A 53,416-nucleotide genomic window follows, 5' to 3' on the forward strand; every position below is an offset into this window, starting at 1 on the left:
TTGTAAAAGGCACATACAGCAAACTTCCTTTCTTTTTTATTCAAAACTTTAGTAAACTTAATAATTCTAGAGTTTTTTATTAATCATCATCGGGATAGCCGTATTCCGGGTCTATATGCTCATCATCAATATCTCCTGAACAAGGCCCTAATCATGCATTTTTGATAAGCTATTCATCACCATTTTATTTAAGTCCATCATCCATTCCTCCGATCATTTTTTAGAAAACATTATACATATAATGTTTAATTAGCTTTTCGGACATATACCTCAATCATAGGCTTGGTCCCGTAAATTTTATAAGATTTAACAACAGCTACTTGATTGTCATCTGTCCATATGAGTCCATTCATAGAATCGAAAAGACCCTTTACAAGATTATCGATATCCGGCTTCTTACAATGCCATTCGCCAATTGACTCTAATTTCTTTTTCTTGCTCCAACTCTGAGGAATCGGCATTGTAAACCATACCGTTACTTCCAGTGGACCTGTTAAGAGCTCCATTCGCTTTACCTTGCTTAACACATGCATCTGAATTAACTTTTTATAAGTTAGGTACCGCTGGGCGTTAGGCTTGATGTATTTCCCTCGCCCTGTCATTCTAACCGCGCCCATCGGCACAACCGGTATTGCTACTTTTAGCATCCTCTTAACACCAGAACTGTTTCTTCCACGAATTGCAGCTGACCTTTTGGCGGTTTATTCTCACGTTCTTTTTGTTTCTTAGCACATACAGGACCCATACCGCGTTCAATACTCTTTTTGCTTTTTAATGGTTTATTGCAAATTGGACAGATCATTTGGTTACCTCCTTTGTTTCGTACTGTACCTTTAATGAATCTTTTATCATTCTCTGACGTATATATATAAAACTAACGATTGGAGCTGAAAAAATGGATTTGATTTTATGGATTACTATTTTATCAGGTACTTTTATCGCAATTTTTGCCGCTAATAGCAAAAGAAAAAAGAAAAAATGAAACTCCTTTACTTCACAGTTTGCTTCAAAACCAAACGTTTTTAGCTTTGGCAGTATCAACTTCACGAAACTGAACAAGCGCTAATTTATAAGACAGCTCTCTATCACTACAGGCAGCTAGATCTACTCCACCAATCTCTTTATTTCCTTTTTCCTCCAACTGGGAAACTAATAATTCTCGTTTAGTTAGATTAATAAACAACTAGCTCACCGTCCTTTTCATTTTTACCATGTGAAAAACATGGTCTTCAGTACCTAGAAAATCCTTTTTATACGCTTGATAATTGGCTTTTCTGTACTTAAAGAGCTTCGTTGTTGTTTTAACTGAGGTGATAGGGGCCGCACATTCATAGCCCCTCTCTTCTAGCTCCTGCACCCTTTTGACTAAAGAATGTATGTCCCAATCTTTGAGAACTGTAGTTTGCTCTCTCATTCTCCATGTACCATGTCCCTGCCGAATTGACACTTGACCTTAATGTGAATGTTTTCAAGTTCCGTTAACGTTAATTCATAAAGCTGTTTCCCCTCAGGCGTTTTAAAATAGCCGTATTTCATTAACTCAGCTTTTAAAACGTCTTTTCTTTGCTCAACTGCTTGTGAGAGCTGTGTTGCTTGTAAATCCATGTCATCACCCGTTCTCGTATTTTTTCAAACGCTCTTCCAATAATGCTTTCTTTTTTTCGAACATTGCTTTTTTTTCTTCGAAAGAGAGTGTATTTTCCTCAGACCGCTTGGTTTCTTGATCTTCCTTGTTTTCCATCCATGCCGGCACCAATTCTTTTCTAACTGGCTTTCTTGAGTAGGCGGTGCCCTTCCTAGACTTATTTTCACGATAAGCCAGCTGGTCTGCTTTTACCTGCTCAACTGTTTTCAACCCTTTTTTAGACCAATCTCTAAGGATTGATTCAACGTACTTCCAAGTTCTAACACCTTGTTCAATTGCTATTTTCATAGCTTCAATTACAAGGAGTTCGGATAGATCGTCAATCCATAGACTGATATTTTCTGAGATATGAGGACTAATCAATCCAAAACCATTCTCTTCAAAAAATCGAAATGGATTTTGATGCGCGCCTTCTTCATCTTGTTTTATGTTTTGTTTAGTTTTGTTTAGTTTATTTAATGCGGAACTATCTCCGGCACTACCTCCGGAACGACCCCCGGCACTATCCCCGGCACTATCTGCGGAATTTATTTCCGTAGCTTCATTTGAGAAGAAGGAAATAACCTTGTAAATTGGTGCTCTTCCACCTTTTCTAGAAACAAAATCAATCCTGTTTTTCTGCTTGAGTTCATTTCTGACCTTTCGAAGAGTTCTATCTGTTAATCCTGTTTTTACACATAACACCGATTCAGCTACCGTAAATGTTTCAGCCCATGCAGCCTTATTATTTATGTGCATCAATGCGTACCATAAGTTAATTGCTGATGGAGACAGTTCATTTATTTCGAGCCAATCATAGAATGCGTTTAACTCTTTGATGTAGTTCAAAAGGTCACCTCATTTCCTTTTACAGATTGCTTTCATGCCATCTATTTTCACTAATTCCAACTCTGGATAACTCGCTTTAATATATCCTTGAACATATGCTTTGAATTTCAAACCTCTTTCACTCATACCCTCGGTCATCAATACATAACACTGAGGGATGGTTACCTCTACATCATCATCCTGGTACATAAACAACTTTCCCTGTGAGCTCCATTATTTCTCTCTTGAATCCTGCTTCATCACTGTTGTTGTCACTTAAATGGAGCAACCAAATTTCTTGTACTTGTGATAGATCGTTAGCCTTTAAAAAGTCTTTTACATTTTCTAAACTGAAATGAGACTGCATTAACCGATTTTTCATTACTTTAGGAACCCTGCCAGCTATAATGTTTTCTTTCAATATTTCCATGGAATAATTGCACTCCACCATGATGTGGGTTAGTCCTGGAAACTTATAACGGATGTAGTATGTATCCGTGGCGAAAAGTAGCTTCTCTCCGTTTTGGTTTGCTAACAAGAAACCGTATGGCTCCGATACATCGTGTTGTACATCAAAGGGTAATATAGTCCAGGTACCAACTTGAAACTGTTTTTTAGCATCTGCTAGGTTGATTCTGTGATGGTGAATACCTATAGCTTCAATCGTTCCTTTTGATGCGTATACGTTGATTCCTGCCTTCAAAACATCCTTAATTGATTTACAATGATCACCGTGCTCATGAGTGATAAGACACCCAGCAACCTCTGACATTCTAAAATTCAATGCCTTTTGTATTTCTCGATAGTTTATCCCGCATTCTAGGAGAAGGGGCGTGATGCCATCTGTAACCTTGTAGCAATTCCCCTTCGAACTAGATGCAAGTGCTGTAATTTCAATCATTAGAAATTTGGTCCTTCAGAACCTGTTTGTTGAAAATTCATTTGTTGCTGCTGTGTTTCCGTTTCGATTACTTCAGAAGGTGGATCTTCTTTTTCTTCGAATTCAATGTCAATTACCTCAGAATTCGCATTTACTTCAATTTGTTTCTGAACCTCAGCTTCTGGAGTCACATCTACACGATCATTGTCATACTCGTTTTCCGTTGAATTATTAATTGCTTCTACAAGTAGATCACTGTCATCACTTGTATTAATGAAGGCTTTAGCAGCACGATTGATAACTGTACGTTTCGCCATTTCTTGAGGGAATTTTTGGTGCACCGTCTGCTGCTTGGACTTTGACTGATCCCAAGCTGCTTCAATTTCTTTTCTGGTCATAACTGTGAGTATTTCTTCGTCTTCGTTGGTTTTAACAACTGTATAAGCGCCTAAAATTTTGTTATCTCGGTTTTGGAACTTTGTATCATGCTTCAACAGTTTTTCACGACCACCAACAATCTCATAATCGAAAACATCACCTTCAAAAATCACGTTTGCCCAAATATCCTTAACATTCGTAAGTCGCTTAAGTACCGCCTGTGTCCCAAAATATGAACGATTAAGCTGTAACTGATTTCCGTAAACAATGAAGTAGCATTGTGTCTTAGCTGGACTTAAACCTTGGACAACCATGTCTAGCAAAGAGTTAGCCACAGACTCTCTTGTACAAACTTCAAGCGCCGGTTTTCCATTGCGATCTTTAACCTCTTGAAGCTTGAAAAATGCACTTTTTAAAGCGTTGCTAGCGTTATAATTTGCTGGTAATTGCAAACCATCATTTTGTAATCTAGACAGACTTTTATTCACATCATCTGTTATGTCCTTTTGGATAATTGCTACTTGGTTTTTATTACTCATAATTATACAGCCTCCCTATTCAGTTGTTTTGGACTTTCGACCCTTAATACCTTGTCCTTTTCTGACACGACAAGGGATATAACTTGCGCATCCACATCAATTAGTTTTGTAACAGCTTCGGAGTTATCGACAAAGATTGGTGCCATAAATCCATAATGCTCTGATAATGTATTAATAATGTCTAAGCCGACATTGATTTTTGCTGCATTGTTCAATCCGGAACCGTATGGAACCCCGTTATATAACGTTTCACAAACCTCTTGGAGTCCACCGTTTATCTGTGTCTCGAATAGCTTAAACCTTGCATATTTGAACTTGCTGTTGATTTTATCTTCCAAAAGATTAACTTTTGTTCGGATGAATTCTTCTGTTAAGTACAATTCGTGTTCGAGTTTTTCAAATTCCTCAGCAAGTTTTTCTTCTTGCTCCTGCAGCTCACTAATTCTCTTTACTGCCAGTTCATTCTGGCCGAACTTAGCAAGCTCTTTTTGTAGATCATCACGCTCCTGTTTAAGCTGATAAATAGCCATTTGAATATCTTGGATTGATTCATCAGCGGAAAGCTTAAGTTCGTTCATTTGTTTCATTAGCTGTTGCTTTTCATTCAGTTTTGAAACGTAAACGGGATTTTCAGTAATATCTACAATCGTGCTTTCAAGGGTCAGTAACTGTTCTTGTAGAATTTCAACAACCTTTTGCTTCTCAGTGATATAGACCTTAGTGTTGTCGTATTCATTTAATAATTTTTCATTTGCAGCAAGAATTTCTTCTTTGCGTAATTTACCTTGCTGACCTCTTTTATTAATGTTTTCAAGCTTTGTAGATTTTTCTAAGTTGAATTGTGATAAAGCTTTATCTCTTGCAGCTGTCACTTGTTCCTCTGGGAGGTCTTGTCCACAAGTTGGGCATGAGCAATCATCTTTATGAACAAAAATTGAACTATCCACTACAGTCCATTCTTCACGTAATTTAACCAGTTCCTCTTCAATACGATTAATGTTGTCATCGTTATAACGCTTGTTATTTTTGATATTTTCAAGCCTTGAATTAAGAAGAGAAACATTGGAGTTTTCTTCTTGTATTTTTGCTTTTAAGCGATATACATCATCCTTGGATCCGGCTTCATGCTCTTGCTTAATCCTTAGTAACTCGATTTCTATTTCTTGGATTTCTCGTTGTTTTTGGGAAATGGCATTACCGTTTCGAATATTATTAATCAGTGTCATTTCTCCATCAATTTCACTGTTTATACGATTGATTTCCGCTTCAAGCTTTTCTCGCTCGATACCTGTTAAATCAGGTAGACTGCGATGTAATTCATCAATTCGAACTGGAATTTTTTCTAATTCCTTGTTGATTTCAGTTCGGCGAGCTGCAATCACTTTGCGATGGTTTTCAATCGAACGACCATTTAATACATCCATCAATTTAGCCAGGTCTTTATTGCTTGCAATAACCTCTTCATCCGCAATGTCACCGGAGATATCAAGCAATACTTTTCGGCGGTCTTGCCATTTAAGTTGCTCGTTGAAGTATGATGGCGAGGTTAAAAGTTTAAAAACATCCTCATTAATCAACCCAGATATTAATTCGTCATACTCTTTTTTCTTAGCTGGTATCCCATCGATAAAGTAATCTGTTGTATGGCCAGAGAACTCTTGATGAATAGAACCTCTCTTTTTTGTCCACTTTTCCGAATAAGACTTTTTAAGAGTTAATTCATTTCCATCAACGAAAAAGATTGCTTCTACTTGGTGATCAAGATGGTGTAATACCTTCCCTGCCTTGTCCAAGGTTTTAATTGCAAAATCCTTTTTGTTATTAGAATCTTTATCGAACAACAACCATACAAATCCATCAAAGATTGTTGTCTTTCCAGTGGCATTATCACCGAAGACTTTTACGTTCTCGCCACGAGTATCTAAAACAAAATTTTTAACACCCTTAAAATTAATTAGTGACAGCTGCAACAATGCAATGATTTTCATGCAGTTACCTCCCTCTTCTTCCCAAGTTCAATATATTTGTTAAATTGGTCCTTATTTTTAAACTGAAATACTGGTGTGCCATTAGGTTTAATATTGATATGACCGCCAGCTTTTGTAAGTCGCATTTGGTCAAACTGCGAACCGCTAAACCTTGTTTCAATCATGTTCTTTCCCTCCATTTGATTTTTGATAGGGAATCGATTAATATAAAAGTAAGTTAATTATCGAAATCCCCTTAAAGCTCACTCTTCCCAGTGGGCTTTTTGTTTTTTAAATGACCTAGAATAACTTGTCCTCCTTTGGCATATGATTAAAGTAAATGTGATAGGTGTGATTCACACCGTGATGATCAGGAATCGGTGGCATAAGGTGGAGGTTAAGGCCTTATGTATTCCTAGATCATCACGGCAAGAATCAAACTCTTGCCGAACATGCATTTGCATGTTACACTTAAATTAATTCAGAATCCTTTGTAAGGTCTCTAGCAGTAAGTTAAGTAGCAGCTTAGCTTACTGCTTTTCCTTTACCTCATTACTTTTGGCCCACTGTTCATCTGCCATTTTTCTCACCCTCCATTATCGAACCTAAAATATATCCAATTGCTAATGCGATAAATGTTGTACAAAACCAAAGAAATATCGTGTTCATTAAAACCCTCCTATGTAACCAGTTATTAATGTTGATAAACTTTGTATAATGCTAATACCATCCATGCCATACAGGAATGCGACTACTACTTCAGGCGCGTTTGTGACTTGAGCAATTTTCAGGAAGGTTGGCAAATCAGGTGTTTTGTGGTCATTTTCAAACTTTGAAACGTCTGATTGATTGATAAACAACTTCTCTGCCATTTCTTCCTGGCTTAATCCTGCTCTTTGTCGTAAAGCTCTAAATACTCCCCCAAACTCCACTTTATTTCACCCCCTCTCGTTTATTCCAGATTGGAATAGCATTGAAAAGGGTTTCTCTCTAAAATTAAAGTGAGCAGTCATTTTCTTAGGAGACCTTTCTCGGAATCCAATTTTCTATATAACGGAGGGCTGATTGTAATTCTCTCCGTTTCACATCTTTGTAACTGGCGACTCCGAATCTATCTTTGATTTCACGATAGAGTTCCTTAAATAGCCTTGGTCTCTCGGCCGGATCATCACAGAGCTCATAAACTTTAGCGGCAACACCTTTTTGCAATCGTCTTTGTTCTCCATGGTCCAGTGTTATTTGTTCTTCAACTTTGTTATCGATTTGAGTTACCAGCTTTCTGATTTCATGCTGTTCTTCCCTAAGCGCTTGCGTATCTTCAACTAGATCAGCGGTAGTTCTCAGAACAGTAACCAGTGCCTGGTCTTTAGAAAGTGGAACAACATTTTCTTTGATTGTGTAGTAATCATCAACTAGAACTTCGTAAGAGTCCCATGCTTGGTCAGTGTTTAGTGATTTTGCATGCAGCCATGCACCTTTTTCTGTCCAAAGATATAAACGGTTAACATTCTGCGCGACTTCGATATTTTCGAAGTTGTTCTTAAAACTTTTTAATTCTTCACCTTGTAATAAAATGAAATGTTTACCTTGTTGATAACGCTCTTTATTGTTATTGAAATTTTGTTGAATCTTGATTGATTCAGTTCCATAAGCTTCTGCTAATTGAGCTGTTGTTAGGACCCGTTGTCCGCTAGATTGAATTGGTTTTAACTGATTCATTGAGCTACCTCCAAACTTCTTTGTTCTTGCTCTCTCATCCAGGCATCAATTGTTTCAATCGAAAAGAAGATTCTTCTTCTGACACGGATGTGAGGTATTTCCTTCTGACGAACCATGGTGTAGATCGTGTCTTTATGAACACCGATGTAATCTGCGACCTCTTCAGTGGTTAAGGTTTTCCTTTGCATCTAGAGCACCTCCTTAGGCAGTAATTACTTTACCCTTTTTGTGTAACTTTTTGTCAAAAAAAAGTTCGTTTACATCAACACCTAGAATTTCAGAAATTTGTTTAGCTTTTTCTAAACTTGGTTTCGTTCTTCCCATTTCGATATTGGCATATCCACTAGCATATTTATAACCAAGTTTTTTTGCCATAAATGTTTGAGACTTACCTTGTGATAAACGTACATCACGCAATTTATTAAGAGTCACTTTACCACCTCTCTTTACTCGTTTTGTGTAACCCTTGTACTCATCATAACTTACACAGAAAGAGTAAGTCAAGTATTATTTTATTCTTTTTGTGTAACTTTTTAGCTAATCTGTGTAAGTGTGATAAAATCGATTTAATATATAAAGATGAAGGTGTATCTAATGAATGATAAAACGCCAAAAATATTAGAGGATTTGCGAGAAAATAAAGGTTGGTCCAAAACGGAAGTTGCAAGAAGATTAGGTATAAAAACGGTTTCTACCTATGCGAACTGGGAATATGGTCTTAGGACACCAGATAAAGACATGCTGTCAAGGATATCTGATCTGTATGGTGTCACTACAGATTATTTAATTAACGGAAAAAAGATGGATACGGAGATATCCCCTAATCCATTGTCAGCCAAGGACGAAAAAGACATCGCAAAACGAATGGAACAGATCCGCAAAGACTTAACGAGCGAAGATGGACTTATGTTTAATGGCGAACCAATGAGCGAGGAAGCTGTTGAATCATTCCTTGAAGCAATGGAGTATGCCGTTCGTCAGACTCAAAGGATTAATAAAAAATACATTCCTAAGAAGTATAGAGACAACAAAGAAAACTAGGGATGCGGGGCGAAATTACTTGAGTTGGATTAAAGATGAAGTGAGCAGATTAGTAACTAAACATAGAACAAACAATCCTTTCGAAATTGCATCAAATAAAAACATTCATGTAATACCTTGGAATTTGCATGAAGAAATAAAAGGATTTTACAGGTATGATAAAAGAAATAAGTACATTTTTATCAACAACAACCTAGACGAAAAACCGCAACATTTTGTATGTGCCCATGAATTAGGACATGCTATTTTACATCCAAGAGCAAACACCCCGTTCCTTCGAGAAAAAACTTTATTTTCAATAGATAAGCTGGAGGTAGAAGCGAATACCTTTGCTGTAGAAATGCTACTTCAAGATGATCAACTTTATGAATATAAAGATACAAGTCTATCAATTAATGAAATTAGTGAAATTTTTGGTGTCCCAAAGGATTTGGCACACCTAAAAAATTTTTAGTTTTTTAATGGGTATTTAACCCAATTTATACATTTTTTTGAAACAGGGGGATAATATTATGGGTTTTTTCGATTTAAAAGCACCATGTGCTGTATGTGAAAAAGATGCAGGATTAAATCGTTATAGAATCGCTGATAAAAAGTGGATTTGTCCTAATTGCTACAAAGAAGCCGGTTTTAAACTAACTACCGATACTAGGAAACTGACTGTTGAGGATGTCCACGCTGCAATTCAAGATAAGAAAGAAAACGAAAAAGAGCTTGGTGTTTTTACTCCTACAAAAAAGATTGGAACCCTTGTTGAATTTGATGACAACCAGAAAAAATGGCTTGTATTGTCACCTGTACTTGGTAAAAGAGAGAAGTCAACCGTCTATAACTATAGTGATATTATCGACTTTGAACTTTTAGAAGATGGTGAATCTGTTGCGAGTGGCGGTCTAGGTAGAGCGTTAGTTGGTGGCGCGCTGTTCGGTGGTGCAGGGGCTATTGTAGGTGGAGTCACTGGTAAAAAGAGAACTAAGGGAGTATGTACGAGTTTAAAAATAAAAGTTACTGTAAATGACATGAATAATCCTGCTGTGTACATTACTTTTTTAAGCACAAAAACTAAAAAGGATGGGTTTATTTATAAGTCTATTTTTAACCATGCCCAAGAATGTTTATCTACTTTTCAATTAATCTGTGACAGGCAAAAAAACGAAACGAATAATAGTTCTACTTCCACTTCGAGTGCTGATAAAATAAGAAAGTTTAAGGAATTACTCGACGAAGGAATCATTACACAAGAGGAATTTGATATTAAGAAAAAGGAATTGTTAGGTATCTGACATCGCCCTATTAGGGCTTTTCTTTTAAAGTAATAATCGAACATACATTCTTTTAGGAGTGAGAATAATGGCAAACGTTGAATCTCGAGGAAAGGGAAGTTATCGTTTAAATGTAATCCTTGGATATGACGACAAAGGTGTGCCAATTAGGGAACGAAAAACAGTAAAGGCTAAAAATATGACTGAAGCAAAGAAAATGTTATCTATATTTGAAGCAGAGATCCTTACTGGAAATTATATAAAACCCGAAAATAAAACCCTGAAACAACTCTATGCGGAGTGGGATGAAAACATCACAGAAGACGATTTAGCTCCTAAAACTAAACAGAACTATATTAATATTTTAGAAAACCGAATACTACCAAAGTACGGAAATATGAAGATATCAGATGTTAAACCTATTCATGTGCTAAATTTCGTTAACAGCTTAAAAAAAGATGGAGCTAGATTAGACGGTAAGCCTGGTCCTTTATCAGCATCAAGTATAAACAACTGTTACAAAGCCTTTAATAGTGTCTTGAAATTTGCCAAGACTATGAAATGGATTTCTGAAAATCCTGCAGATGGTATCACAACTCCCACTGTTCAACAAACAGAGACAGAAATCTATGAACCTAAAGAATTAATGGTCCTTGTAAACAATATAAAAAACTTAGAGTTTAGATGGGAAGTATTAATTGCTATTGCTTTAACTTCGTCAGCTCGCCAAGGGGAGATTGCAGCATTAGAAGAAAAACATGTTGATTTCAAAAGAGGTGGTATTCATATTCATCAAGCCCTCACATTGAAGAAAGATATAGGAGTGGCATTGAAATCTACAAAAACGAAACAAAAACGGTTTGTATCGTTACCTAATGCTATTATGAACATGTTAGAAAAATTAATTGAGATTCGTAAAGAAGAAGTGTCAAAGGTTGGCGATTTACGAGTTTGGAAAGATCATTTGTTTCTGTTCGGTGATGTATTCGGCAAACCACTAAGACCGGACTCGATTAGTCAATGGTGGAGCCGTTTCATGGAAAGTGATCAGTTTAAAGAACTTGGATTGAAAAAGATTCGATTCCATGATTTACGACATTCCTCATTAACCTTTTTAAGTGCAAAAGGAATTCGTGCCAAGGCGGTGCAAAAACGAGCTGGCCATGCTAGAATAGGAACAACATTTGATATTTACGGACATACACTAATCGAGGAAGATCGGGAAGCTGCATCCCAGTTTGATGAGATGTTTGAATAAAGTATTGCTTGGGGTCGAATTGGGGTTGAAATTAATCATTTGGGGTCGGATTCACTCATATTCAATCCGACCCACTTTATAAAAAAGGCAATACAATAAGCTTTAAACATACACATTCAGATTGGAATCTTTAAAGGTATACAGCCTCCTAAGCTGTAGGTCGTAGGTTCGATTCCTATCTGGGACGCTATAGCATAGCCCCTCGATTTTGAGGGGCTATTTTTTTTGAGCAAAGAAAAAAGAGGCCTTAGGCCTCTACACATCCTTTGTTTACGTTTCTTTTTCAGCAAATGCTGATACTCCTTCAGGAATGACACGATCGATATCGAGATAGGGCTTTCCACGAAGCGCATCATTTGAAAAGATTTCAATACTTTCTTCTTTTGTATCCTTTGGCAAACTAAACACCTCCAACATTGGCAATTCTTACATTAGCCATATTGTGGGCAATCAGCTTGATGTTCATGCATTCTTCCATTCTAAAAATTCCAAGCGGTTCCCGAACGGGTCATGCGCGTAAAAGCGATTTGCACCTGGAAGGTTGTGGTCATCGATTACGTTCACGTTGTTGTTTTGAAGATGCTTTTTTAGGGCTTCCAGGTCCCCGATTTCAAACGCAGGATGCGCCTTTTTCGCGGGTACGAATGGTTCCTCAATGCCGATGTGAATTTGCACAAATCCATAGGCAAACCAAACTCCACCATTTTTACTTAGAGTCTCAGGTTTTTCAACTTCTTTGAAGCCTAAAATTTTACCGTAAAAGTAGCGCGCTTGGTCCTCGCTTCCTCTTGCCGCAGCAATCTGGATATGATCTATTGCTTTAATTGTGAATGTCATGTTAATCCCCCTCTTTGGTAAGATACTTTAATCGTACTTTATTTCAGGGGTTAACTAAATTTGGTTAATTTTATGTATTTACATAAGATTTGCTTATTCTTCTGGATATGTTTCTTTTAAAAACTTTATAGTTTGTGTGATGAACTCCTCTAAAACTTCAACATCAACATCCGCGATTTTATTGATATACACACAACCTTTTCCTGATGTATGTTTACCGAAATTTTCAAGTAACTCCTTGCGCTTTGTTTCACTAGTTGTAAAATACAAACTAATTTTCGCCTTGCGTGGTGAAAAACCAACAAGTGGCGCATCTCCCTCATGACCGGTGGCATATTTGTAATGGTATGAACCAAACCCAATAATGCTCGGCCCCCACATTTTTGCTGGGTACCCAGACATTTCTGTAAAAATATCTAATAGTTTATATGCGTCTTCTCTCTTTTTCAGGTTGTCGACTTTTTCAATGAATTCAATAACACTTGCGTCGTTTTCTTTTGTTTTTAATTCGTACATTATTTTGACCTCCTTGGTAGTAGTAGGATTGACATTAATTATTAATTCAAGACGTTGTGGGGAGATTCCTGCTTTTGTGAATTGCTTAAAACAGTGTTTGTGGATTTAAAACAGTACTTATTTATTATAAACAGTAAAATTCTATTAAAAACAGTACTTTTAAATTTAAAACAGTAAAGTAAAGATAATAATATATTCAGTAGAAAAGCTAGAAAATTCGCCAAGGATTATCCGGCAACTTATACACTCTATTACGAAAATTCCCCTCGTATTCTAGGTTTAAAGATAAAAGTATGTTTTTTGATGCCGTTATTGAGTCCATATCTAAAAATTCACGTAACTTTCTGTTCGTGATGGTGTTTCCAATTAGAAGATAATAGTCAATGATTGCATCTAGATAAGCAGTTTTAGTGGAATTTTGACATGAAGGGCAATACCATTTTCTTTGGATTCGCTTCATCGCAACGCTCCCACACTTTTTACATCGAACACCCATTATTAATTCATCCACAGAAATCTTATATTGTTCTAGAATGTTGACATCATGTGGAGTATGTTTCTTTAAGAGTAGTTTTGACATTTTTTGAAGTTGCGTCTTATCAAACTTTTCTTCCCGATTCCTCTTTTTAAATAACTCCATTTTTGAGAGAAAGCTTGGGCTTTTAATTACTTTTTGATAATGTTTGAAATCGGTGCTTGCTGAAATAATCGAATTTGGATTTGTGAAGACTACTAGGGTTTCAATAGGGATTGTGGAAAATTTGAGGGTTTCAAGGAGTTTATCAAGCTGTAATTGATGCCTGTTGATTTGTGCGACAGGGCAGTGATATGATTTTTTCAAATCTTTGTAGGTTTGGATTAATTGGTCAAACTTGCCATCAAAATATAATTCTCCTCTATAATTTTTTGCATCGATAATTAATAGGAATGTGGGACTAATTAAAAGTATGTCAAGTTCAAAAAAGTGCTCTCCGGAGATGTCTGGAAGACGAAGGTTGTTGAAGATAAAGTAATTATTTTCATTCAGAAAGGTCAAATAGTATTGTAAAGATTGTTCGCCACGGTAACCTGACATCCTTCGACCAAATTCATCGCTAAGTTCTTGATATTTTGGGTGAGATTCTGACAATCTTCCTATTAATGCTTCTAATTTTCTTAGTCTTAATGGTATTTCCAATTCTTTTTTGATCATTTGCATGCTCCTATGCCTTTTATATAAATCTTTTTTCTACAAAAATAGCAAAAAACCTTTAACCTAGAAAAAATAGTCTGAGATTTTGTTGAAGTAAATCATTTACTGTCGATAATTTTGTAATACTGTTTATATTCTAAAATTCACTGTTTATAATTACCAAACTCTGTTTTTAATTCATTTTTACTGTTTTTAGCCTTAATCACTCAAATATCCACCAGTATGCCACAGCAAATATCACCAATAATATAACCACTTCATACAGAAAAAGGATATATTGTTTCTTTTCTCGTTCATATTTCCAGTGCATGAATGCGCGGAACAAATTAATGATCGCGAAGAAACTAATCATATAAAGGAAAATATAATCCAAAGCAAACCAAATGCCTACAAAATAGACGACAAAAAGTGCTATTTCAATTAGAGTTTGGACTTTATTGACCGAACGTGCCCATCCGCTTCTTTTTTCGATATCAAACTTTCTTCGTAATAAGGCTTCGCCTGTCCATCCAATTAAAAATGTTACTAAAGCAAGAATAATCAATTTTAAAATCATCGTCTATACCCCCTGTCCTATTATTTTAACATATTTTGGAACACCATATAAATAAATCCAACCGCTTATGGTAAAACTAAGAACACGATTTAAGACGTAGGAGGCGAGATTGTTGGAGAACGGATTGTCCATTTTTGCACTTGGTGGGATTAATGAGATTGGGAAAAATATGTATGTGGTGCAGTATGATGATGATATTTTTGTGATTGATTGTGGGGGGAAGTTTCCTGATGAGAGCCTGCTTGGGATTGATTTGATTATTCCGGACCTGACCTATTTGGAGGAAAATCGGGAGAAAATTCGCGGGATGCTGGTTACACATGGGCATGAGGATCATATTGGTGGGATCCCATATTTTCTAAAAAAGCTCAATGTGCCAATTTATGCGACTCGGTTTACGCTTGGTTTAATTGAATTGAAGCTGACGGAACATCGTCTTCTTGCGGATACCAAGCTAATTCCGATTGACTCCAATTCTAAGCTAGAGTTCGGCAAAATAATAGTTTCCTTTTTCAAGGTAAATCATAGTATTCCGGATTGTCTCGGAATTGTGTTTGATACGCCCGAAGGCAAGGTCGTTCATACCGGAGATTTCAAGTTTGATTTGACGCCAGTGAATGACCAGCATTCAGACATTCATCGGATGGCTGAAATTGGGCGTGAGGGTGTGCTTGTTTTATTATCTGAGAGTACGAATGCGGAGCGCCCTGGGGCAACTCCGACTGAGTTAAAGGTTGGGCATGTGATTGAGGAAGCTTTTATGAAAGCAACCAGAAAAGTCTTTGTGTCAACGTTTGCTTCGAATATTAGTCGTGTCCAGCAGGTTGTTGAGGCAGCTATGAAAACGAATCGAAAGCTCGCACTTCTTGGAAGAAGTATGGTGAATGTCGTGGATGTTGCGGTTGAGCGTGGCTATCTCCACATTCCGGATGGCATGCTGATTGATGCCCAAGAGGTGGAGAGTCTTGCGCCAGAGAAGGTTTGTATATTATGTACCGGAAGTCAAGGAGAGCCGATGGCTGCGCTTGCTCGTCTTTCGAATGCGAGTTACAGGGATGTGCATATTCTCCCTGAAGATACAGTGATTCTAGCGGCAGGGCCAATTCCAGGTAATGAAAAAAATGTATCACGCATCATCGATAATTTGTTTCAGCTCGGGGCGGTTGTTTTATATGGAGGAAGCGCAACTGGAATGCATGTTTCCGGCCATGGGTTTCAGGAGGAGCTCAAGCTTATGCTGACTTTAATGAAACCGACTTATTTTATCCCGATTCATGGGGAGTATCGGATGCTTCATCAGCACAAGTCACTTGCGGTCTCCGTCGGAGTGGAGCCTGAAAATGTTTTTATCATTCAAAATGGCGATGTGGTTGATGTTAAACATTCAGAGGCCCGTCAAACTCGGAAAATCCCTTCTGGCGATATATATGTGGACGGGATTGGTGTCGGGGATGTCGGAGATATTATTTTGCGTGACCGTAAGCAGCTGTCTGAGGATGGCATGGTTGTCATTGTTGTCACGCTTAGTAAAAGAGACCAGAAAATCCTGTCGGGACCGGATACAATTACGCGCGGTTTTGTGTTTAACAGGGATTCTGAAGTGCTTTTACGGGAAACAAACCGGCTTGTAAAAAAAGCAATTCTTGACCTTCAGAGTGAAAACAGATATCAGTGGAACACGATGAAAAAGGAGATTAAAAAGTCGGTGGGGCAATATTTATTCGCACAAACGAAACGTAAACCGATGATTCTTCCGTTTATTATCGAAGTATAACCCTCCGGTCGGAGGGTTATTTCATTTCCAAGTTTCATCCAGCTTATCAGCGTAAAATTCGATGGCTCGTTTGTACCTTTGTATGGACGTATCACTCGATGTCTCAGTCAAACCTTTTAAAAGAATTTCCATTGCCTCCTGATGTCGGTCAAGATTGTAGAGTACCATTGCGTAAAAGGCCTTTATCGCGTGATTTTCAGGAAATAGCTCAATCCCTTTGGATAGAGTCGTTTCGGATTTTTCATATTCTCCGAGCGTTCGATAGGTGCTCCCTAATCCAAGTAAGGCCCCTTCCAAATCTTCATTCTGTAAACCTAGCTCAATTGCCTTTTCATAAAAAGGGGCAGCTTCGGATTCCAGCCCTAACACATCAAAGCTCCAAGCTACCTGATAGTTTAGCTGAGGGTCTTCGGGGGCAACCTTCACCAACATCAAAAGCCGTTCGTTTGATTCTTTGAGTCTGCCCTCTTTTCTAAGTTGTAGGGCGTGATTCACTTTTGATATGCCTCCTGATATTCCTCGAGATAAAGGACCTCAATTGCTTCCGACCAGTTAAGTACAGTTCCGACAAAGTCCTGAATATCGAGTCCCTTCATCTCATATGTTTCATCGGTATTCGTTGTCCCAGTCGCATCTTCCACAAAGGTTACTTTGTAGCCTCGATCATATCCCGAAATTGCTGTAAACATGCAGCAGAATTCGGTTTCAAAACCTGTTATGAAAATATGATTAACTCCTAATTGCTCTAGAATGGATGAAAGATTCGTCTGAAAAAAGGCACTTGGGGTTTCTTTTTCAACAACATAATCAGCGAAGTCCCTGACTGATTCGTGAATCTCAGAACCGTTCGAATTTCTGTGAAGTGGATTCTCTTCATTTTTGCCAAAATGTCTCACCATAATTACCGGCAGGTTTTTCGCTTTAAAATCCTGAATGATTTGTTGAATTTTATTTAGTTCATGGCTGAAATCTTTAAAATTCACCATACCATTTTGGACATCAATTACTAATAATGCTTGCATACTTTACCCTCTCCTTTTAAAAGTTGGACTAAGTTCGCTCCAGACATCAAATTGGTTGCCATCTGGATCTCTAAATACAAAATTGTTCCCGGCATGGCCACGGTCTTCGATTTCCCCGACCGTGATATGACGTTCCTGAAACTCATTATGTAAATTCTCTAAAGCTTGCAAACCATCAACCTCAAAGGTTAGCAAAAATCGTTCAAGTCCTTTTACATCAATGAAATTTGAGGTTTGTCCTTCCGGTGCTGCAACAAGGAAAAAACTTTGATCCGCTAAATCAAGAATTGCTTTGTCCTCGTCCATATAGTTCAGTGTTGCCCCAAGGTTTTCTGTGTACCAGGTGGCAGATTGCTGAACATTAGTAACTGGTAGATAGGTGGTTCCAACACGTAGGAGTATTTGTTTCATTTTAGGGGCTCCTCCTTTTTATTTCATTCTTTTTCTTCCGTTCTCCCCATTGTTATGTCATCAAACGGCGTGTATTCATTACTAGGCATTTTTTCTTACGAACTACTTTAAAAATAGACAAACTTATGGTTACGCCTAGGATGGTGAGAAAAACAAAAACAAATGTCATGGACACCCTCTCCATTTCGCAATGGAATTCGATATGTATAAATTCGCGATTTGCCCTCATTTCCCTTCAATTCTTTTCCAGTTCTAAAAAAAAGAAGCCACATCCTTTATTGGACAGGCTTCTTACGGATTATTTGGTTAGATTGTTGATAGCTTCGACGTATTGTTCGTATAAAGGCTCCCACTGTAGTTTACGGTTTTCCACTTGTTTGCCATCTAGTAAAACGCCTATGACATCTAGACATACATGCCATCCCGCTAAGTCTCTTGGCGTTTGGTCGGTAAGCTTTGTGATTGTCTCAATTAATAGTAGCTTACATCCTTCCTGCTCAGAAGTAAGCTCAAAGCGAACACTGTCATCTGCCCAAGTGAATTCTAACACAGAACGATCGCTTAAGTCTGTGATAGTCATTTCCTCGAAGGTTCCATCTCCCATATCAAAAAGGATAAGGCCACCCTTTCTGAGATCATCTACCTTTAATTCTGCAAACCATGTTGGTAGTTTTTCGTTGTCGGTAAGCATCGCCCAAACTTCATCGACTGAATGAGGATAATGTCGTTCAAAAGTTGCTATGTAATTTGGTTCGTTTTTTGTAAGAGTTGCGAGCATGATGTGCCTCCTATTGTTAGAATATCTTCCCATCCGTATACCGCTTCTTTTAGAATTCTCCCGCCGATTTCTACTTCAACGGTATCTAGTTTGCGAGCTCCAAGTGCTTCGTAAAATAGACAGGATTTGTTTTCTTCCAATACTAATACTAGCATTGTATTTATTTTCTTGTCCAAAAGTTGATTTACAACAGGGACTACTAACTTTTTACCCAAGCCTTGTCCTTGATATTCTTGAAAAATATAGATGGCGTAGAGCTCACCCTGATAGTTTTCATAATTTCCACTGCGCTCTTTTCCACCACATGCAAATCCCACGATTTCTCCTTGTTCATTTTCCGCTACAATAACATGTCCATTCGGAATTCCTCTTTTCCACATCTTTTCCCTAGATTCATAGGATAATTGATCAAGAAATTCATCGGGAACGATTCCGGAATAGGTCGTTCTCCAGCTATCAACATGTACTTTGGCGATGCCTTTTGAATCGGATAAAATTGCTTTTCTTATTTTCATAATGTCCTCCTATTTTACTTCTAATGCGAAGGCATAAAACGCATCCCCGTTTGAAACATTCTCCTCTTTTTCATCCATCCACCAAACTCCATAAGAATAGTAGTACACACCTTTTTCCTCGGGAGCTGTAAATCGGTGATTTTCTACTTTCACTTCAGTCTCATTGTCACCAGTGTAATATGCTACATGCACTTCATTTGGCATTGGTTCATAATCCATTACTAAAGTAATTTCTTCACCAGGGTGTACAACAATTGGCTCTTTTCCTTCTAAAAGTGCTTCGGGTCCTGCTGTGTCAACGCATGTACTGCTCCAGCAATATGTTCCAAGAACTGTTGGATATGTTTCATTCCCAATTTGAATGTTCGTTTCAGGTGGTTTGCTTCCTGTAAGCTTACTTGAATTATTACCTCCACAACCTGCAAGTGTAATCAATATTCCTGATAGAAATACAAGCAACCATTTTTTCATTCTGAGTCCTCCCATTGTGTGCTTTTACTAAATTGACGAAACCTTCAAAAAAATGTTACACATTTTGAAACCAAATCGCTTATTTTTTCGTATATTTGGTATAATGGAATATATATGATGAAACGGGTGTAGGGAGGTCATTTGATGACGGGTATAGTTGCGGTTGTCATGGTATTTTCAATTCCACTAGTTGCGATTATTACGAGCCACTTTCAAACACAATCAAAATACAAACAAAAAATCATTCAGGATGAATTGGAGTTAGAAAAGCTAAAGCATGAAAATTACTTGCTTGAAACAGCGAAAATGCGTGTCGAGCTTGAAAAAATGAAGCTAGAAGCCCCAAAGGATGAGACGAAAATAATTTAAGAGGGAACACCCAATTTTTGAGGGTGTTCTTTATTTTGCATCAACCAATTCAAAGCGCTCACACACAAGTAACATATCCTCTGTAAATTCTTGGCCAATCTTCTGTAGTTGATCTGTGAAGAACTTAATATGTATGTCTCTCCAATTCTGATAGGTTCCGTCCCCTTCAGCAATCGCGAATGCCTCAGGAACCTCGTTCATTGGTTGAATCGTTACCTCGACCGTTTTAATAATCGCCACTGGCTCATCATGGCTATTTAATAGAATGCTATAATCGTCCACCTTTGGAAGAGGCTCTTTTTCAATCTCATAAAAGACGTATCCAGAGCATGTAGCTGTTTTGATTCCATTAATCACTAATTGTGCAAGATGGTCAGGGTCTGCCCCAAATTGCCATGCACCAAATAATTCTGGCTTTTCTTTTCCTTCACAAAATTCATCCCAATATCGTTGTGCTGCTTTGTTCATTATGCTACCTCCATATTCTTCATTTACAACTTATTTATATAGCCATTAATTTCTTTTGTTCCTCTTAGAATAATCACTGTTTTTTCCTTGGATAATCGGTTAAGTCTTTCCTGCATTTTATGGATTCTTGGCTTGTAGGTCGTCCAGATAAATTTGATAAACTCCCAATCTATTTTTTCTGTACAGCCGAGATCTGCACGCTTTTTACCGATGTGTTTAACATAGCGTTTCAACACTCGGTAGAGGCACTGATATCTAGGTAGTTCAAGATAGACGATGGTGTCAGCTTGCTTTGTTCGCAGTTCGAAGGTATTGCTATAATTTCCATCGATTATCCAGCTGCCTTTAGCGAGAATCCTCTCTTGGGCTTCTGTAAATTCCTCATGTGATGCTTCAACCCATCCTGGTTTCCAAAAATAGCTGTCTAAGTGGTACACATCAATTCCCATTTTGTTACCTAATTGTTGAGCAAATGTTGATTTTCCAACACCTGCTGAAATTCCGATAACCATGATTTTTTTCATGTGTTCCCTCGCTTTATTAGTATTTTTGTACCATAATTTCATGATATAATTTTACTAGTTTAAAAGTCTTTAAAAGGGGTAAGTCAACGTGTATCATTTCATTGCATCTATTTTAAAAGGTATTCTTACAGCAACAGGTGGGATTAAGGTTTATAACAAAGAGAAGCTGCCAAAGGACGGCGCCTATGTTGTTGCTTGTACACACACAGGTTATATCGATATTTTGTGGCTAGGTGTTTCATTGTTACCACGGCAAATTCATTACATGGCCAAAAAGGAATTATTCACAAACAAACTACTCGGTGGCTTTTTATCAAAGCTGAATGCATTCCCGGTTGACCGTGATAACCCTGGTCCAAGTGTTTTAAAAATTCCATCTAGATTGCTCTCGAAGGGTGAAGTGGTTGGAATTTTCCCTAGTGGAACACGTACAAATGAGCAAACTGCGCTTAAGCAAGGAGCAATTACAATCGCGCAACGAAGCAAGGTTCCTGTTGTTCCGGCTGTGTATATTGGACCAAATACCGTTAAAGAGTTACTGAAATTTAAAAAGGCAAAGCTGATCTTCGGTGAGCCCATGTTTATCTCTTCGCCAGACATGGATGCGAAGCAGGCGCGTGATCATTTCACGCATGAATTAGAGAGAAAATTAGGGTTGCTTCGTGATGAGCTAACATAAGGTAAGCAAACGCTTGGAGTGAATTTTCCAAGCGTTTTTATAGTTGAAACTTTTCCTTGATCATTTTGGCAACTTCTTCAGCGCTTAGGTTCGTGTTATCAATCCTCAGGTAGTTTTCGAACGTAATTTCACCTTCATATGAATTTAAGCGATGCTTCTCCATCGTTTGTTTTATATCATTCTCAGACCATTCAATGTCGCGTTTTTTCGGTTTGTGTTCCAGACGATTTGGAGTTTTATTTCTTTCGAGTCTTTCTTCTAAGTCCGCCTCAAGTTCCACATAATATACAGTTGCCCCTCTAGATTCAAAAAGCTCAGAAAGTCCCTTTACATACTCCCAATCTGATTCGAGGTTAAACATCCAGACATACGTGAAAATCATGCCATCCAAATCACTTTTTGAAACTTCTTCAAAGATTTCCTGACGAAACAATTTGACTAGTCGTTTCCCCTCTTTTGTACTATAGTCGAAAAAGTGACCTACCAGGTCAATTGTCATGTGGTTATGAAAAAGCTTTAAATCTGTTATTTTCGCTAATTCCTGTCCAACCGTCATTTTGCCAACCGCTTGTGGACCAAAGATATGTACAAATTTCATATGTTTTCCCCTTTTCTTTTTGAATATTCTACCATAAGTGAACGAAATTTCACGCAATATTTTTATTTCGTAACCTTTTGACCTCAATTCACGCCAAATAAGATGAGGTGACGTTATGAAGCGATTTATTTTTCTATTTATTTTGTTGCTCGTTGGTTGTGGTACGAGTGGCCAAACTGGCGATGGTGAAGAAATGATTGTAACTGGCTATATTCTTGAGGTTGGAGAGCGAATTTTAGTAAATGAAAAAATTACTGGAGAAGAATTTGAAACAAAAACAGAACAGGAAATCCATGATGAGTACTATTTTTCAAGTATTTTTTTCAGTGTTAGTTCTATCGATCAATCAGTTGTGTCAATGCTTGAGGTTGGTCAAAAGGTAAAGATTGTGGTTGAGGGTGGAATCGCAGAGTCAGCACCAGCACAGGCGAAGGCAAGTAAAATAGAGATAGTGGAGTAGTAATTGCTGCGACTTTTTGGGCCGCAGCTTTTTTGGGCGATTTTGTGCTAAAAACAGTAAAACTTGATTATTAACCGGAATCTTAAGATTAAAAACAGTATGTCGGGAATTATGAACAGTATTTTCAAATTAAAAACGGTAAAAGCATTAATCTACTAATTTCAACCCTGCTACCTATGCTTCTACTACCTTTTCCTCCGTAAAATACATTTTTTTCGTTGACTGAAATACAAGAGTGATTACAAAAACAGCAAGCACTACGCTAATTACAGATAAGGTAACAATCGTGTATCTCAATGGCAGCAGGTCGCCCATGATTCCAATAAATAATAAGAACACGACGGACACTGCACTTTGTAGCACACTTACGATACTTGTGACACGCCCCATGATTTCCACAGGTACATTGTTTTGATAAAAGGTGTTAAAGCCTGTATTTGAAAAGGCAAAAAAGAAGCCCAATATGATAAAACCAGTCGCGGCCATTGCAAAGGAAGACGACAGGGAGTAGATTAAATAACCTGCCGCAAGCATAAAGAGTCCCGTTCCGATCAGAGCGCGAATCGATAGAAATCTTGATATAAAAATAACCAATAAACCTCCTGCAGCATAGCCAATCCCGGTTACACTCATGAGTAAGCTATATTCTACCTCGGTTAAACCAATCACCCTTTGTGTAAAAACGACCTCCTGTGAATCCATCGCCATAGTAAAAATATCAAATATGATAAAGCTTGAATATATGATCATCACAAATGCTGCTTTTTTTCCAAAGCGGATGACCACTCGCCAATCTTCTAGTAAATTTTTTAATTGAAGCTTTTCAGTAGTTTGTTCTCCGCTGCTATCGATATTTGGTAAAAATGCGATGAGAATTGCGGAAATGACAAAGGAAATTGCATTACTATAGATGGCTATTTCAAGGCTACCAATTATAAAAAGCATACCCGCGATGGCTGGGCCTGTAATAAAGGCCCCAGAGGACACCAGACTTCTAATCGAGTTAAAGGTCTTCCGCTGTTCTTTTGGGATAAGGGCTGTTATATAGGTAGTTGATGTCGGGTTAAAAAAAGATTTTGCAACACTAATGATAAATAACAAAACATAGATCATCCAAATACTTGGAAGTAGTGGGATGATGGCCACTGCAATAGCTCGTACGATATCAGTGATGATCATGATTCTCCGTTTATTCGAACGGTCGATGATGCTCCCAGACCACCCATTTACAAGGATGGATGTGATGGGTCCGACAACCCATAAAGCAGCAACTGCCGCGGCTGATCCCGTCATTTTTAAAACTAATAGATTAATAGCAACGAGATAAATAAAATCCCCCAATGAGGATAATCCTAACCCAGTTAAAAGTAATGCTGGGAACTTCCATTTTTCAATTAACTGCTTCATTTGGCGACCCTCATTTTCGAAAAATTTCCTCTCTCCTGAATATTACATGAAAATTCATATAAAATGTAGTATAAACTTGAATCTCAAACTCACATCATTTACTATTGTGGTAATTTCTACATAAGGGAGTGGGAAACATGGCAAGTGTATATGATTTTGAAGTAAAAATGACGAATGGAGAAATAAAGTCTCTTAAGGAGTATGAGGGGAAACCACTTTTAATTGTCAATACAGCAAGCAAATGTGGTTTTACACCGCAATTTAAGGGATTGCAGGGACTAAATGAAAAATACCAAAAGGATGGCTTGGTAGTTCTTGGGTTCCCATGTGCTCAATTTGGGAATCAGGAATTCGAAAAAATCGAGGAGACGACCTCTTTTTGCGAAACAAATTATGGGGTGACATTCCCGATGTTTGCAAAGATTGACGTGAATGGTGACAACGCAGATCCATTATTTAAATTTTTAAAAGACGAGCAAAAAGGGATATTGTCAAAAGAGATTAAATGGAATTTTACCAAGTTTTTAGTGGACCGCAATGGACAGGTTGTGGAACGATATGCTCCACAAACCGAGCCGGCTAAAATTGAGGAAGACATCGAAAAGGTATTATAAATATTCTTTTATTACTTTCCACTCTTGGAGCTTGCCTTCAAGAGTTTTGTTGTATTTGCCGGGCACAGGGCTCGTGGAGGGAAGCTTAATGACATCAAGCCCTGGAAACTGGTCAAGCCCAATGTATTTTGAAAAGCTTTTATAAGACTTTGTACCATTACAAATGATTAAGCGAAGGCCAGGGTGATTTTTTACAAAATCCCCAATCTGGTTCGGCTCCTCACTTTTAATATTGGAATCCAAACTTCCTTCACGATAGCAGCTATATAGCACGTCCCATAGAGCTATTTTTTTGTCTTTTAAAAACGCAATCTTTTCCTCGTAGTCAGGTATTTCCTCACTCTCAAAAAGAGTGAACATGATTTTCCAAAAGTGATTGCGTTTATTTCCGTAGTACTCCTGTTTCCTTAGTGATTCTACACTCGGCATTGAACCAAGGACCAATACCCTTGGGTCCTCACCAACAATAGGAGCCAGTCCAAAAATTCTCTCCACAAACATCACCTTTTCTGCTATGATCAAATACGACTTGACGTATTTGCGCCAGATTTTTTTTCGAGCATACTCTTCAATCCACAGATATGAGGTGCTCCGTTGAATAAAGTTAAATCTATCATATCATTTGAGGTAATTTAAAAATGAACCAATCAACCGTTATTAAAGCACCAATTACAGATGTATTTGACTGCATTGCAAGTGCTAGCTTGCGTGAAAAATGGTTTCCGAACGTGACTTCTATTCGCTATTCTAACCTAAAGGATGAGTTGTTAGCAGGAGCTTCCTTTCAATTGACAGCCGAGGAAGGAAAGGAACAGGTAACGTTACATGGGAGGAATAAGGAGGTCACCCGCCCCTCGACCTTCGCGTTCGAACTTGAATCCCAAACCTATATCATGACTTTTTCGTTTCGTTTGCAGCAACAAGGTGATCACACCTTGGTCGAGCAAGAATTTGAAACCAAGTATTACCGACCGGTAATGAATGTGATTGATAAGATTTTTAAAAGCTCGACAAAACAGACCGGTGAATTTGTTCTGAAAAGTTTAGCAGACTTTTGTGAAGCTAGGGTAAGACCTGAATAGGTCTACCTAGCTTTTTTCTTATCTAGTTTGACTTTTACTAGCTCGTTTGCATCCCCTTATACCATTTATTTCAAGGCTAAAAAACAAAAAATACTCCTATTGCTACAACTTTCCCGTTTTGTATTACCTTCATGACATATTCACCTATATCTTCTGGAGTTCTCATAATTTTGTGCATGCCTTCCAATTCAGGAGGGACTTTATCTTCAAATTGCTCGTATACCTGTGAAGTAGATCCTTGGAACGACTCGATTATTATCGTAAACTTTCCACCCTTTTGGTCGGGTAATTTGAATGAATAATACATTTCCTCATTTGGTTCGAATATTTGTATCGGGTCAATCAACTCTCCATTTTCAACATGATAACCAAATTCTACTGTTTCTGGGGCAAACATAGGCGCTATTAAAAATGCAGAAATAAGGGAGTATAGTAGTAGCATTCCTAGCGCACCAAATATACCTAAAGGACTTCTTCCCCCTGTGTTCAATATTTCTTGTTTGGAAAACTTACCGTTAGTTGAGAATTTTTTAATTTTACCAGTCGCTTGCTTATAATATAAATAATTGCCTTTTATCCCTAAAAACACGCCCGTTAAAATCCCAATTAAAAGATTAGTACCTTCGCTATATAAATCTAGTGAATACAAGATCACGTCCGTAACTAACCAGATTAAGATAATACCAAATATCACTTTGTACATTTTTCGATAACCTAACCACAAGAAGATCAAAAAGAAGGCTGCCCAGTTCCAACTTCTCTTTTTGACGGCGTTTTCATAAATTCCCCACTTTTCAAAGTAATAATCTGAGTTATCACCCACATAAAGCTCTAAAGCATCTACTTCTGTTAATTCATTATTTTGCGATTCAAATCCCTGTGTTCTCTCATCAAGTTTCTTTAGTGGTAACCCACATCTTGAGCAAAAATTCGCCCCTATATTTTGCTTTTCTCCGCATTTAGCACAATACAAAATAACCCCACCAAATCTATTTTTTATTTTCTGGACGTGCCAATCAAACTACTAACCACTTAAAGAATTTTTGTGAGCACCGATAATCGAAGTAATAATATGCAATGAGTCCCATTCACCATCTGATATAAATGTAATTGGGTATTTTTTTCGGAATATCTTTTGATCAATTTCTTCAAAGGAGAGTCCCTTTTCATAAAGTTTTTTCACTTCGCCACACAGATTTTCAAGATACTCTAATTTTTGTTGCATCTTCCTTTTTCCATCTTTTATATATCCAGCATGACAGCAAAACATTGAGTTGAAATCTTGGGTGAGGACCATTCGGATTGATTCCATGATTTGAGGAATCGATTCAGAGCTCATGATGACTTTGGTTTTTGGAGACACATACAAATCACCTGAAAACAGTGTTCCCGTTTCTCCATCCAGTAGTGCAATATGGTCATCTGCATGGCCTGGTGTATGTAACACTTTCCATTCCTTTTGCCTAGATTGAATAGTTTCTGAAATCGGAAGTGGATTAAATTGCCTTCGTTTGCCCCAAATTTTCTGGCGGTATTTTGGGTAAGGTACTGGTTGTGAGCATATTTCGATACCAAGTGGTGATATATAAATTGGTATGTTTAAGTTATCTTGGATCCAAGGTGCTGTGCCAGAGTGATCTTCATGACTGTGGGTTAAAGCAACGACATCAAATGAAGTCTCCTGTAAAAAAGGGATAATATTAGATTCATAGCTTTGAGCCCCAGTATCAACTAGCATTCCATCCGTTACAAAGATAAACACGTTAGGTATATTTGGAACCTCTATTTCAACACAAGTAACATTGTCTCTTTCGAATACTTCTATCAACTTGACTCACACTCCCTATTTCCCTTTCCTTCTTCAATTCAATAAAGTGACCTCGGGCTTACTGACATCGTGTTTGCAAGAATAATGTATATAAGTAAATTCGCAGGTAAAAGAAGAAAGATGAGTCTTACCGCAAATGATGATATGCCGAGATGCTCTGCGATACCACCGCAAACGCCCATTATAGATTTATCTGTTGATGACCTTCTTAATTTTTGGTTCAATCAAATTCCCCCTGTCATTTTTGAAAAAAGGTACTTTTCTCTCATGAAGAAAAGTACCTTTTCCATACCCTTACGAGGCTTTATTTTTTGGCCGTTTATTATTATTACTTGGTGCAAACCAACCGAGTAGAGCAATCCCAACTAACACTCCATAGAAAATAAGAGACCAACCGGTACTATGAGGGAAGTGTGGATCTAAGACACCAATATCCTTATGAGCTAGGGTAATTACAGCAAGTTTGACACCAACCCAGGCCACAATGGCATAAGCGGTTGTTTCAAGTGCAGGACGCTTTTCAAGAAGCTGCACAAACCAGGTAGCTGCAAACTTAATCAGGATTAGACCAGCAATACCTCCTAGAACAACAACTATAAATTGTCCTGCATCCATACCTCCGAAATTGCCTAGTGATGTCTCTGGAAGACCAAGGGCAATAGCAACGGCAGCTAAAATTGAATCGATCGCAAAAGCAAGGTCAGCTAATGCAATTTTACCCGTTGTCGGCCAAAAACCTTTACCTGCTGCTTCCTTCGCATCATCCTTATGAATATTCTTATTGTCTTTTCCGAATTTTGCCTGAATAACATGCTTTAACCCAAGGTAAAGGAGATAAATCGCTCCTATCGCCTGTATTTGCCAAACGTTTGCGATAAATGAAATGGCGAAGAGTGCACCAAACCGGAACACAAAGGCCATAATTATCCCGTAATTTATCGCTCTTTTTTTCTGTTCCTCTGGTAAATGTCTGGCTATAACTGCGAGTACAAGGGCATTATCAGCTGATAACAATCCTTCCAAGCCGATTAATATTAACAAAGCCCAGGCATATTCTAGCCAAATTGTTTCCATTCATTTCGCTCCTATCGTGACTAAGAATGTCTTTAAAAAATGTCACTATTATTAGATTTTCCTTTAATAGAAGTGCTATCCTTTCATTTTCAAAAGGATGTTATTACCAGAAAGCGCGGCAAGTTAGTTAGTTGAAATATTTGATGCTTAATCCCATGTAAATCAATACCGTTACAACGGTAAAGCCTGAAAAAAATAACCCTTTATTAAGCTTTGACCAGTTTTTCATCCATCCCCATCGTTTCTTATCTATGTCCAGCCAAAAATAGTCCGCAAAAACAGCTAATACAATGATAAAAAATGCAATGAAAGGACTCATTTTATCTCCTCCATTTACCTACATATCCGATTAATATTTAGTGAACAATATAGTCAGCGCCTTCTGTGAAGAAATCCATAATCCAGATGATTCCCATAAATAGGATCCAAATGAGAATTGGAATGGCAAGGCTCATAAATGCTTGACGCCATTTATATCGATTCTTCTTTTTTCGAAGAATGCGGTCTATTATAAAATACAGGATAGCTGCGCTGAGACTCACCCATTGGAGGATAGAACCGAATAGTAAATGAAAGATTAAGGACAGATTTGGCTCCGACTTTTTTATCGTGTTTTTCGCTATAAGTTCTGAGAGGAAGTCGCTTATGATGGATGTTAATGTTCCATAAACGAAGATGACTGGAAAGCTGTACGTGAGGTAGAATGGCACAGATAATGTAAAACTCCACAAATAGTCATTTAATGAGTTGATTTCACCCCAAAATGAGCTTGAAACAAATAATCCAAGTAAGATAGCAAATAAGGCGCCAGTAATGGATGCTGCAAGTAATTTTCGAGGTAATAAGTGATTTATCTTTTCGCCCAAATTCATTCCACTCCATCCAAAAATTACCTTTGTTTTGAGCGTAACACAGTTATCCCAACCAATACAATAACAACAATTCCTATGACCGCCCAAAAATTAAAGCTCATAAATACATTTTTGATGCTAAAGGGTGCATCGTGCACATAGACTGCTTTTACATAGTGACCATCTTCAGTCTCCACAGCAATGGCCTCGTTGGTCGGAGTACCCTCAATTTTAAAATAACTTGTGCCAATCTCAAAGAAGTTGGATGCATTTCCATAATAATCCCCGCTTTGCTCATCAGGTTTTGTTTCAACTTGGCCAATTGTGTTTCCTAGCTGGGTTTGTTTGATTGGTATATCTTCTTTTACCTCATATACTTTCCCATCATGAACGACAAATGCATACGCCCAACTAAGAGCACTGGCAAAGGTTGAAGTTAGTAATAAAAATAGGATCGTTAGAGTAAGAATTTTTTTCATATCATTTCTCCATTAATTCAAAATCCCTAAATAATACAAAACAAAATACATTCCAAAACAAAGAATTGAACCGACTAAAAATGGGCTGATTTTTAATGTCATCTTTTCGTGCTCTGGTTTGTAGCTCCCGAGCAGCATATCAAATACGGCTACTTGACCGCCTTTTGAGATGACGTCCCCAGTGGAACTCATTAAAAATGCAATAATGGTGAAGATGCAGGAGCCAAGGAACATGGTGTTGACAAGGTTTGTATCAAAAACCAGCGATATACCGAAAAGCGCGCTTAGTTCTAAAACTAACACTAAAAAAACAAGGATCATATAGCTTTTCAAGGAAACCACTCCCTTCTCAATACATTTACGCAAAATATTGACAGAAGTTTCAGTTTTTTTATTCTTTTTTCCATCCATTAAAAATAAGTGCTAACCTATAAAAATCAACGCTCTCTGGTAGTTATTCTTTAGTAAATGATGTACCATTCCAAATCCTTTCAGGAGTAATAGGTTGATCTAGTTTTAAAATGTATACGTCAGGATTGCTCAGTGTTACCCATTGCTCAAATCCAAAGTTTGTATTGTAATGATTTAATAGCAATGACATTAAGCCACCATGTGTAACTAAGATTGTATTTTCGGAATCACTTTTTATCACATCATCGACAACTTCAATGATTCGGTTTGCGGCTTCACGGCTAGATTCTCCACCTTCATATGTAAGGTCAAAATCCTCATATGTTGCTCTTAATTTTTCAAACCAATCTGGCATATTCTTTGAACTTAATACACGTTCGGCTAGTTGATGCTTCGTTTCAATATCGATATTTAATTCATTTGCGAGTGGCTGAATCGTTTGTATAGCCCGTTTGAACGGACTCGAAATGATTCGACCCACTTTCCTGTTTTTAAAAAATGCAACTAAATCAGTAGCTTGTATTTTGCCTTTTTCGGTTAGGGGCGCTTCTGGTTCCTGTCCCTCTGCTTCGCAATGCCTAATAATATAGATGTTTTTCATAAAAATCACTCCATTTCAAGAATGAATTGGTTCTTCTACTTCCCTCACAAGCATCCACTTTTCATCTGTAAGCTGCCAAGTCTCGATTGTAAAAAGTCTTGCTATTACCTTTTCCTCTTTTTCAATTATCAGTTCGTAGAAGACAGCTGCATTCTCGAAATCCTTCAAACGAATGACACGATTATTGAATTTCTTCTGTGCTCCTAGTAGTTCCTTCACTGATTCACGCATCCCACAAATCGCTTCTTTCCTACTAAATAGCATTGGTTTTTCATTAGGTCCATTAAAGAATGTAACAAAATAGGATTCAGCCATTCTTTCTAAAGCAGTGGTGTCCCCTGTCTCCATTGCTTTGTTCCAACCTATGATAAATTCATCATGCATCCGAGTAAATTCTGCTAGTTGATTTTCCAATTTCAGCACATTACTTCTCCCCTTTAAGAAACATTTGTTTGTAATAATTCCACAAAAAAGGCGTGATTCCTTCTTTGGATGGTCACACCTTTTCAATTATAGAATTTTTGACATATAGTATTCATCGACAAATACACCATTGATTAACAGGGAATGTCTTTTTGTACCTTCGATTTCAAATCCCATCTTCTTATATAAAGATAAACCTGCCGCATTTTGAGTTACAACAGTTAACTCCAAACGGTGGATTTGATGGGATAACGCCCATTTTTCCAGTTCATTAAACAATTGGGTACCCACGCCTTTTCCTCTTGAATCCTTCAAGATTCCAATAACGATGTATACTGAATGTTTGTTTCTCCTTGCATTGCCGCCAATCGCCATTAAGAAACCGCTCAATTGACCTTCTTCCTCAGCAACAAGAATCGTCGAGTTCTTATCTGACCCGATTCTATCTATCATTTTTCGTTGCTGGTCGGGATTTGCTTTTCTTTCTCCCGCTTCCCACAGCATATATTCTGAGGTTTCTTCAACTTGCTGTGTGAGCTTAACAAATTCTTCCGCATCTGCGGGTGTAATCTCTCGAACTAACAATCTACTTCTCCCCCTTAATTTTCTAAATCTTTCTCCATTATGACATAGGATTTTCCACCTTTTGTAAAGGTAAAGTCGGTTTCCTGCAAACCAAATTTTTTATAAAAATCCACCTTATTCTTTCTTGCATTACACCATATTCTCTTCAGGTCACGATTCTCTGCTTCCTTTATGACATAATCTAACAATCTACTTCCGTATCCTCTACCTTGTTCATGTTGAAGTGTCGCAAACTTACGAAATTGAGCCACTTTATTCGTTATAAAAAGGGAGATAACAGAAATCAGCTTGTCTTCTTCAAAAAGACCAAAATGATTACCCACGTCATCATCTTCTAATTTTATGTAATCAAAGTCTCTATCTGGCCACATGACTTTATGCCGGACTTCCCAGGCTTTTTCTTTATCAATTTTAGTAATTGTGATTCCCATAGTCCCATCATAATCCCTTCGTATAAAGAATGTAATCTGTAAAATAACCATCCACCTGGAATTCTTTCATCCTTGTTTGTTCTCTTTTTTGGATCTTCTTATCCGTAAAATAAACATGCACTTTTATCCCGTTGTTGTGTAATTTCTTTACAATTCGGTGTGTGACATCGCTTGATTCTATACCTACTATTGGATAGTTTGACGATATAGCCTTATTTAAATCAAATTTTCCTTTTTTAAATAATAGTGTAAGTGGAATATCCGGTGCCAACTTGTTAATCTTTTCTAGACTTTTAGTAGAGAAGGATTGAAGGATCACTCTTTTGTCATCAAGCAAGTTATATTCTTTTAAGAGTTCAATTAATTTTCCCTCCATGGCTAACTGATTGTTGACAAGTCTCGTTTCAATATAAAAATTCTCAGTGTCCGAAAAGGAATCAAAAATCTCTCGCAAGCTCGGGATTTCCTCTGATACCTTTTTATGATCGAAAGTCGACACTGTATTGAACTTTTTTAGCTCTTCCAGCGTATAATCAGAAACCTCTCCCTTACCGTTAGTCGTGCGATCGATTGTATCATCATGCATGGCCACAAGTTCACCATCTTTTGTCATCCGCAAATCAATTTCTAAATAATCAATTCCGTCCTTAGATGCAATTTTATAAGCCGTCAATGTATGTTCATTAAACCGATCATTTGCTCCTCTATGTGCAATGATCAAAGGTTCACCTGCGCTCACAGGTTCTTCTTCTTTCCGTTCTGTAATAGCTAATGCAATGGTTGTAAAACCAAATATTATAAGTAATGTAAGAATCACATATCTTTTTATCAAACTATTCATTCCCATCGCTTCCTAATGATTTCGCCATTTCAGTAAACTAATACTATTTAAACATATGAAAAAGGTCTATTACCAGCTACTAACAAATACTTAATACATTATTAACATTGAAACATAAAAAATGCTTGATAGCCCAAGCATTTTCTTGCATTACTATTCAGTTTCTTTATCCATATTTTTCAAGACAAGTGCTCTGTTATTATTAGTTAAAAGAGAATCAACATCAAATGAATCGTTATCGTCTTCTCCTCTAAGTATTTGGTTAATCTTAATATTAGCTGATTCAGCTTCTGATTTCCTATCTTTCATTGCGATACCTCCTTATTCTCTATTGGTTTAAATCATATCTTTTCCCTTTTATTAAATAAAGGACGCTTTCTGAAATGTTGGTAGAGTGGTCTGCAACCCTTTCAACATTTCTGCAAACGAATAACAATTGTGTAATTTGTGAAATATCATCAGGCTTTTGGGTCATTAGCTCTAATAATTCCTTAGTCAATCTTCCATACGCCTCATCTACTTCGTCGTCAACCTTGGCAACATTCTTTGCGAGTTCAACATCTTCCTCTCTATACGCTCTAAGTGAATCTGCCACCATTTTATTTGCTACCTCTGCCATTCGTGGTATATCTTCAATTGGTTTAATCAGTTGTTGGGTTCCAATCCGGATGACTGATTTAGCAATATTTACTGCTAAATCCCCTATTCTTTCAAGGTCCGAGGAAATTTTAAGCGCAACAATGACTCTTCTAAGATCAATGGCTACTGGTGATTGTTGTGCTATTAACAAAATAGCTTTGTCATTAATTTCCTCTTCCATCATATTTAGCTGAATGTCATTTTCAATAATTTTTAAAGCTTTGTCTACATCCTGATTTTTTAAGGCCTTGATGGCTTGTCCAACTGCTTCTTTTGCCTGACTACCTAATTGTATGATCATTTCTTTTAACTCGTTAAGCTCTGCTTGAAATGTCGCTCTTACCGGCATCGCAATCACCCCCTATTATTTAGCCAAAACGACCGGTGATATAATCCTCTGTTTCCTTTTTATCCGGGTTTGAAAACATTTTGCTTGTATTTGTAAACTCAATGACTTCACCACTCAAGAAAAATGCAGTTTTTTCTGAGATTCTCGCAGCTTGTTGCATATTATGAGTCACAATGATTATGCTGTAATTCTTTTTTAATTCTTGTATCAAATCCTCCACTTTTAAAGTAGAGATAGGATCGAGTGCTGAGGTTGGTTCATCCATTAATATGACATCAGGTTCAATCGCTAAACATCTCGCTATACAAAGGCGCTGCTGTTGCCCCCCAGACATCCCATAGGCATTTTCTTTCAAACGATCTTTGACTTCATCCCATATCGCTGCTCCTCGCAGACTTTTTTCTACAATTTCATCTAGCATTTTCTTATTACGAATCCCATGAATTCGGGGACCATATGCGATATTTTCATAAATCGATTTTGGAAAAGGATTCGGTTTCTGAAACACCATTCCCACATTCGTTCTTAAAGCTTCAACTGGATATGATTTGTTAAAAATATTTTTCCCTTTGTACAAAATTTCACCAGAAGTACGAACAATGGGTATTAATTCAACCATTCTGTTTAAGGTTTTAAGGTAAGTAGATTTCCCACATCCTGAGGGTCCAATAATGGCCGTTACTTCATTTTCAGCTATTTGAAGATTAATTTCCTTCAAAGCCTGATCTTCTCCATACCATAAGTTCAAATTCTTTGTATCATATACAATTTTCTTATTTGTATCCGTTGACTCGGACTTTTTATTGATTCCTTGTACAAACTTCTGTTTATTTTCAGTTTCAACTGGCATTTATTTTTTCCTCCAGTAGGTTACGGTTAATACCTTTTTTGAAATTTATTTCGGATGATAACTGCAATAGAGTTCATAATCAAGAGTATTAGAAGTAGGATTATTATTGTTGCTGCTGCTAAGTTTGCATATTCCGCCACCAAAGCTGAGTCTAATGTCCAATAATAAATTTGGATTGGTAACACAGTAAACTTGTCAAAAATAGTATCTGGAAATGGAATTAACAGCGCAGGAATTCCTATTACAGTCAGTGGAGCTGTTTCACCAACTGCACGTGATGCAGCTAAAATTACACCTGTTAAGATTCCAGGTATGGCAGCAGGTAGTACAACCTTTTTTATCGTTTGCCATTTTGTTGCTCCCAATCCATAGGACGCCTCCCGTAAAAATTGGGGAACTGCTCGGAGTGCCTCTTGGCTCGCCACTACTACAATCGGAAGCACGAGAAGTGACATCGTAAGACCGCCAGCAAGTACAATATTGCCAAGTCCAAACCCTCTTACAAAGACAGTCAACCCAAGAATACCAAAAACAATAGAAGGAACACCCGCTAAATTTGCAATATTAGTTTGAATAAAGGTTTGCAACCTACCTTTTGTTGCGTATTCCTCTAGATAAATCGCTGTACCTATCCCAAGGAACATAGTTACTGGGGCAACGACAACCATCAACCACACTGTTCCTAAAATGGCACCCATAATTCCCGCTCTATCTGGATCTGTAGATAATTTACTGGTTATAAAGTCTAAATTAATCCAGCCTAGTCCATCTGAAATCACACGATAAAACAACAAAACTAGAACAACTAGTCCTAATAATGTGGATATAAGGAATATGATTTTCGTAATTCGATTCGTAAGGAGTCGTGAACCCATCTTTTTCTCTACTTGGTTTGCATCCACATATTTCATGATTAATACCCCTCCCTAAATCTTTTAGAGATATATTGGGCAATTAGATTCATAATCAACGTAAATACAAATAACGTTATTGCAACAGCATATAAGCTATAGTATAAAGTTGATCCTGCTGCTGCCTCCCCGCCTGTTACCTCTACAATATAAGCGGTCATTGTTTGCATGGATTGCGTAACATCAAACGTGAAATTTTTAGAGCTACCGCTAGCAATTGTGACAATCATTGTTTCACCAATCGCTCTGGAAATACCAAGTACAAAGGATGCGATAATTCCGGAAATCGCAGCCGGGATTACAACACGCCATGTTACCTCTAGCCTAGTTGCACCCAGTGCCAAAGCTCCCTCTCTCATTGCATTTGGCACAGAGCTCATTGCATCTTCAGAGAGGGACGCAATCATTGGAATAATCATGACGCCCATTACAAGACCTGGACTTAGAATATTTGTCGGTTCTAATCCAGGAATAAACGATTGCAATAAAGGAGTAACAAAGGTAAATGCAAAGAACCCATACACTATGGTCGGTATTCCTGCTAGTACCTCCAACAGTGGTTTTAATGTTCTTCTTACCTTTTCTGAGGCATATTCACTTAAATAAATCGCTGACATAATTCCAATCGGGATCGCTACAAACATCGCAATCGTTGAGGAAATAACAGTACCAGTTAATAATGGTAAAATCCCAAATTTCGCATTAGCGCCCAGTGGTTTTAATTCGGTCCCTGTAAAGAAATCGAGGAGGGGCACATCTCTAAAAAAATGCACCGCTTCGCTCAAAAGGGTATATAGGATTCCAATTGTCGTAAGAATGGAGATGATTGCAATAATAAACAAAAACCTTGGCATTAACTTTTCAGTTACATTGTTAAAGCTTACTGCTTTTTGTTTTTCTTGAATGATCTCTCTTACACTTAATTCCTTTTGATTTCCCAATTCCTTACCTCCCTTTCACCCTTAAATATAAAAAGAATACCCGTTCTAGCCGATTATTGCTGATTTAAGCCTTCCAAATAATCAACAGATGCTTGAAGCTCCGCTGCTGGTATTGGTGCAAAACCTGTTTCTGCTGCAGCTGTTTCTGCATTCTTCATAGCATAGATAGCAAAATCTAGAACCTGTGGCTTCGCTTGGGCATTTCCCTCGTTCAAATAGGTAAATACAGGACGAGTAAATGGGGCATATGCACCGTCTTCTTTAATCGTGTCAAGAGATGGTTCTACTGGACCATTACCAAAATCAATTTTTATCGCATTTAATTTATCAGTATTGCTTGCGTAGTAACCATATCCAAAAAACGCAATAGCATTTCTATCTTTTGTTACCAAGTCCACTAAGGTCGCATAATCCTGCTGTAGATTAATTCCTTCTACAAGATCCTGCTCTTTCATGATGGTTTCCCAAAAGAATTCGTATGTACCATGGTTTTCGTTTGGACCATATCTTTTTATCGGTTCGTTAGGGAATCCTTCTCGAACATCTGACCAATTCTTTTTACCTGCACTCGCAAGGAATATGTCCACGACTTCCTGTTGTGTAAGCTCTGTTGCCCAATCGTTTTCCTTATTTACAACAATCGTTATCCCATCTAGAGCAACCTTTAATTCTTTCACTTTTATTCCTAGTTCCTCAGCTTTAGTTAGCTCTTCTTCTTTTATTTTTCGGGAGGCATTATTGAAATCTGTTCCGCCACCTTCAACCAGGAACTTTTTGAAGCCAGCACTTGTCCCAGCTCTACTTACCTCAACCGACACGTTTTCCTGTTCATTAATCATGTAATCTTCGGCAAGCTTTGACATTAACGGAAAAACGGTTCCTGACCCATCAATTACGACACTACCTTCTAATCCTGCGCCTGTACCATTATTGTTTCCACCACCACATGCACCTAAAATAAGGAGTGCAATTGACATCATGATGATTTTTATTGTTCTACAATATTTCATTTGAACCACCCTATCTATTTTTTTATCTCTCTTACATTTCCCACTAAAAAGGTAATTTATTAAAGCAGTATAAAAAAATATATATCCACATTTGGAGTTAACACCTCATTAAATAAAAAGAAGCATTGATCCTCTTTAGATCAATGCTTCCTCATATCTAGATATTCTAATCCTTATTTAAAATCGTCGGGGGTTAGACTCCATTCAAGTTTGTTAGGATCAGTTTTTCCACCGAGTAAGATTGTATATGTTTCAGATTCTCTCGCATCAAAGATAACTTCACCCGTTACCGAATCGCCTTCTTTAATTTCACCTGAAATTTGAGTACCAAAACTGAATTCCTTTCCAGCTGTAACATTGTTCCAGTTAACGACATCATCTACAAAGATTTTAAATGGTACAGCTTTTTCTATATTTACCGCTGTTGATGATCTGCTTGTTACGGTTGCGTTTGCCACAACGTATGTACCTCTTAGAGCCTTTTCGCCATCTTCACCCGTTTCATACTTCACACTGTTAATCGTTACCTCAAAATCACCTGATGTGGATTTGTAAAGGCCGGTTTCTCCAATTGTTAAGGTACCATCCTCACTAATTCCGTCTCCTCCTGTTTCCGAACTTCCACCACAAGCACTCACTAACAACACCAATAAAACAAGTACAGACCAAAGACTAAATTTTTTCATTCCCCAAACCCCCTTTTTTATATATAAAAAATTGATAATATTCAGAAATATTATATCAAAAGTCTTGTATGAATGAAAGCTATTACATGGCATTATCACTAAAAAAAATGATTGTACTGAAATACAGCAACCCTGCAACGACTGCATTTCAGCCTTAATTTATACCAGCGTCTTCTTTAGTAACTGTTCCAAAGCTTGATCCATGGTGAAAGTGGAATTTTGATTTAATACATCCTCAAATAGAACTATTAATTTTTCTACTGAAGTTTCTATATTTAATGGATCCACTTTTTCAGGATAGGTTGAAAGATAGGTATTAGAATAAGGGCTCTTCTTTATTAGAAAGTTCAAGATAAAAAGGATAAATCACTATAAAAAGCGGAATCAAACCCATCATTGTATACAAAATGACAAGTGGTGAATCTAAAAAGAGATTCACAAGTATTAAGGCAGGTGCGATAAAACCAATAACAGCGGTTCTCTTTCTTGTACGGGAGGAAATGTATTGGTTTTCCCCACAATAGGGACAGCTCATGGCATTTTTATATGTTAAGGATTTCTTGATGGTTTGTTTCCAACTCCATATTTCATAACACTTTTGGCAAATAGGCATTTAAGTGGCTCCTTTCCTATATTCCTTTCTGATGGCTTATTGTCTTTATCTTCCAAAAAACGTCCTCCTTGAAAAATTGGGGTTTTATTTTTTGATAATAAATTATAATTTCCCTTCCTTGATCCATGTCCATATCCGAAAACTTCCGATAAGGGAAACTAAGAAAAGAGCAAGCATAATAAATACCCATAAACCCAGAAATTTTCCAGTATCCAGCAGCTCTGAATTAATAAATATTACATTAGAAAATCCAATCAACATTAATTAACAGAATACATTTGGAATAATCCATGCGATTCTTAATTTCGTGGTCTTCAAACGTTCGACCCCCAATTCTATTCGAGCTCACTTCCATACTTTTCAGGCAGCAGTTGCATCACATTGCATTTTACTAATTCACCGTTGTACGAAATAATTACATCGGTATCTTTTCCGTAATCGCTTATGAGCTCCCGGCACATTCCACAAGGGGAAACCACCCAGCATTTTTCAATATTTTCATGGGGATGGGGATGTGCAACTGCTACGATTGTTTCGAATTCGTGGTCTCCTTCAGAGATGGACTTCCCCATTGCCATCGCTTCTCCACAAACGGCGATTCTTCCAACATTGGCTTCCAAATGTACAGCAGCATACACATTTCCAGATGTTGTTCGAACTGCAGCGCCAATATGATGTCGACCATATCTATAATTCTTTTCAATGACCTTTTCTGCTTCTCTTATTAATTCAAAATCTTTTTCATCTAATGGTTTTATTCTTAACATTATTTACCCTCACTCTAATCCCTAATTTTTTCGGTAGTTCTTGTCTCACGATTTCCACTGTGGTAGACAATAGATGAATTTTCTAAACGAATCGCATCGTTTTTATCCACTTCGACTACAACCGTTCTAGGTGTTGCATCGGCATTACACGAACCACCCTTTTCATTAAAATAAAAATTTATTTCTTTTTTATCATCATTCACGGTTACATCCTTTAATTTAAAAGGACAACTGCTCGATTCTCTAATACTTACAAAATAGTAATTATATTTGTCGAAATCTCCTTGAAAAGTTTTCTTCTTTATCGAAAAATAATCCCAAGCTTCGGTTAGTTGCTCCGTATTCATGACTCTAAGTACTAAAGAGGTAATGTACGGGGATTCGTTTGGTATACTTCCAATTTCATGTATATCAGACGGAGCAGTCTTCTCGCTCGCGATGACTTTTCCTAAATCAGATGAACATCCAGTTAGGAGTGCTATAAGGAAAGCCCCCATTAATAAGTTTTTCAAGGTCATTGTTCACTCCCTAACTGTTCTTTACCATTGATTCTGCTTTATCTCTTCTATCTTTCTATCAATCTCGTTCAGCTTACTTGTGACATTCTTCATAAAATGAGCAACCCGTGAAATTAGATAGATGATAATTACGAAAAAAACTAAGTTTAATACTGCAGAAATTGGATCAAACATGCCTTCTCCTCCTTATACTTGCCAGACTCGTTTTACTTCCTTTAATTTGTCATTTTCAAAAGTGAGTTTATAAATGTCTGGCATATGAAGCTTACTCCAAAAAGAAAAATCATACCTCTTATCAAAGTAATTCATAATTAAGACCATCAAATTCCCATGAGTTCCGACCACGATGTTTTTTCCTTCATAGCTTTCTAGTATCCTATGTGTTGCCTCGACTCCCCGTTTCTGAGCCATAAGATTTGATTCCCCACCTTCCCAAGAAAAGCTTTCATCCTCCCACACCTTTCGAATGGCTGAATCAAAGTCCTCGGCAGGACCTTCAGACAATTTTCTCTCTTTAAAATCGTCTATAATTATTACGTTTTTGCGAATAGTTTGCGTAACTCCCTCTATTGTTTGAATCGCCCTTCTATAGGGGCTAGATAGAACTACATCAATCTTTTCTTTTGCAAATATGCTAGTTACTCTTTGTGCGTCCGCCTTGCCTTTTTCTGATAGCGGTCTTGTTAATTCTTCAGGGGTGTAGATCGAATGAGCGTGACGTACAAAATATAAATTCGTTCGCAAGTTGGGCTACTCCCTTCCATACAGTTTTTCCGTGTCTTGTAATATAGAGAGTGATCATAACTTGGCCTCACTTATTTCCTTAATGAACTGTTTTAAAGGATCCCTATCTTTAAAAATAACCAGTTTTTTCTTATATACAATATACTTACTTAAGTAATTTGGCTTACCCACTTCTTCAAAATGGCGGTTCCATTTGAACATTTTAAAGAATATTTTCCATGTCGGTTTGTAGTTTGAATGTTCCATCCGGATTTTTTGTTTCAAAAACCTTTTTATGATGCGATATGTCCGGGTTGAATAACTGGGATCTAGAAAGATAATCAAATCTGCATGATGGAAGCTACTTGATACCCACTCTTCATTATGAACACCTTCTATGATCCAACTTTCAGATTGAAGAATCGTATCGAGATACTCTTCTCTCTCTTTTTCAGTTCTCCTTATATCCCCAGATTTATCCCTTATCCAGACAACATTGTCTAGCTCATAGAATGGAATATTCAACTTTGAAGAAAGTTGTTTTGCAAATGTTGTCTTACCACTTCCAACCGAACCGATTATGTGGATTCGCTTAGCGATTTCATTTTCCAAATTCAACCACCTGCCATGATATTTATATTCCATATCGACAGGATTTTTCCTTTTACACTGGGAAACTTTTTCTAACCTAAAAAGGACATTTAACTAACTATTTCTCGAAATTTCTATGATTCTTTCAATAACAGAATCTACCTCATCGTTGTTCTTAATTACGAAAAAATAATCTACTTCACCTTCAATCGGATCTGATATATCTTCACTGAGCGATTCAGTTTGCTGCCGACAAAGTACCTCTTTAAAAGTGGAAGCTCCTCTTAAGATATTTGTGTTTCGTTGACTGTGGGCTACCCTTGATAGAAGAACAGGATCAGGAATATCGAAATGGACTAGGATGCGGACAAACTCATTTTTATAAAACAATTCCTCTAGTAGATTATGACGACTTATTCGATTTCGATTCGAATTACAGATAATTAAATGAGAATCAGTGTTTTCGATCGCATAATCAACAAGTAGTCTTGAAATTGCATGCTTGAGAGTATTTGGGCCATTTTTAAGCTGTAAATTCTTGTAGTAAGTATTTATGAACTCAGCTTGGTTATCCTGGTCCATTACAATAGAGTTGGTTAACTCTTTTTCCAATGCTCTTGCGAATGTTGTTTTCCCGCTATGTGTTTTGCCTACAGTCATAATCACTAACCTTTTCATGTATAGAGTTCCTCCAAACATATTTCCACAATTAACAAAAAAGCGTTAATCAATAGATTAGCGCTTCGCTATCTTACCTATTTAGAACAGGTTCGACTAATGGAATTCTGGAGAAATCCACGACATCGTCCCCATCATACACAAATCGATGTTCGTAATTCGTTTCGTCATTAAGTATCTCGGATAAAAAGTACTTTAAATTAGCTAATCCTACATTCTTCGGATGTAGGATCCAGGACAATTCCTTCCAATCTAAAATGCCTTCATCGGTTTTGAGTGGTGTTTGGTATTCATAGGCTTCAGGTAACTCTGCCACAAATACATACATTCCGTCAATGTAAGAATGGGTTGGATTCGTCCAGGTGATGTTTCCCTTATGCCAAACGTTTTCCGGCTTCATCTCAATATCCGTTTCTTCCCTAATTTCTCGCATCACACATTCAAATGGGGATTCGCCTTTCTCCAACTTACCCCCAACACCATTCCAGATCCCCATCCACTCAGGGGAATCCCGATTTAGCAGCAATATATTATTTCCTTGTTTGATAAAACAGATTGTATATGAATACATTTGAAATTCCTCCGTGTAACAAACTTCTAGTATTTACTTCAACAGAAATGGCATTTATCCTTTTTCATAGTTTCCCAAAAAATAAAAATCACCAAAACCTTCAAATATAAGCAATGGTGAACTAGATATTTACATCAGTGTTGGGGTTACATTGGAAGAAACTTTTATTGTTATTAAAGAGCACCATAGTGAAAACCCAGTGTGTATACTCCGAGAGTACAAGATAAAAAAGCCAGTCGGTTTATTTTTAATTCCAAACATAGTCAACCTCTTAAAATCAAATTTGGAAAGAAGAACAGAGGCTCCGTAACGTGTGTAGTCTACCAGTTAAAATAAATAAATCGTTGTAGTTCCGCTCGACATATTCCTCAATAACATCCAATCCTTTTTTAACATCATCGACTAATAAATGTGTGTACCTTGCATTCCAAGAAAATCGGTTGATTCTCCGTAGTTCAGCAGCGTTAAGTTGGAACTTAAATTCCTCGATTAAAAGCCTGACCTGATACAATTTATCGGGATTTTCCACGTAGGATTTATGTTTATTATCATAGTTTTCTTGAACGAATTGCATAAAGCTCTCGATCTGATCAGCCAGCATGGTCGCAATCCGCATCTCGTAACTCATATTGCCATCTCCCCTCTGATATATGTCTTTGAAGCAGGAGGTCTAGTCGTAATCAAATGCGCCTTGGCGTATTTGCGCCCGATTTTTTTCGAGCAAGCTCGAAAAATTTCCTTTGAAAAATCGTGGCATCCGCCGGAGGCTTTTACTTTATTCAGCTATGGTTTGAACCATCCAAGGAAATTCTCAATCCAATACTTTTGTCAACCACTTAATGAAGTGGGGGACATCCACTGAATAAAGTAAATATATGTTTCTATTAGATAATCATGAGGGATTTCTACTATTTTAGCCTTCAGTAAGAACTAAATAGAGTTTCATCACATTTTCATATTTCACGATTAAAATATCATTGCGTTCCTTAGTTGTAAAAATTTTCGCACCCAGTGGTAAATAATTCGCTCCGCCATCCTTAAAATCCTCTGCCTTCGATGCATTAAATTGTATCTCACCAATTTGTTCATTTTCGGTAAGTTCAAGCTCATCTACCCAATCAATATTTGTTTTATAGATGCTGCCCTTCCATTGAAAAATATCAGCTTTGTTATCCAGTCTCAAAGTCTCTTCGGCATCGGGTTTTTCACTTGTAGTGACTGTAACGGTTTGATCGCAGCCAACTAAAAAACAAAACGATATTACTATTAAAATGACTTTCTTTTTCAAAAGAACCACCCCTTGAATTAGACTTTCATTTTCTGATAAAGTTTCAGTTACTAGAAAAAGGCGATTGCACTTACTATAGCAATCGCCCTCGTTGTCTTATTTCGTTTTTAAGTATTCCTTCCACGCTGTGATGCCGCCCTCTAATACAGCAACATCGTATTCGTGCTCGGAAAGGATGTTCGCACACTTAGTTGCTGAGTTTCCGGTCGTGCAGGTTACGATTATTTCACTGTCTTTTGGCAATAAATCAATCGTCTTGCCTTTGTTTTCCTCTATTTGAAAAATCTCAGCTTTATGTATATTTTGACTTTCGATAGTGGGACCTTCTATATGAAAATCATTGTACTTATCCTCTGCTCTTACGTCTAAAAGGACCACCTTTTCTTGCTCGTTCATTTTCTGAAACAATTCTGCAGGTGTAATCTTTTTAAGTGGCATATGATTTTCCTCCTTTTACGAATAGCTTCCTGGACCTGATAATACTAATCCAACACCATTTTCATTTTCTTCTTTGTCTAACGTTAAGATTTCAGTTCCTGTTACGCTTGGGTCTAAGGCTACTTTTATTCCTTTGATTGTTTGAACTCGGTCAAATTCATGTGGTTCCTCTATTGCTAAAGCAATTTGCGGTCCGTCACTGCTGCTTGGAACGGTGTATAGACGAATTCCCGCCGCACCCGATTTTTCCAACAATTGCTTTGCTTCGTCAGTTATGTACATTGATTTTCCTCCTAAAACATCTATACCCTCATTATAAGGGTTAGTCTTCACAGACCCAAGCATTGATACAAAATTATCGATAGGGATAAAGAACTGGTTGAAAAAACAACTTAATCTTCAAACTCTTGATTTACCAAAATTGTGATCTACAACTATCGGACCAATTAGTCAACAAACTTCTATCTATGTCCAGTTTTCCGTGCATGTATATATCCATAATACGCACAAGTACCATTTTCGGTTAGGTCTCTTACTTCAAAACCACACTTTTGATAGATACTGAAATTGTTAGCTGATGTGTGCGCAAACCAATCACCATGGGGAAGTTTTTGAACGCAAAGTTCCACGAGCTTTTTTCCTATACCTTTTCCACGATATTCTGATAAAACAGCTAGATCCATAATGTTAGCAGCCATTATTTGGTCTGAGATAACCCTCACCATACCAATCATTTTGTTATTATCCCAAACAGTAAATGCCCATGTTGAATTTTTAAATATAAGCGAAAACTTTTCTTTTTGCCATTCAGGAGTATTCCTTGCCCATCCAGCATCTTCAAATAAGAGCTTCAACATATTCAGCAGGAACCCCATCAGTTCCTTCTCTTATCACTAAGCCATTGAAATATTGATACTTTTTGACTCCCCCTTTATTATATTTACGTGGGACACAGGGACAGTGCCCGTTATTGAAAATATTGTTCTATACTTGATGAGTCAAATCCCCTGATGATTCGATAACTGTTTTGTTTAGAAGATTCATATTCAAATACCAAGATGTATTTTTCATCATAAATGGTCAAACCAAATTTACGTTTACCGTCTGCTCTTAGAGTAATCCAATAAGATTCATCGAATTCAATGGATCCCATGGATTTTTCTTTTAACTCAGTCATGGAAAACCCATTCATCAAATTGGTAACCTTATTCTTATCGTCAATTACGACTTCTTTGTCATCAGAGCCTCTGATTATTTCAATAGAGGTTATTGTGGGCGTGCCTGAAACAACATTATCGAAACTTGTCGAACCGCTTTTTACATATAAAACACCAAGAATAATGGCGATCCCTATAATAGCAATGATTATCTTTTTCATGCTCTTACCCCACCTTACGAAACCGTAAAATTAGAACAGGCGGGATCTCATTCCACTCAAACTTATCTGTTTCTTTTTGGAAGCTTGGCTCATCCATACCGTCTAATACAAAATGGGATTCGAAAAATAGATTCAGATAATACGATAATGGGCGATGAAACATAAGATGTGGGATGGACTGGCCTTTAATACCAATCGCTATGTAAGGTTCCGGAGTGAGATATTTTGAGATTTGGATGCTGTTCGTGGTGACCACATTCCCATTCCTATCTTCCGTTTCCGTGTTTTTTCGAACACCAGGTGGTTGGAAGCAAGGGTGGGTGATGGAAAAAACGAAAATTCCATTTGGTTTTATTACTTTACTTAGGGACTTGACTAGTGGAGTAATATCCGCAATATCCATAAGAGCCATATTTGCAACAGCGCTATCAAATTTTTCAATGCCGAATTCGGACATTTGGTCGTAACTGGTGGCATCTATCACTTTGAATTCGATTTGATTTATGTAAGCCTTCGTTCTTATTTTGGCTCGTTCTATCATTTTTGCTGAGTAATCAAATGCAACAACATTTGCTCCTAACTCCGCAAGTCTCTTTGTAAAATTGCCATTGCCACACGTAATGTCTAAAATGGTCTGGTCTGACTTTATGCTTAATAGTTTTTCAGTATTTGGCCGAATCAGTTCTCGATGAAATCGATTGCTCTCTTCCCCCATATAATCATCCCAATGTTCCGCATTCTTTTCCCATCTCTCTTGCGAATCCTGGATAAGTTCCTTCCATTCACTCAACTGGCATTCTCCTTCATGAAACCATATTTTTTCTTTATCGCCCGTCTCCTTCATTACAATACTCATGATAAATTAATTTCATAGCTTCCAGAACTTTTTCATCCGCCAATCTTTCTTGATACCGATTGGGGAGATTCTTAGCACCCAAAACATACAATAATGGATATTGGGTGAATTCACCTATAATCCCAATGTCGACAATTAGGTCCTCTAATCCTCCAGTCATGTGATTTAAAAAATGGGACGGTATTCCGTCTATTTCCCCCCGTTGCCTAACTAAGCCATTGATAATAGGAAACCATAACTCTGAATTATTTTTATACCCTAGATATACTTCATACAGGAGTTTCATTAGATGATTTAATTTACCATTGTTATCTGAACTCCTGGGATCTTGGTATATATTCAATCTACTAAAATATGATTTAACAGTTTTATTAACCTTTTTCCATCCACCTAAAAAATGAACAATACTATTTGCAAGTGAATGATCGTGACAGGCTATCATTACTTCAACAGCATCTCGGAGAGCTAGATTCTCACTATTTTGAAAATGAGGATATAATTCGTTGCTATCTTCGTTTGGATCAAAACTAATATTTGGAACAATGTCATTCCAATTACATTGTCCCCCCTCTACTGATTTTGCTACACAAAAGGCAATTGCAACTTTGGCAGATGAAGCAAGAGGTACTACTAATTTCTCATTTTTCGACAATACAATATTCTGTTTGAGCTGTGAGTAGATAATCAATCCCACTTCGCCTGATTCTATTTCACTTAATTTTTCAAGGATTTTCAGCATTTCGAAATACTCCTTTCTACTTTGAATTAAACACTCCAAAAGCTATGTCCATAATTTTACAATACATGGTAAAATAGCCAATAGCAATGATTAAAATAGTGTGAAAGGGGATTTGGTTTGTATGGAATTTAGGGGATCGAACGCATACGACCAGGAGGATTTTTTTACAAATTATATGAAGCGAAGGAGTAGGACGGATAGTCCCAATAATGCAATCGAAGGCCCAGCAATCTATGAAATCATCGGTGATGTCCAAAATAAAAGAATTCTAGATTTAGGTTGTGGAGATGCCTCGTTTGGTAAAGATTTACTTCGGCAAGGTGCAGTGTTTTACACTGGTGTTGAAGGTTCTAAGCAGATGGTTAGAGCCGCAAAGCTTAATTTAGACAGTTTGAGCGGAACCATTTTTCATGAAACCATGGAAACATACAACTTCCCTGCGAACCAATTTGATATTGTTACTTCCCGCTTTGCGATACATTATGTTTCTGATGTTCAGTCCCTTTTTCAAAATGTGTATAGTACATTAAAAGAGAATGGAAAGTTTGTCTTCAGTGTACAGCACCCGCTCATAACATCTTCTTTCATAAGTAAACAAGCAGGGGATAAACGTGGAAACTGGATTGTAGATGACTATTTTTCGGAGGGAGAAAGAAAGGAATCATGGATTGGCCACGTAGTCGTCAAATACCATCGGACAATTGAACAGTATTTCCGTGCTTTGACTTTGTCTGGTTTTAAAGTCGCTGATTTGCGTGAGGGGACTCCAATACGCGAGCACTTTTCAGAGGTGGAAGAGTTTAAAAGAAGGCAGCGAATTCCGGTAGTATTGATATTTTGTTGTACGAAGTAATTCATCATACCTGCTATTATTTGCAACACGCGCTCTGACCCTACACTAGATTCTACATTTAATTATTATTTTAATGCATTTTTTAGATTTCATTCTTTTATTTGAGCTTTTCTCATCGATGAAAGACTGAACCATAGTCCGCATAAAGCTAGACCAGCTATCGAAATCCATAAAGCCGTTAGGAACCCTAGTCCGTCGGCGATGGCACCTCCTAGTGGGGCGCCGATAATGACCACACTACGGTTGATGGATCGCATCGTTGCGTTCATGCGACCTTGCAGTTGTGATGGCGTGACATGCTGCTGAAAACCTATTTCGAGAGGACCCTCGATTCCCATAGCAAAGCCGTACAATAGCTGCCCTACAACCGCACAAATGAGAGCTACGTTCTGCGGGTCTGAGCTGGTAGCTTCTGGAGCTAATGCCATCACAATCACTGCTGGAGCATAGAGAATTCGAGAAAAAGCCATTGCACGCCCGACACCAAAGCGCTCACCGGCTCGAGTAGATAGAGAGGTTCCAGCAACCGCTCCGACACCTGCAGCGGCGAGGGCAAACCCAAGTTGCGAGGCAGCGAAGCCAAGCTCAATCAAAAAAAAGGATACTAGGACCGTCATCGTCATGCTGTGGAAGAGAAACCAGACGTGCGTGTTTAATGCGAGTGTACGAAGGTATTGGTGTTTGTAGACCCATTGCAAACCTTCCTTGATTTGCTGACCAAGTGGACCAACCTTTACTTTATCTGAGGGCTGGTGTTTAACAGAGGACATTAAAATACCTGAAAACAGATATGATACGGCATCTACAAGAAGGGCAAAAGGTGCACCGATCCATGAGACAAGCCCACCTCCAATAGCTGGACCACTCGTTTCCGCAACAGCTGCGCTTTGTTCTAGCCTTGCATATGCACGTGTTAATAAAGGACGAGGGACCAATTGTGGCACAAAGGACCGGTAGGCAACATCATTAAAAAGAGACATTGCGCCAAAGAGCACCAGCAGGATCATTAGCCAGCCAATACTGAGTACTCCTGTGACAGCGAATAAGCAAATAAAAGCAAATAAAATGCCACGCCCCATATCTGTTACCACCAGTACAGTCTTTCGGTTAAAACGATCAACCAAAACCCCCGCTATTAATCCCAACAGTACATATGGAAGCCATCTAGATGCTGAAACCCAGCCAACATCAACAGCACTGCCTCCCATATTAACCACCACCAATACTTGCAGAGCAATGGTCGTAATATATGTGCCAAAGTTTGAAGTTGTAGATGCAGTCCAAAAACGAACAAAGCTTTTATGCTCCCTTAATTTCATCGGGGGTTCACCTCTTTTGCCAATTTAGGCACTTTTTCAGATATTCGTTGAACGACTAATCGCCTTTTTAAGATAACCCTCTTGTCATTTCATCTCCGACATTTGGTGAATCACCGTGCCTCAGCAAAAATAATCTAATTATCTATATTTATTCTAGAAAATAATTATTTCTCCTTTTTTATGTAAACTGCCCCGTTCGCTTATTAATTTCAAAAAAACAAGAGATAATCCTTGAATCATCGCACCCATTTGATTTAGTACATTTCTTTACATAGTTTAAATTTAGTAACAAACATGAGAGTTTTGTTTACTTGAACCAAAAAGGACCGTCAAAATAACGATCCTTCTTAGACTATCTTTTTAGTATTTGTTTTAATGATTTTTCTACAAATGTGTATGCAGCCTCTTCAGTTACATTTCTTGATGGGAAAGTGTATGAATAAAAAGTATTATCTACTTTAAAGCTAAAACGGTATACTTTGGCGTTGAGTGGTGATCCAGTATCAATTACTCTATACTTAACAGTATGTCCTGCTATTATTCTTTCTTTACCATAAAAAGCTGAATTTATCAGGTCTTTTCGACTTGCTTTTTCGGACATAATGAAAATTGTAGCTTCGTACTTCTCCGGTTTTAGAAATTCACCGTATACAAACTCGAAAGGTGCATATTTATGTGCCCCTAGTTCCTTTAATCGTTCTAATTCTGCCGCATCAGCTTGATCCGCTTCTAGCTTACTATAACCAATAACAGCTGATCCGTGCTTTCGTTCTATTTCTTCTCTTTCGACCGAGCCAGTTGTTTCTATAAGAAACATTGCTGTTCTCACTGGAAGATTCTCATGATATGGAATGTACACAGGTGATTGCAATACATCTGATATTTCCTGTTCAATCTCAGTATATGGAGATTGAATCTCTTCGTGTTCTCGGCCAAACTTTCCTTCCTCTGAATATATGATTTGGTTAACTAGGAAGTATCCTCCAATAAATAATAATATCCCAGATAAAATGGCATTGAATATTGGACGCATATCCCTATTTATTTTCCCACGTTTTGATGTTTCTACAGATTCCATCATCTTTACGTGGATGTCATTCTTTTCTTGAGTTGTTAATTTGATATTTTGCAAACCTTTTAAAGTATCATCGTATTTCGTTTCTTCTATAGAATGTTTCATGCTCATAGCCCTCCTTAATCATTTGTTTTTTTAAGGCTTCTAATGCTCTGAACAAGGTAGTTTTCACTTTAGATTCGGTCCAATTTAATATTTCGGCTGTTTCTCGGATGTTTAGTTCTTCTATTTTCCTTAATATGATTACCTCACGATATGACCTTTTTAACTTTTGAAGTGAACGATAAAGCTGCTCCTCATTTTCCCCTAATTGTATTACTTTTTCTGGAAGATAGTCATTTGTTGCAATAGAAGTGTAAGTGTTAACCATAAAACGTAACGGCTTCCTTTTTCGTATTTCGTCAATAGTCGTGTTATGTGCAATTCGATACAGCCAGTTTTTCGCACTTGCTTCCCCTCTAAAACTTTCCATGTGTTTATATGCTTTAATAAAAGTATCGTGTGTTACATCTTTAGCTAATTCCTGATCAACAGTCATCATTAAAACATATCGATAAATATCATCACTATATTTGTTGTACCACTCATTTAATTTTTCTAATGAGCTATCTTCTCCCACTTACTTCACCTCTTTCTATGAATGGAATTCTTACTAAAAAATTGTTTGACTTAATGACGTAACTATCTATAAAAAGTTACACTTTATTAATAAATAAAAAAACAAAAAAAGAGCAGTTCCCCAGTCTAATGTTGTAATTTAGTGCCCGGAAAACTACTTCATTATATCGTTCAATAAAAAAGCTTATCCATTTTTGAACAATAGCGTATTCTCCTCTTCTCCTCTATCTATAGAATTTGTAGACGATTTTTTTCATACGACTATTAGCAAATCTAAGTTAATTGATATTCCTTCTTAAACAAAATGTCCCGTTTGTTCAATAAGGAATTCAACAAAAAAGTGCATTAATCCTTCTTGGATCAACGCACCCGTAAGCCATCCATGAATCGCAAAAATCAGCGCTTCACCACAGAGAATGAATTTTCATGGTAGTTAGAAAAAAAGGTATCCAAAGTGTTTTTGTAGAAATTGTAATGTAAAGGGAGGGAGTACATTGTCAGAAACAAAAGTACAGAATAAGACTATTAAAGAACTTGGTGAATTAAAGTTAGTAGGTTTTCGAGTTTTATGTTCTGGTGACCAATACGTAGTTGAAATTCCTAAAGCATCATTTCGTTTAAGTGAGCGTATAACTGAAATTAAACAGGTTGTAAACCCATTACAACAATATGGTGCATTTGTTGTTGAAAATGAAACTGATGATAAAGATGGATATTGGGTTTGTGTCAAAGTAAAAGATTATAAGGATATTCCATCTGATATGGTAACACTAACTGTCCCATCTCAAAGATATGCTGTAACGAGACATAAAGGGGCAAATAATAAGATAAAGAACTCTTATGACGAATTACATAAATGGATTGATGCTAACAACTATATAAGATTAATAGATAAATGGCATTTAGAAAAGTTTTATAGTTGGAATGATGTTGATAATGTAGATGTTGAGTTGTTTGATACCATAAGTAAATAAATAGCATTACTCAACTAACAGGTGCGATAATCCCAAAGAAGGATTATCGCTTATTTTTGTTACTAATAATTTCGGGCTGTTCTAATAAAAATGTTAACAGCCCACTCTCTAATAATGAGGTAACTATAGAAAAACAAAAAACGGAAATTACTAGATAAAAAGAAGAAATAATTACTATAAAAGATGAACATGAATTACTTACTCAAAAGCTAGACGAAGTAAGCCCCAACATACAACTTCTAGATTATCATCTTTCTTGGAGGTTGTAGATTCTTCAGATAAAGATGAATTTTATAATGAGAGGAGCCATTAAAGGATTCTCCTATTTATTATTCTGATTACAAATCTTGAGATAATCGCACCATATCCCTACACTGTATACCATTTTCGAAAATTGCTTCTGAATAGTGCCTAATGAAAAAATCTATATCAACTCCAATAATTCTAAAACCACATTTTTGATAAAGTGCTATTTGTCCGATACTTGAATTTCCAGTACCGACTTCTACAGTTCTGTATCCTTTTGACTTAGCTACTTCAATTGCATTCATTACTAGTTGTTTCCCCAAGCCTTTGCCTTGGTGGGTTTCTATTACTGCTATATTTACCAACTCCACTGTATCAGGTCTTGTCGGGAGTAGCACATACACCCCAATGATTTGCCTATCACTTTCGGCTACAAAGCACTCTCCCCTTTGTATATATTCCTCAACAAGCATCCTTGAAGGGTCAGCTAAT

81 protein-coding genes and 1 pseudogene (1 of these 82 only partly in view) are annotated in these 53,416 nt (G+C 37.3%); 12 read left to right on the forward strand and 70 right to left on the reverse strand.

Going from position 1 to position 53,416, the window contains the following annotated elements; all coding sequences use genetic code 11:
• Positions 1–245 precede the first annotated feature (245 nt).
• From V7097_RS11405 to V7097_RS11470, 14 genes are all read right to left on the reverse strand, one after another.
• Positions 246–647 carry a RusA family crossover junction endodeoxyribonuclease gene (locus tag V7097_RS11405; RefSeq protein WP_335703734.1) on the reverse strand — a complete coding sequence of 134 codons (402 nt, stop codon included), beginning with the start codon at positions 645–647 and terminating at the stop codon, positions 246–248.
• Positions 641–802, reverse strand: a complete 162-nt coding sequence (locus V7097_RS11410; protein ID WP_335703735.1) for a DUF6011 domain-containing protein — start codon at positions 800–802, stop codon at positions 641–643. Before V7097_RS11410 ends, V7097_RS11405 begins: the two co-directional genes overlap by 7 nt.
• A gap of 204 nt (positions 803–1,006) precedes the next feature.
• Positions 1,007–1,183: a hypothetical protein gene (locus tag V7097_RS11415; protein WP_335703736.1), complete on the reverse strand. Its 177-nt coding sequence runs from the start codon at positions 1,181–1,183 to the stop codon at positions 1,007–1,009.
• Positions 1,184–1,410: 227 nt separating this feature from the next.
• The gene (locus V7097_RS11420; protein WP_335703737.1) at positions 1,411–1,605 is read right to left on the reverse strand and encodes a Fur-regulated basic protein FbpA; all 195 of its coding nucleotides are present in this window, start codon (positions 1,603–1,605) and stop codon (positions 1,411–1,413) included.
• A 4-nt stretch (positions 1,606–1,609) separates the two neighbouring features.
• The gene (locus V7097_RS11425; protein ID WP_335703738.1) at positions 1,610–2,473 is read right to left on the reverse strand and encodes a DnaD domain-containing protein; all 864 of its coding nucleotides are present in this window, start codon (positions 2,471–2,473) and stop codon (positions 1,610–1,612) included.
• A 9-nt stretch (positions 2,474–2,482) separates the two neighbouring features.
• Complete coding sequence (locus V7097_RS11430; protein ID WP_335703739.1) at positions 2,483–2,662, reverse strand: hypothetical protein; 180 nt, start codon at positions 2,660–2,662, stop codon at positions 2,483–2,485.
• A complete protein-coding gene (locus tag V7097_RS11435; RefSeq protein ID WP_335703740.1) occupies positions 2,649–3,353 on the reverse strand; it encodes an MBL fold metallo-hydrolase in 705 nt (234 codons plus the stop codon). Before V7097_RS11435 ends, V7097_RS11430 begins: the two co-directional genes overlap by 14 nt.
• Positions 3,353–4,249, reverse strand: a complete 897-nt coding sequence (locus tag V7097_RS11440; RefSeq protein WP_335703741.1) for a recombinase RecT — start codon at positions 4,247–4,249, stop codon at positions 3,353–3,355. The genes V7097_RS11435 and V7097_RS11440 overlap by 1 nt, the downstream gene beginning before the upstream one ends.
• A gap of 2 nt (positions 4,250–4,251) precedes the next feature.
• A complete protein-coding gene (locus tag V7097_RS11445; RefSeq protein WP_335703742.1) occupies positions 4,252–6,237 on the reverse strand; it encodes an AAA family ATPase in 1,986 nt (661 codons plus the stop codon).
• Positions 6,234–6,401: a hypothetical protein gene (locus V7097_RS11450; RefSeq protein ID WP_335703743.1), complete on the reverse strand. Its 168-nt coding sequence runs from the start codon at positions 6,399–6,401 to the stop codon at positions 6,234–6,236. Before V7097_RS11450 ends, V7097_RS11445 begins: the two co-directional genes overlap by 4 nt.
• Positions 6,402–6,884: 483 nt before the next feature.
• Entirely contained in the window at positions 6,885–7,148 is a 264-nt protein-coding gene (locus V7097_RS11455; RefSeq protein ID WP_335703744.1) for a helix-turn-helix domain-containing protein, read from the reverse strand.
• 85 nt (positions 7,149–7,233) lie between these two features.
• Entirely contained in the window at positions 7,234–7,935 is a 702-nt protein-coding gene (locus V7097_RS11460) for an ORF6N domain-containing protein (protein ID WP_335703745.1), read from the reverse strand.
• Positions 7,932–8,123 carry a helix-turn-helix domain-containing protein gene (locus V7097_RS11465; RefSeq protein ID WP_335703746.1) on the reverse strand — a complete coding sequence of 64 codons (192 nt, stop codon included), beginning with the start codon at positions 8,121–8,123 and terminating at the stop codon, positions 7,932–7,934. Before V7097_RS11465 ends, V7097_RS11460 begins: the two co-directional genes overlap by 4 nt.
• A gap of 13 nt (positions 8,124–8,136) precedes the next feature.
• Positions 8,137–8,367, reverse strand: a complete 231-nt coding sequence (locus tag V7097_RS11470) for a helix-turn-helix transcriptional regulator (RefSeq protein ID WP_335703747.1) — start codon at positions 8,365–8,367, stop codon at positions 8,137–8,139.
• A gap of 162 nt (positions 8,368–8,529) precedes the next feature.
• Between V7097_RS11470 and V7097_RS11475 the strand changes: the two genes are divergently transcribed.
• The 4 genes from V7097_RS11475 to V7097_RS11490 all read left to right on the forward strand — a co-directional run bounded on the left by V7097_RS11475 (position 8,530) and on the right by V7097_RS11490 (position 11,496).
• Positions 8,530–8,976 (forward strand): helix-turn-helix domain-containing protein, encoded by a 447-nt coding sequence (locus V7097_RS11475; RefSeq protein ID WP_335703748.1) that lies wholly within the window; start codon positions 8,530–8,532, stop codon positions 8,974–8,976.
• Positions 8,977–8,995: 19 nt separating this feature from the next.
• Positions 8,996–9,430 carry an ImmA/IrrE family metallo-endopeptidase gene (locus tag V7097_RS11480; RefSeq protein WP_335703749.1) on the forward strand — a complete coding sequence of 145 codons (435 nt, stop codon included), beginning with the start codon at positions 8,996–8,998 and terminating at the stop codon, positions 9,428–9,430.
• Between the two features lie 58 nt (positions 9,431–9,488).
• The gene (locus V7097_RS11485; RefSeq protein ID WP_335703750.1) at positions 9,489–10,259 is read left to right on the forward strand and encodes an SHOCT domain-containing protein; all 771 of its coding nucleotides are present in this window, start codon (positions 9,489–9,491) and stop codon (positions 10,257–10,259) included.
• Between the two features lie 67 nt (positions 10,260–10,326).
• Positions 10,327–11,496 (forward strand): tyrosine-type recombinase/integrase, encoded by a 1,170-nt coding sequence (locus V7097_RS11490; RefSeq protein ID WP_335703751.1) that lies wholly within the window; start codon positions 10,327–10,329, stop codon positions 11,494–11,496.
• A 270-nt stretch (positions 11,497–11,766) separates the two neighbouring features.
• Here V7097_RS11490 and V7097_RS11495 read toward each other — a convergent pair whose 3' ends face one another.
• The 5 genes from V7097_RS11495 to V7097_RS11515 form a co-directional block, all read right to left on the reverse strand.
• Positions 11,767–11,895 carry a hypothetical protein gene (locus V7097_RS11495; protein WP_335703752.1) on the reverse strand — a complete coding sequence of 43 codons (129 nt, stop codon included), beginning with the start codon at positions 11,893–11,895 and terminating at the stop codon, positions 11,767–11,769.
• A 63-nt stretch (positions 11,896–11,958) separates the two neighbouring features.
• On the reverse strand, positions 11,959–12,333 hold the full coding sequence (locus tag V7097_RS11500; protein WP_335703753.1) for a VOC family protein: 375 nt from the start codon (positions 12,331–12,333) through the stop codon (positions 11,959–11,961).
• A gap of 93 nt (positions 12,334–12,426) precedes the next feature.
• Positions 12,427–12,849 (reverse strand): DUF1801 domain-containing protein, encoded by a 423-nt coding sequence (locus tag V7097_RS11505; RefSeq protein ID WP_335703754.1) that lies wholly within the window; start codon positions 12,847–12,849, stop codon positions 12,427–12,429.
• A 208-nt stretch (positions 12,850–13,057) separates the two neighbouring features.
• Positions 13,058–14,041, reverse strand: coding sequence for a nuclease-related domain-containing protein (locus tag V7097_RS11510; protein ID WP_335703755.1), 984 nt, complete (start codon positions 14,039–14,041; stop codon positions 13,058–13,060).
• A 202-nt stretch (positions 14,042–14,243) separates the two neighbouring features.
• On the reverse strand, positions 14,244–14,597 hold the full coding sequence (locus V7097_RS11515) for a DUF4181 domain-containing protein (protein ID WP_335703756.1): 354 nt from the start codon (positions 14,595–14,597) through the stop codon (positions 14,244–14,246).
• A 169-nt stretch (positions 14,598–14,766) separates the two neighbouring features.
• Between V7097_RS11515 and V7097_RS11520 the strand changes: the two genes are divergently transcribed.
• On the forward strand, positions 14,767–16,371 hold the full coding sequence (locus tag V7097_RS11520; protein WP_438824228.1) for a ribonuclease J: 1,605 nt from the start codon (positions 14,767–14,769) through the stop codon (positions 16,369–16,371).
• A 21-nt stretch (positions 16,372–16,392) separates the two neighbouring features.
• On the opposite strand, the gene V7097_RS11525 is transcribed toward V7097_RS11520, so the two are convergent.
• The 6 genes from V7097_RS11525 to V7097_RS11550 form a co-directional block, all read right to left on the reverse strand.
• Complete coding sequence (locus V7097_RS11525) at positions 16,393–16,866, reverse strand: tetratricopeptide repeat protein (RefSeq protein ID WP_335703758.1); 474 nt, start codon at positions 16,864–16,866, stop codon at positions 16,393–16,395.
• Positions 16,863–17,393 carry a cysteine hydrolase family protein gene (locus V7097_RS11530; protein WP_335703759.1) on the reverse strand — a complete coding sequence of 177 codons (531 nt, stop codon included), beginning with the start codon at positions 17,391–17,393 and terminating at the stop codon, positions 16,863–16,865. Before V7097_RS11530 ends, V7097_RS11525 begins: the two co-directional genes overlap by 4 nt.
• A 3-nt stretch (positions 17,394–17,396) precedes the next feature.
• The gene (locus V7097_RS11535) at positions 17,397–17,804 is read right to left on the reverse strand and encodes a VOC family protein (RefSeq protein WP_335703760.1); all 408 of its coding nucleotides are present in this window, start codon (positions 17,802–17,804) and stop codon (positions 17,397–17,399) included.
• Between the two features lie 298 nt (positions 17,805–18,102).
• Positions 18,103–18,582, reverse strand: a complete 480-nt coding sequence (locus tag V7097_RS11540) for an SRPBCC family protein (protein WP_335703761.1) — start codon at positions 18,580–18,582, stop codon at positions 18,103–18,105.
• Positions 18,543–19,097, reverse strand: coding sequence for a GNAT family N-acetyltransferase (locus V7097_RS11545; protein WP_335703762.1), 555 nt, complete (start codon positions 19,095–19,097; stop codon positions 18,543–18,545). Before V7097_RS11545 ends, V7097_RS11540 begins: the two co-directional genes overlap by 40 nt.
• Before the next feature lie 9 nt (positions 19,098–19,106).
• Positions 19,107–19,568 carry a hypothetical protein gene (locus V7097_RS11550; protein ID WP_335703763.1) on the reverse strand — a complete coding sequence of 154 codons (462 nt, stop codon included), beginning with the start codon at positions 19,566–19,568 and terminating at the stop codon, positions 19,107–19,109.
• A gap of 144 nt (positions 19,569–19,712) precedes the next feature.
• Between V7097_RS11550 and V7097_RS11555 the strand changes: the two genes are divergently transcribed.
• Positions 19,713–19,937 (forward strand): hypothetical protein, encoded by a 225-nt coding sequence (locus V7097_RS11555; protein WP_335703764.1) that lies wholly within the window; start codon positions 19,713–19,715, stop codon positions 19,935–19,937.
• A gap of 30 nt (positions 19,938–19,967) precedes the next feature.
• Here V7097_RS11555 and V7097_RS11560 read toward each other — a convergent pair whose 3' ends face one another.
• Both V7097_RS11560 and V7097_RS11565 read right to left on the reverse strand, forming a co-directional pair.
• Complete coding sequence (locus V7097_RS11560) at positions 19,968–20,405, reverse strand: ASCH domain-containing protein (protein WP_335703765.1); 438 nt, start codon at positions 20,403–20,405, stop codon at positions 19,968–19,970.
• 23 nt (positions 20,406–20,428) lie between these two features.
• A complete protein-coding gene (locus V7097_RS11565; RefSeq protein ID WP_335703766.1) occupies positions 20,429–20,929 on the reverse strand; it encodes a topology modulation protein in 501 nt (166 codons plus the stop codon).
• 88 nt (positions 20,930–21,017) lie between these two features.
• Between V7097_RS11565 and V7097_RS11570 the strand changes: the two genes are divergently transcribed.
• Entirely contained in the window at positions 21,018–21,608 is a 591-nt protein-coding gene (locus V7097_RS11570) for a lysophospholipid acyltransferase family protein (protein WP_335703767.1), read from the forward strand.
• 37 nt (positions 21,609–21,645) lie between these two features.
• On the opposite strand, the gene V7097_RS11575 is transcribed toward V7097_RS11570, so the two are convergent.
• Positions 21,646–22,206 carry an AAA family ATPase gene (locus V7097_RS11575; protein WP_335703768.1) on the reverse strand — a complete coding sequence of 187 codons (561 nt, stop codon included), beginning with the start codon at positions 22,204–22,206 and terminating at the stop codon, positions 21,646–21,648.
• A gap of 115 nt (positions 22,207–22,321) precedes the next feature.
• On the opposite strand from V7097_RS11575, the gene V7097_RS11580 reads away from it, so the two are divergent.
• Positions 22,322–22,666, forward strand: a complete 345-nt coding sequence (locus V7097_RS11580; RefSeq protein ID WP_335703769.1) for a DUF3221 domain-containing protein — start codon at positions 22,322–22,324, stop codon at positions 22,664–22,666.
• Positions 22,667–22,840: 174 nt separating this feature from the next.
• On the opposite strand, the gene V7097_RS11585 is transcribed toward V7097_RS11580, so the two are convergent.
• On the reverse strand, positions 22,841–24,073 hold the full coding sequence (locus tag V7097_RS11585) for an MFS transporter (protein ID WP_335703770.1): 1,233 nt from the start codon (positions 24,071–24,073) through the stop codon (positions 22,841–22,843).
• Positions 24,074–24,210: 137 nt separating this feature from the next.
• Between V7097_RS11585 and V7097_RS11590 the strand changes: the two genes are divergently transcribed.
• Positions 24,211–24,687: a glutathione peroxidase gene (locus V7097_RS11590; RefSeq protein WP_335703771.1), complete on the forward strand. Its 477-nt coding sequence runs from the start codon at positions 24,211–24,213 to the stop codon at positions 24,685–24,687.
• On the opposite strand, the gene V7097_RS11595 is transcribed toward V7097_RS11590, so the two are convergent.
• Positions 24,682–25,182: a DNA-deoxyinosine glycosylase gene (locus tag V7097_RS11595; protein ID WP_335703772.1), complete on the reverse strand. Its 501-nt coding sequence runs from the start codon at positions 25,180–25,182 to the stop codon at positions 24,682–24,684. The two genes, V7097_RS11590 and V7097_RS11595, sit on opposite strands and share 6 nt — an antisense overlap.
• Before the next feature lie 143 nt (positions 25,183–25,325).
• Here V7097_RS11595 and V7097_RS11600 point away from each other — a divergent pair, with 143 nt between their 5' ends.
• Entirely contained in the window at positions 25,326–25,769 is a 444-nt protein-coding gene (locus V7097_RS11600) for an SRPBCC family protein (protein ID WP_335703773.1), read from the forward strand.
• A gap of 76 nt (positions 25,770–25,845) precedes the next feature.
• On the opposite strand, the gene V7097_RS11605 is transcribed toward V7097_RS11600, so the two are convergent.
• From V7097_RS11605 to V7097_RS11780, 36 genes and pseudogenes are all read right to left on the reverse strand, one after another.
• Entirely contained in the window at positions 25,846–26,742 is an 897-nt protein-coding gene (locus V7097_RS11605; RefSeq protein WP_335703774.1) for a DUF2628 domain-containing protein, read from the reverse strand.
• Positions 26,743–26,793: 51 nt separating this feature from the next.
• Positions 26,794–27,597 (reverse strand): MBL fold metallo-hydrolase, encoded by an 804-nt coding sequence (locus tag V7097_RS11610; protein WP_335703775.1) that lies wholly within the window; start codon positions 27,595–27,597, stop codon positions 26,794–26,796.
• Positions 27,598–27,635: 38 nt separating this feature from the next.
• On the reverse strand, positions 27,636–27,821 hold the full coding sequence (locus V7097_RS11615; RefSeq protein ID WP_335703776.1) for a PspC domain-containing protein: 186 nt from the start codon (positions 27,819–27,821) through the stop codon (positions 27,636–27,638).
• A 70-nt stretch (positions 27,822–27,891) separates the two neighbouring features.
• Positions 27,892–28,671, reverse strand: a complete 780-nt coding sequence (locus V7097_RS11620; RefSeq protein WP_335703777.1) for a TerC family protein — start codon at positions 28,669–28,671, stop codon at positions 27,892–27,894.
• A gap of 127 nt (positions 28,672–28,798) precedes the next feature.
• On the reverse strand, positions 28,799–28,990 hold the full coding sequence (locus V7097_RS11625) for a hypothetical protein (RefSeq protein ID WP_335703778.1): 192 nt from the start codon (positions 28,988–28,990) through the stop codon (positions 28,799–28,801).
• Positions 28,991–29,027: 37 nt separating this feature from the next.
• Positions 29,028–29,543 carry a hypothetical protein gene (locus V7097_RS11630; RefSeq protein WP_335703779.1) on the reverse strand — a complete coding sequence of 172 codons (516 nt, stop codon included), beginning with the start codon at positions 29,541–29,543 and terminating at the stop codon, positions 29,028–29,030.
• 17 nt (positions 29,544–29,560) lie between these two features.
• Entirely contained in the window at positions 29,561–30,001 is a 441-nt protein-coding gene (locus V7097_RS11635; protein WP_335703780.1) for a hypothetical protein, read from the reverse strand.
• Positions 30,002–30,013: 12 nt separating this feature from the next.
• Positions 30,014–30,334 carry a hypothetical protein gene (locus V7097_RS11640; protein WP_335703781.1) on the reverse strand — a complete coding sequence of 107 codons (321 nt, stop codon included), beginning with the start codon at positions 30,332–30,334 and terminating at the stop codon, positions 30,014–30,016.
• A gap of 121 nt (positions 30,335–30,455) precedes the next feature.
• Entirely contained in the window at positions 30,456–31,013 is a 558-nt protein-coding gene (locus tag V7097_RS11645; RefSeq protein ID WP_335703782.1) for a histidine phosphatase family protein, read from the reverse strand.
• A 15-nt stretch (positions 31,014–31,028) separates the two neighbouring features.
• Positions 31,029–31,436, reverse strand: coding sequence for a hypothetical protein (locus V7097_RS11650; protein ID WP_335703783.1), 408 nt, complete (start codon positions 31,434–31,436; stop codon positions 31,029–31,031).
• A gap of 87 nt (positions 31,437–31,523) precedes the next feature.
• Positions 31,524–32,021, reverse strand: a complete 498-nt coding sequence (locus tag V7097_RS11655) for a GNAT family N-acetyltransferase (RefSeq protein WP_335703784.1) — start codon at positions 32,019–32,021, stop codon at positions 31,524–31,526.
• 14 nt (positions 32,022–32,035) lie between these two features.
• The gene (locus V7097_RS11660) at positions 32,036–32,452 is read right to left on the reverse strand and encodes a GNAT family N-acetyltransferase (RefSeq protein WP_335703785.1); all 417 of its coding nucleotides are present in this window, start codon (positions 32,450–32,452) and stop codon (positions 32,036–32,038) included.
• A gap of 7 nt (positions 32,453–32,459) precedes the next feature.
• Positions 32,460–33,293: a glycerophosphodiester phosphodiesterase gene (locus V7097_RS11665; protein ID WP_335703786.1), complete on the reverse strand. Its 834-nt coding sequence runs from the start codon at positions 33,291–33,293 to the stop codon at positions 32,460–32,462.
• 153 nt (positions 33,294–33,446) lie between these two features.
• On the reverse strand, positions 33,447–33,602 hold the full coding sequence (locus V7097_RS11670; protein WP_335703787.1) for a hypothetical protein: 156 nt from the start codon (positions 33,600–33,602) through the stop codon (positions 33,447–33,449).
• 19 nt (positions 33,603–33,621) lie between these two features.
• Positions 33,622–34,281, reverse strand: coding sequence for a phosphate signaling complex protein PhoU (gene phoU, locus V7097_RS11675; RefSeq protein WP_335703788.1), 660 nt, complete (start codon positions 34,279–34,281; stop codon positions 33,622–33,624).
• A gap of 19 nt (positions 34,282–34,300) precedes the next feature.
• Positions 34,301–35,131, reverse strand: a complete 831-nt coding sequence (gene pstB, locus V7097_RS11680; protein ID WP_335703789.1) for a phosphate ABC transporter ATP-binding protein PstB — start codon at positions 35,129–35,131, stop codon at positions 34,301–34,303.
• Positions 35,132–35,157: 26 nt separating this feature from the next.
• The gene (pstA, locus tag V7097_RS11685; RefSeq protein WP_335703790.1) at positions 35,158–36,042 is read right to left on the reverse strand and encodes a phosphate ABC transporter permease PstA; all 885 of its coding nucleotides are present in this window, start codon (positions 36,040–36,042) and stop codon (positions 35,158–35,160) included.
• A 2-nt stretch (positions 36,043–36,044) separates the two neighbouring features.
• Positions 36,045–36,983 carry a phosphate ABC transporter permease subunit PstC gene (pstC, locus tag V7097_RS11690; protein WP_335703791.1) on the reverse strand — a complete coding sequence of 313 codons (939 nt, stop codon included), beginning with the start codon at positions 36,981–36,983 and terminating at the stop codon, positions 36,045–36,047.
• Positions 36,984–37,036: 53 nt separating this feature from the next.
• Positions 37,037–37,993 (reverse strand): PstS family phosphate ABC transporter substrate-binding protein, encoded by a 957-nt coding sequence (locus V7097_RS11695; protein ID WP_335703792.1) that lies wholly within the window; start codon positions 37,991–37,993, stop codon positions 37,037–37,039.
• A gap of 173 nt (positions 37,994–38,166) precedes the next feature.
• Positions 38,167–38,679: a DUF4352 domain-containing protein gene (locus V7097_RS11700; RefSeq protein ID WP_335703793.1), complete on the reverse strand. Its 513-nt coding sequence runs from the start codon at positions 38,677–38,679 to the stop codon at positions 38,167–38,169.
• A 316-nt stretch (positions 38,680–38,995) separates the two neighbouring features.
• Complete coding sequence (locus V7097_RS11705) at positions 38,996–39,265, reverse strand: TIGR04104 family putative zinc finger protein (protein ID WP_335703839.1); 270 nt, start codon at positions 39,263–39,265, stop codon at positions 38,996–38,998.
• A 362-nt stretch (positions 39,266–39,627) separates the two neighbouring features.
• Positions 39,628–40,059: a cytidine deaminase gene (locus V7097_RS11710; protein ID WP_335703794.1), complete on the reverse strand. Its 432-nt coding sequence runs from the start codon at positions 40,057–40,059 to the stop codon at positions 39,628–39,630.
• A gap of 14 nt (positions 40,060–40,073) precedes the next feature.
• The gene (locus tag V7097_RS11715) at positions 40,074–40,577 is read right to left on the reverse strand and encodes a hypothetical protein (protein ID WP_335703795.1); all 504 of its coding nucleotides are present in this window, start codon (positions 40,575–40,577) and stop codon (positions 40,074–40,076) included.
• A gap of 21 nt (positions 40,578–40,598) precedes the next feature.
• Positions 40,599–40,751, reverse strand: a complete 153-nt coding sequence (locus tag V7097_RS11720; RefSeq protein WP_335703796.1) for a hypothetical protein — start codon at positions 40,749–40,751, stop codon at positions 40,599–40,601.
• A gap of 12 nt (positions 40,752–40,763) precedes the next feature.
• Positions 40,764–41,321: a histidine phosphatase family protein gene (locus tag V7097_RS11725; protein WP_335703797.1), complete on the reverse strand. Its 558-nt coding sequence runs from the start codon at positions 41,319–41,321 to the stop codon at positions 40,764–40,766.
• 54 nt (positions 41,322–41,375) lie between these two features.
• Entirely contained in the window at positions 41,376–41,912 is a 537-nt protein-coding gene (locus V7097_RS11730) for an AAA family ATPase (protein WP_335703798.1), read from the reverse strand.
• Between the two features lie 93 nt (positions 41,913–42,005).
• A complete protein-coding gene (locus tag V7097_RS11735) occupies positions 42,006–42,569 on the reverse strand; it encodes an AAA family ATPase (RefSeq protein ID WP_335703799.1) in 564 nt (187 codons plus the stop codon).
• A gap of 73 nt (positions 42,570–42,642) precedes the next feature.
• Entirely contained in the window at positions 42,643–43,140 is a 498-nt protein-coding gene (locus tag V7097_RS11740; protein WP_335703800.1) for an NUDIX hydrolase, read from the reverse strand.
• A 277-nt stretch (positions 43,141–43,417) separates the two neighbouring features.
• A complete protein-coding gene (locus V7097_RS11745; protein WP_335703801.1) occupies positions 43,418–43,768 on the reverse strand; it encodes a hypothetical protein in 351 nt (116 codons plus the stop codon).
• Between the two features lie 285 nt (positions 43,769–44,053).
• The gene (locus V7097_RS11750) at positions 44,054–44,428 is read right to left on the reverse strand and encodes a hypothetical protein (RefSeq protein ID WP_335703802.1); all 375 of its coding nucleotides are present in this window, start codon (positions 44,426–44,428) and stop codon (positions 44,054–44,056) included.
• 96 nt (positions 44,429–44,524) lie between these two features.
• Complete coding sequence (locus V7097_RS11755; RefSeq protein WP_335703803.1) at positions 44,525–44,866, reverse strand: rhodanese-like domain-containing protein; 342 nt, start codon at positions 44,864–44,866, stop codon at positions 44,525–44,527.
• Between the two features lie 15 nt (positions 44,867–44,881).
• Positions 44,882–45,148 carry an adhesin gene (locus V7097_RS11760; RefSeq protein WP_335703804.1) on the reverse strand — a complete coding sequence of 89 codons (267 nt, stop codon included), beginning with the start codon at positions 45,146–45,148 and terminating at the stop codon, positions 44,882–44,884.
• Positions 45,149–45,327: 179 nt separating this feature from the next.
• Positions 45,328–45,760: pseudogene (locus tag V7097_RS11765) on the reverse strand (GNAT family N-acetyltransferase).
• 73 nt (positions 45,761–45,833) lie between these two features.
• Positions 45,834–46,244: a hypothetical protein gene (locus V7097_RS11770; protein ID WP_335703805.1), complete on the reverse strand. Its 411-nt coding sequence runs from the start codon at positions 46,242–46,244 to the stop codon at positions 45,834–45,836.
• Between the two features lie 4 nt (positions 46,245–46,248).
• Positions 46,249–47,034, reverse strand: a complete 786-nt coding sequence (locus tag V7097_RS11775) for a class I SAM-dependent methyltransferase (protein ID WP_335703806.1) — start codon at positions 47,032–47,034, stop codon at positions 46,249–46,251.
• 34 nt (positions 47,035–47,068) lie between these two features.
• On the reverse strand, positions 47,069–47,839 hold the full coding sequence (locus V7097_RS11780; protein WP_335703807.1) for a serine hydrolase: 771 nt from the start codon (positions 47,837–47,839) through the stop codon (positions 47,069–47,071).
• A 121-nt stretch (positions 47,840–47,960) separates the two neighbouring features.
• On the opposite strand from V7097_RS11780, the gene V7097_RS11785 reads away from it, so the two are divergent.
• Positions 47,961–48,692: a class I SAM-dependent methyltransferase gene (locus tag V7097_RS11785; protein ID WP_335703808.1), complete on the forward strand. Its 732-nt coding sequence runs from the start codon at positions 47,961–47,963 to the stop codon at positions 48,690–48,692.
• Between the two features lie 89 nt (positions 48,693–48,781).
• On the opposite strand, the gene V7097_RS11790 is transcribed toward V7097_RS11785, so the two are convergent.
• From V7097_RS11790 to V7097_RS11800, 3 genes are all read right to left on the reverse strand, one after another.
• On the reverse strand, positions 48,782–50,011 hold the full coding sequence (locus V7097_RS11790; protein ID WP_335703809.1) for an MFS transporter: 1,230 nt from the start codon (positions 50,009–50,011) through the stop codon (positions 48,782–48,784).
• A gap of 352 nt (positions 50,012–50,363) precedes the next feature.
• Positions 50,364–51,191, reverse strand: a complete 828-nt coding sequence (locus V7097_RS11795) for a hypothetical protein (protein WP_335703810.1) — start codon at positions 51,189–51,191, stop codon at positions 50,364–50,366.
• Complete coding sequence (locus tag V7097_RS11800; protein ID WP_335703811.1) at positions 51,157–51,705, reverse strand: RNA polymerase sigma factor; 549 nt, start codon at positions 51,703–51,705, stop codon at positions 51,157–51,159. The genes V7097_RS11795 and V7097_RS11800 overlap by 35 nt, the downstream gene beginning before the upstream one ends.
• A 493-nt stretch (positions 51,706–52,198) precedes the next feature.
• On the opposite strand from V7097_RS11800, the gene V7097_RS11805 reads away from it, so the two are divergent.
• Complete coding sequence (locus V7097_RS11805; RefSeq protein WP_335703812.1) at positions 52,199–52,678, forward strand: GyrI-like domain-containing protein; 480 nt, start codon at positions 52,199–52,201, stop codon at positions 52,676–52,678.
• Positions 52,679–53,016: 338 nt separating this feature from the next.
• Here V7097_RS11805 and V7097_RS11810 read toward each other — a convergent pair whose 3' ends face one another.
• Positions 53,017–53,416: the 3' portion of a GNAT family N-acetyltransferase gene (locus tag V7097_RS11810; RefSeq protein WP_335703813.1), read on the reverse strand. Its footprint extends 53 nt past the window's final position; the window shows 400 of its 453 coding nt (coding positions 54–453); its start codon lies beyond the right edge, outside the window; it ends in the stop codon at positions 53,017–53,019.

Source organism: Bacillus sp. JJ1562 (genome assembly GCF_036962705.1).
In the GTDB taxonomy this organism is placed as follows: Bacteria; Bacillota; Bacilli; order Bacillales; family Bacillaceae_L; genus Ferdinandcohnia.

Bases quoted from the DNA above. Each gene is read 5' to 3' on its own strand.
- V7097_RS11740 (WP_335703800.1), bottom strand. From the start codon at position 43,140: ATGTATTCATATACAATCTGTTTTATCAAACAAGGAAATAATATATTG.
- V7097_RS11760 (WP_335703804.1), bottom strand. From the start codon at position 45,148: ATGTACATAACTGACGAAGCAAAGCAATTGTTGGAAAAATCGGGTGCG.
- V7097_RS11490 (WP_335703751.1), top strand. From the start codon at position 10,327: ATGGCAAACGTTGAATCTCGAGGAAAGGGAAGTTATCGTTTAAATGTA.
- V7097_RS11590 (WP_335703771.1), top strand. From the start codon at position 24,211: ATGGCAAGTGTATATGATTTTGAAGTAAAAATGACGAATGGAGAAATA.
- V7097_RS11600 (WP_335703773.1), top strand. From the start codon at position 25,326: ATGAACCAATCAACCGTTATTAAAGCACCAATTACAGATGTATTTGAC.
- V7097_RS11780 (WP_335703807.1), bottom strand. From the start codon at position 47,839: ATGCTGAAAATCCTTGAAAAATTAAGTGAAATAGAATCAGGCGAAGTG.
- V7097_RS11555 (WP_335703764.1), top strand. From the start codon at position 19,713: ATGACGGGTATAGTTGCGGTTGTCATGGTATTTTCAATTCCACTAGTT.
- V7097_RS11440 (WP_335703741.1), bottom strand. From the start codon at position 4,249: ATGAGTAATAAAAACCAAGTAGCAATTATCCAAAAGGACATAACAGAT.
- V7097_RS11665 (WP_335703786.1), bottom strand. From the start codon at position 33,293: ATGAATAGTTTGATAAAAAGATATGTGATTCTTACATTACTTATAATA.
- V7097_RS11540 (WP_335703761.1), bottom strand. From the start codon at position 18,582: ATGCTCGCAACTCTTACAAAAAACGAACCAAATTACATAGCAACTTTT.
- V7097_RS11505 (WP_335703754.1), bottom strand. From the start codon at position 12,849: ATGTACGAATTAAAAACAAAAGAAAACGACGCAAGTGTTATTGAATTC.
- V7097_RS11645 (WP_335703782.1), bottom strand. From the start codon at position 31,013: ATGAAAAACATCTATATTATTAGGCATTGCGAAGCAGAGGGACAGGAA.
- V7097_RS11790 (WP_335703809.1), bottom strand. From the start codon at position 50,011: ATGAAATTAAGGGAGCATAAAAGCTTTGTTCGTTTTTGGACTGCATCT.
- phoU (WP_335703788.1), bottom strand. From the start codon at position 34,281: ATGCCGGTAAGAGCGACATTTCAAGCAGAGCTTAACGAGTTAAAAGAA.
- V7097_RS11405 (WP_335703734.1), bottom strand. From the start codon at position 647: ATGCTAAAAGTAGCAATACCGGTTGTGCCGATGGGCGCGGTTAGAATG.
- V7097_RS11435 (WP_335703740.1), bottom strand. From the start codon at position 3,353: ATGATTGAAATTACAGCACTTGCATCTAGTTCGAAGGGGAATTGCTAC.
- V7097_RS11550 (WP_335703763.1), bottom strand. From the start codon at position 19,568: ATGAAAAAATGGTTGCTTGTATTTCTATCAGGAATATTGATTACACTT.
- V7097_RS11450 (WP_335703743.1), bottom strand. From the start codon at position 6,401: ATGATTGAAACAAGGTTTAGCGGTTCGCAGTTTGACCAAATGCGACTT.
- pstB (WP_335703789.1), bottom strand. From the start codon at position 35,131: ATGCCAGTTGAAACTGAAAATAAACAGAAGTTTGTACAAGGAATCAAT.
- V7097_RS11575 (WP_335703768.1), bottom strand. From the start codon at position 22,206: ATGAAATTTGTACATATCTTTGGTCCACAAGCGGTTGGCAAAATGACG.
- V7097_RS11460 (WP_335703745.1), bottom strand. From the start codon at position 7,935: ATGAATCAGTTAAAACCAATTCAATCTAGCGGACAACGGGTCCTAACA.
- V7097_RS11620 (WP_335703777.1), bottom strand. From the start codon at position 28,671: ATGGAAACAATTTGGCTAGAATATGCCTGGGCTTTGTTAATATTAATC.
- V7097_RS11745 (WP_335703801.1), bottom strand. From the start codon at position 43,768: ATGAGTTACGAGATGCGGATTGCGACCATGCTGGCTGATCAGATCGAG.
- V7097_RS11485 (WP_335703750.1), top strand. From the start codon at position 9,489: ATGGGTTTTTTCGATTTAAAAGCACCATGTGCTGTATGTGAAAAAGAT.
- V7097_RS11720 (WP_335703796.1), bottom strand. From the start codon at position 40,751: ATGTTTGATCCAATTTCTGCAGTATTAAACTTAGTTTTTTTCGTAATT.
- V7097_RS11700 (WP_335703793.1), bottom strand. From the start codon at position 38,679: ATGAAAAAATTTAGTCTTTGGTCTGTACTTGTTTTATTGGTGTTGTTA.
- V7097_RS11560 (WP_335703765.1), bottom strand. From the start codon at position 20,405: ATGAACAAAGCAGCACAACGATATTGGGATGAATTTTGTGAAGGAAAA.
- V7097_RS11410 (WP_335703735.1), bottom strand. From the start codon at position 802: ATGATCTGTCCAATTTGCAATAAACCATTAAAAAGCAAAAAGAGTATT.
- V7097_RS11785 (WP_335703808.1), top strand. From the start codon at position 47,961: ATGGAATTTAGGGGATCGAACGCATACGACCAGGAGGATTTTTTTACA.
- V7097_RS11770 (WP_335703805.1), bottom strand. From the start codon at position 46,244: ATGAAAAAGATAATCATTGCTATTATAGGGATCGCCATTATTCTTGGT.
- V7097_RS11420 (WP_335703737.1), bottom strand. From the start codon at position 1,605: ATGGATTTACAAGCAACACAGCTCTCACAAGCAGTTGAGCAAAGAAAA.
- V7097_RS11635 (WP_335703780.1), bottom strand. From the start codon at position 30,001: ATGAAAAAAATTCTTACTCTAACGATCCTATTTTTATTACTAACTTCA.
- V7097_RS11630 (WP_335703779.1), bottom strand. From the start codon at position 29,543: ATGAATTTGGGCGAAAAGATAAATCACTTATTACCTCGAAAATTACTT.
- V7097_RS11660 (WP_335703785.1), bottom strand. From the start codon at position 32,452: ATGGGAATCACAATTACTAAAATTGATAAAGAAAAAGCCTGGGAAGTC.
- V7097_RS11465 (WP_335703746.1), bottom strand. From the start codon at position 8,123: ATGCAAAGGAAAACCTTAACCACTGAAGAGGTCGCAGATTACATCGGT.
- V7097_RS11585 (WP_335703770.1), bottom strand. From the start codon at position 24,073: ATGAAGCAGTTAATTGAAAAATGGAAGTTCCCAGCATTACTTTTAACT.
- V7097_RS11535 (WP_335703760.1), bottom strand. From the start codon at position 17,804: ATGAAACAAATACTCCTACGTGTTGGAACCACCTATCTACCAGTTACT.
- V7097_RS11545 (WP_335703762.1), bottom strand. From the start codon at position 19,097: ATGAAAATAAGAAAAGCAATTTTATCCGATTCAAAAGGCATCGCCAAA.
- V7097_RS11735 (WP_335703799.1), bottom strand. From the start codon at position 42,569: ATGAAAAGGTTAGTGATTATGACTGTAGGCAAAACACATAGCGGGAAA.
- V7097_RS11520 (WP_438824228.1), top strand. From the start codon at position 14,767: ATGTATGTGGTGCAGTATGATGATGATATTTTTGTGATTGATTGTGGG.
- V7097_RS11445 (WP_335703742.1), bottom strand. From the start codon at position 6,237: ATGAAAATCATTGCATTGTTGCAGCTGTCACTAATTAATTTTAAGGGT.
- V7097_RS11580 (WP_335703769.1), top strand. From the start codon at position 22,322: ATGAAGCGATTTATTTTTCTATTTATTTTGTTGCTCGTTGGTTGTGGT.
- V7097_RS11500 (WP_335703753.1), bottom strand. From the start codon at position 12,333: ATGACATTCACAATTAAAGCAATAGATCATATCCAGATTGCTGCGGCA.
- V7097_RS11755 (WP_335703803.1), bottom strand. From the start codon at position 44,866: ATGCCACTTAAAAAGATTACACCTGCAGAATTGTTTCAGAAAATGAAC.
- V7097_RS11565 (WP_335703766.1), bottom strand. From the start codon at position 20,929: ATGAAAAAAATCATGGTTATCGGAATTTCAGCAGGTGTTGGAAAATCA.
- V7097_RS11430 (WP_335703739.1), bottom strand. From the start codon at position 2,662: ATGTACCAGGATGATGATGTAGAGGTAACCATCCCTCAGTGTTATGTA.
- V7097_RS11515 (WP_335703756.1), bottom strand. From the start codon at position 14,597: ATGATTTTAAAATTGATTATTCTTGCTTTAGTAACATTTTTAATTGGA.
- V7097_RS11795 (WP_335703810.1), bottom strand. From the start codon at position 51,191: ATGAAACATTCTATAGAAGAAACGAAATACGATGATACTTTAAAAGGT.
- V7097_RS11715 (WP_335703795.1), bottom strand. From the start codon at position 40,577: ATGACCTTGAAAAACTTATTAATGGGGGCTTTCCTTATAGCACTCCTA.
- V7097_RS11670 (WP_335703787.1), bottom strand. From the start codon at position 33,602: ATGAAAGATAGGAAATCAGAAGCTGAATCAGCTAATATTAAGATTAAC.
- V7097_RS11695 (WP_335703792.1), bottom strand. From the start codon at position 37,993: ATGAAATATTGTAGAACAATAAAAATCATCATGATGTCAATTGCACTC.
- pstA (WP_335703790.1), bottom strand. From the start codon at position 36,042: ATGAAATATGTGGATGCAAACCAAGTAGAGAAAAAGATGGGTTCACGA.
- V7097_RS11625 (WP_335703778.1), bottom strand. From the start codon at position 28,990: ATGAGTCCTTTCATTGCATTTTTTATCATTGTATTAGCTGTTTTTGCG.
- V7097_RS11710 (WP_335703794.1), bottom strand. From the start codon at position 40,059: ATGTTAAGAATAAAACCATTAGATGAAAAAGATTTTGAATTAATAAGA.
- V7097_RS11530 (WP_335703759.1), bottom strand. From the start codon at position 17,393: ATGCAAGCATTATTAGTAATTGATGTCCAAAATGGTATGGTGAATTTT.
- V7097_RS11510 (WP_335703755.1), bottom strand. From the start codon at position 14,041: ATGATCAAAAAAGAATTGGAAATACCATTAAGACTAAGAAAATTAGAA.
- V7097_RS11475 (WP_335703748.1), top strand. From the start codon at position 8,530: ATGAATGATAAAACGCCAAAAATATTAGAGGATTTGCGAGAAAATAAA.